The organism is Lascolabacillus sp., assembly GCF_028696275.1.
Taxonomy (GTDB): Bacteria; Bacteroidota; Bacteroidia; order Bacteroidales; family Dysgonomonadaceae; genus Proteiniphilum; species Proteiniphilum massiliensis.
Map to the genome: position 1 here is coordinate 1 of NZ_JAQVHI010000001.1, position 57,671 is coordinate 57,671.

Annotated in this window: 50 protein-coding genes and 1 tRNA gene (1 of these 51 running past the window's edge); 29 read left to right on the plus strand and 22 right to left on the minus strand. The window is 36.0% G+C overall.

What is annotated here, in order from left to right; all coding sequences use genetic code 11:
* The 3 genes from PHO43_RS00005 to PHO43_RS00015 form a co-directional block, all read right to left on the minus strand.
* The coding region (locus PHO43_RS00005; protein ID WP_288010925.1) for an RteC domain-containing protein at positions 1 to 212 on the minus strand (212 nt) is incomplete at its 3' end.
* A 310-nt stretch (positions 213 to 522) separates the two neighbouring features.
* The gene (gene ypfJ / locus PHO43_RS00010) at positions 523 to 1,386 is read right to left on the minus strand and encodes a KPN_02809 family neutral zinc metallopeptidase (RefSeq protein WP_045089431.1); all 864 of its coding nucleotides are present in this window, start codon (positions 1,384 to 1,386) and stop codon (positions 523 to 525) included.
* 36 nt (positions 1,387 to 1,422) lie between these two features.
* Complete coding sequence (locus PHO43_RS00015) at positions 1,423 to 2,262, minus strand: tetratricopeptide repeat protein (protein WP_288010927.1); 840 nt, start codon at positions 2,260 to 2,262, stop codon at positions 1,423 to 1,425.
* A gap of 83 nt (positions 2,263 to 2,345) precedes the next feature.
* Here PHO43_RS00015 and PHO43_RS00020 point away from each other — a divergent pair, with 83 nt between their 5' ends.
* Complete coding sequence (locus PHO43_RS00020; protein WP_288010929.1) at positions 2,346 to 3,251, plus strand: mechanosensitive ion channel family protein; 906 nt, start codon at positions 2,346 to 2,348, stop codon at positions 3,249 to 3,251.
* Here the strand turns inward: PHO43_RS00020 and PHO43_RS00025 are convergent.
* The 3 genes from PHO43_RS00025 to PHO43_RS00035 are packed head-to-tail and all read right to left on the minus strand — an operon-like array spanning position 3,235 to position 6,388.
* Positions 3,235 to 4,809, minus strand: a complete 1,575-nt coding sequence (locus tag PHO43_RS00025; protein WP_288010931.1) for a peptide chain release factor 3 — start codon at positions 4,807 to 4,809, stop codon at positions 3,235 to 3,237. The two genes, PHO43_RS00020 and PHO43_RS00025, sit on opposite strands and share 17 nt — an antisense overlap.
* Positions 4,810 to 4,855: 46 nt before the next feature.
* Positions 4,856 to 5,818 (minus strand): dTDP-4-dehydrorhamnose reductase, encoded by a 963-nt coding sequence (gene rfbD / locus PHO43_RS00030; RefSeq protein WP_045089428.1) that lies wholly within the window; start codon positions 5,816 to 5,818, stop codon positions 4,856 to 4,858.
* A 42-nt stretch (positions 5,819 to 5,860) separates the two neighbouring features.
* Positions 5,861 to 6,388: a DUF4924 family protein gene (locus tag PHO43_RS00035; RefSeq protein ID WP_045089427.1), complete on the minus strand. Its 528-nt coding sequence runs from the start codon at positions 6,386 to 6,388 to the stop codon at positions 5,861 to 5,863.
* A gap of 105 nt (positions 6,389 to 6,493) precedes the next feature.
* Between PHO43_RS00035 and PHO43_RS00040 the strand changes: the two genes are divergently transcribed.
* A complete protein-coding gene (locus PHO43_RS00040) occupies positions 6,494 to 7,276 on the plus strand; it encodes an MBL fold metallo-hydrolase (RefSeq protein WP_288008756.1) in 783 nt (260 codons plus the stop codon).
* A gap of 8 nt (positions 7,277 to 7,284) precedes the next feature.
* Here the strand turns inward: PHO43_RS00040 and PHO43_RS00045 are convergent, their stop codons facing one another.
* The gene (locus PHO43_RS00045; RefSeq protein WP_045089425.1) at positions 7,285 to 7,701 is read right to left on the minus strand and encodes a hypothetical protein; all 417 of its coding nucleotides are present in this window, start codon (positions 7,699 to 7,701) and stop codon (positions 7,285 to 7,287) included.
* A 319-nt stretch (positions 7,702 to 8,020) separates the two neighbouring features.
* Here PHO43_RS00045 and PHO43_RS00050 point away from each other — a divergent pair, with 319 nt between their 5' ends.
* Positions 8,021 to 9,679, plus strand: a complete 1,659-nt coding sequence (locus tag PHO43_RS00050) for a B12-binding domain-containing radical SAM protein (RefSeq protein WP_288008754.1) — start codon at positions 8,021 to 8,023, stop codon at positions 9,677 to 9,679.
* Positions 9,680 to 9,723: 44 nt separating this feature from the next.
* On the opposite strand, the gene PHO43_RS00055 is transcribed toward PHO43_RS00050, so the two are convergent.
* Positions 9,724 to 10,977, minus strand: a complete 1,254-nt coding sequence (locus tag PHO43_RS00055) for a M56 family metallopeptidase (protein ID WP_288010933.1) — start codon at positions 10,975 to 10,977, stop codon at positions 9,724 to 9,726.
* A gap of 208 nt (positions 10,978 to 11,185) precedes the next feature.
* Positions 11,186 to 11,563, minus strand: a complete 378-nt coding sequence (locus PHO43_RS00060) for a BlaI/MecI/CopY family transcriptional regulator (protein ID WP_045090857.1) — start codon at positions 11,561 to 11,563, stop codon at positions 11,186 to 11,188.
* Positions 11,564 to 11,820: 257 nt separating this feature from the next.
* On the opposite strand from PHO43_RS00060, the gene PHO43_RS00065 reads away from it, so the two are divergent.
* The 13 genes from PHO43_RS00065 to atpG all read left to right on the plus strand — a co-directional run bounded on the left by PHO43_RS00065 (position 11,821) and on the right by atpG (position 25,691).
* Positions 11,821 to 12,909 (plus strand): prolyl oligopeptidase family serine peptidase, encoded by a 1,089-nt coding sequence (locus PHO43_RS00065; protein ID WP_053826465.1) that lies wholly within the window; start codon positions 11,821 to 11,823, stop codon positions 12,907 to 12,909.
* Positions 12,910 to 12,966: 57 nt separating this feature from the next.
* Positions 12,967 to 15,087 carry a M3 family metallopeptidase gene (locus PHO43_RS00070; protein ID WP_288008752.1) on the plus strand — a complete coding sequence of 707 codons (2,121 nt, stop codon included), beginning with the start codon at positions 12,967 to 12,969 and terminating at the stop codon, positions 15,085 to 15,087.
* Positions 15,088 to 15,283: 196 nt separating this feature from the next.
* Positions 15,284 to 18,214 (plus strand): protein translocase subunit SecDF, encoded by a 2,931-nt coding sequence (secDF, locus tag PHO43_RS00075; protein ID WP_288010935.1) that lies wholly within the window; start codon positions 15,284 to 15,286, stop codon positions 18,212 to 18,214.
* A gap of 67 nt (positions 18,215 to 18,281) precedes the next feature.
* A tRNA-Thr gene (locus tag PHO43_RS00080) sits at positions 18,282 to 18,354 on the plus strand.
* Positions 18,355 to 18,442: 88 nt separating this feature from the next.
* Positions 18,443 to 19,960: a F0F1 ATP synthase subunit beta gene (atpD, locus tag PHO43_RS00085; RefSeq protein WP_288008747.1), complete on the plus strand. Its 1,518-nt coding sequence runs from the start codon at positions 18,443 to 18,445 to the stop codon at positions 19,958 to 19,960.
* A 21-nt stretch (positions 19,961 to 19,981) separates the two neighbouring features.
* Positions 19,982 to 20,245, plus strand: a complete 264-nt coding sequence (gene atpC / locus PHO43_RS00090; protein WP_197272014.1) for an ATP synthase F1 subunit epsilon — start codon at positions 19,982 to 19,984, stop codon at positions 20,243 to 20,245.
* Positions 20,238 to 20,675, plus strand: a complete 438-nt coding sequence (locus PHO43_RS00095; RefSeq protein ID WP_045089418.1) for a hypothetical protein — start codon at positions 20,238 to 20,240, stop codon at positions 20,673 to 20,675. The genes atpC and PHO43_RS00095 overlap by 8 nt, the downstream gene beginning before the upstream one ends.
* Entirely contained in the window at positions 20,672 to 21,814 is a 1,143-nt protein-coding gene (atpB, locus tag PHO43_RS00100) for a F0F1 ATP synthase subunit A (protein WP_288008744.1), read from the plus strand. Before PHO43_RS00095 ends, atpB begins: the two co-directional genes overlap by 4 nt.
* 40 nt (positions 21,815 to 21,854) lie before the next feature.
* Entirely contained in the window at positions 21,855 to 22,100 is a 246-nt protein-coding gene (gene atpE, locus PHO43_RS00105; protein ID WP_288010937.1) for an ATP synthase F0 subunit C, read from the plus strand.
* A gap of 10 nt (positions 22,101 to 22,110) precedes the next feature.
* Positions 22,111 to 22,611, plus strand: coding sequence for a F0F1 ATP synthase subunit B (atpF, locus tag PHO43_RS00110; protein WP_053826469.1), 501 nt, complete (start codon positions 22,111 to 22,113; stop codon positions 22,609 to 22,611).
* 5 nt (positions 22,612 to 22,616) lie between these two features.
* Positions 22,617 to 23,171 (plus strand): F0F1 ATP synthase subunit delta, encoded by a 555-nt coding sequence (locus tag PHO43_RS00115; RefSeq protein WP_288010940.1) that lies wholly within the window; start codon positions 22,617 to 22,619, stop codon positions 23,169 to 23,171.
* 25 nt (positions 23,172 to 23,196) lie between these two features.
* Entirely contained in the window at positions 23,197 to 24,783 is a 1,587-nt protein-coding gene (atpA, locus tag PHO43_RS00120) for a F0F1 ATP synthase subunit alpha (RefSeq protein WP_053826471.1), read from the plus strand.
* Positions 24,784 to 24,788: 5 nt separating this feature from the next.
* Positions 24,789 to 25,691 carry an ATP synthase F1 subunit gamma gene (atpG, locus tag PHO43_RS00125; RefSeq protein WP_045089412.1) on the plus strand — a complete coding sequence of 301 codons (903 nt, stop codon included), beginning with the start codon at positions 24,789 to 24,791 and terminating at the stop codon, positions 25,689 to 25,691.
* A 6-nt stretch (positions 25,692 to 25,697) separates the two neighbouring features.
* On the opposite strand, the gene yihA is transcribed toward atpG, so the two are convergent.
* The 3 genes from yihA to PHO43_RS00140 form a co-directional block, all read right to left on the minus strand.
* Positions 25,698 to 26,294, minus strand: a complete 597-nt coding sequence (gene yihA, locus PHO43_RS00130; protein ID WP_045089411.1) for a ribosome biogenesis GTP-binding protein YihA/YsxC — start codon at positions 26,292 to 26,294, stop codon at positions 25,698 to 25,700.
* A 134-nt stretch (positions 26,295 to 26,428) separates the two neighbouring features.
* Complete coding sequence (locus PHO43_RS00135) at positions 26,429 to 27,901, minus strand: sodium:solute symporter (protein ID WP_045089410.1); 1,473 nt, start codon at positions 27,899 to 27,901, stop codon at positions 26,429 to 26,431.
* A 5-nt stretch (positions 27,902 to 27,906) separates the two neighbouring features.
* Positions 27,907 to 28,563: an HAD family hydrolase gene (locus PHO43_RS00140; protein WP_053826472.1), complete on the minus strand. Its 657-nt coding sequence runs from the start codon at positions 28,561 to 28,563 to the stop codon at positions 27,907 to 27,909.
* A gap of 132 nt (positions 28,564 to 28,695) precedes the next feature.
* Here PHO43_RS00140 and PHO43_RS00145 point away from each other — a divergent pair, with 132 nt between their 5' ends.
* Complete coding sequence (locus PHO43_RS00145; protein ID WP_045089408.1) at positions 28,696 to 29,649, plus strand: diacylglycerol/lipid kinase family protein; 954 nt, start codon at positions 28,696 to 28,698, stop codon at positions 29,647 to 29,649.
* A 2-nt stretch (positions 29,650 to 29,651) separates the two neighbouring features.
* On the opposite strand, the gene ovoA is transcribed toward PHO43_RS00145, so the two are convergent.
* Genes ovoA through PHO43_RS00165 form a run of 4 tightly spaced genes read right to left on the minus strand, consistent with a single transcriptional unit; the run spans position 29,652 to position 34,667 of the window.
* Positions 29,652 to 31,757: a 5-histidylcysteine sulfoxide synthase gene (gene ovoA / locus PHO43_RS00150; RefSeq protein ID WP_288010943.1), complete on the minus strand. Its 2,106-nt coding sequence runs from the start codon at positions 31,755 to 31,757 to the stop codon at positions 29,652 to 29,654.
* 1 nt (position 31,758) lies between these two features.
* Positions 31,759 to 32,313: a GNAT family N-acetyltransferase gene (locus PHO43_RS00155; RefSeq protein WP_045089407.1), complete on the minus strand. Its 555-nt coding sequence runs from the start codon at positions 32,311 to 32,313 to the stop codon at positions 31,759 to 31,761.
* A 39-nt stretch (positions 32,314 to 32,352) separates the two neighbouring features.
* A complete protein-coding gene (locus PHO43_RS00160) occupies positions 32,353 to 34,110 on the minus strand; it encodes a DUF2207 domain-containing protein (RefSeq protein ID WP_045089406.1) in 1,758 nt (585 codons plus the stop codon).
* Positions 34,110 to 34,667, minus strand: a complete 558-nt coding sequence (locus PHO43_RS00165) for a LemA family protein (protein WP_045089405.1) — start codon at positions 34,665 to 34,667, stop codon at positions 34,110 to 34,112. Before PHO43_RS00165 ends, PHO43_RS00160 begins: the two co-directional genes overlap by 1 nt.
* A 241-nt stretch (positions 34,668 to 34,908) precedes the next feature.
* On the opposite strand from PHO43_RS00165, the gene PHO43_RS00170 reads away from it, so the two are divergent.
* Together PHO43_RS00170 and PHO43_RS00175 are read left to right on the plus strand one after the other, a co-directional pair.
* Complete coding sequence (locus PHO43_RS00170) at positions 34,909 to 36,051, plus strand: iron-containing alcohol dehydrogenase (protein WP_053826474.1); 1,143 nt, start codon at positions 34,909 to 34,911, stop codon at positions 36,049 to 36,051.
* A gap of 96 nt (positions 36,052 to 36,147) precedes the next feature.
* A complete protein-coding gene (locus PHO43_RS00175) occupies positions 36,148 to 36,582 on the plus strand; it encodes a 2-amino-4-hydroxy-6-hydroxymethyldihydropteridine diphosphokinase (protein ID WP_197272016.1) in 435 nt (144 codons plus the stop codon).
* A gap of 6 nt (positions 36,583 to 36,588) precedes the next feature.
* On the opposite strand, the gene PHO43_RS00180 is transcribed toward PHO43_RS00175, so the two are convergent.
* Positions 36,589 to 38,790, minus strand: a complete 2,202-nt coding sequence (locus PHO43_RS00180) for a RelA/SpoT family protein (protein ID WP_288008731.1) — start codon at positions 38,788 to 38,790, stop codon at positions 36,589 to 36,591.
* A gap of 353 nt (positions 38,791 to 39,143) precedes the next feature.
* On the opposite strand from PHO43_RS00180, the gene PHO43_RS00185 reads away from it, so the two are divergent.
* The 4 genes from PHO43_RS00185 to menA all read left to right on the plus strand — a co-directional run bounded on the left by PHO43_RS00185 (position 39,144) and on the right by menA (position 45,659).
* A complete protein-coding gene (locus tag PHO43_RS00185) occupies positions 39,144 to 41,717 on the plus strand; it encodes a beta-mannosidase (protein ID WP_288010946.1) in 2,574 nt (857 codons plus the stop codon).
* A 55-nt stretch (positions 41,718 to 41,772) separates the two neighbouring features.
* Positions 41,773 to 43,155, plus strand: coding sequence for an MFS transporter (locus PHO43_RS00190; protein WP_288008728.1), 1,383 nt, complete (start codon positions 41,773 to 41,775; stop codon positions 43,153 to 43,155).
* A 100-nt stretch (positions 43,156 to 43,255) separates the two neighbouring features.
* Positions 43,256 to 44,737 carry a proline--tRNA ligase gene (gene proS, locus PHO43_RS00195; protein WP_288010948.1) on the plus strand — a complete coding sequence of 494 codons (1,482 nt, stop codon included), beginning with the start codon at positions 43,256 to 43,258 and terminating at the stop codon, positions 44,735 to 44,737.
* Between the two features lie 16 nt (positions 44,738 to 44,753).
* Positions 44,754 to 45,659 carry a 1,4-dihydroxy-2-naphthoate octaprenyltransferase gene (gene menA, locus PHO43_RS00200; protein ID WP_288008726.1) on the plus strand — a complete coding sequence of 302 codons (906 nt, stop codon included), beginning with the start codon at positions 44,754 to 44,756 and terminating at the stop codon, positions 45,657 to 45,659.
* A 4-nt stretch (positions 45,660 to 45,663) separates the two neighbouring features.
* On the opposite strand, the gene PHO43_RS00205 is transcribed toward menA, so the two are convergent.
* Together PHO43_RS00205 and PHO43_RS00210 are read right to left on the minus strand one after the other, a co-directional pair.
* The gene (locus PHO43_RS00205; RefSeq protein WP_288008724.1) at positions 45,664 to 46,965 is read right to left on the minus strand and encodes an alpha-L-fucosidase; all 1,302 of its coding nucleotides are present in this window, start codon (positions 46,963 to 46,965) and stop codon (positions 45,664 to 45,666) included.
* A 10-nt stretch (positions 46,966 to 46,975) separates the two neighbouring features.
* Positions 46,976 to 47,632, minus strand: a complete 657-nt coding sequence (locus PHO43_RS00210; protein WP_045089400.1) for a hypothetical protein — start codon at positions 47,630 to 47,632, stop codon at positions 46,976 to 46,978.
* A 190-nt stretch (positions 47,633 to 47,822) separates the two neighbouring features.
* Between PHO43_RS00210 and PHO43_RS00215 the strand changes: the two genes are divergently transcribed.
* From PHO43_RS00215 to PHO43_RS00225, 3 genes are read left to right on the plus strand one after another with little or no spacing between them, the layout of a single operon-like run.
* Positions 47,823 to 49,361 carry a helicase HerA-like domain-containing protein gene (locus PHO43_RS00215; RefSeq protein ID WP_045089399.1) on the plus strand — a complete coding sequence of 513 codons (1,539 nt, stop codon included), beginning with the start codon at positions 47,823 to 47,825 and terminating at the stop codon, positions 49,359 to 49,361.
* 17 nt (positions 49,362 to 49,378) lie between these two features.
* Entirely contained in the window at positions 49,379 to 50,068 is a 690-nt protein-coding gene (locus tag PHO43_RS00220) for a YiiX/YebB-like N1pC/P60 family cysteine hydrolase (RefSeq protein WP_052673119.1), read from the plus strand.
* A gap of 32 nt (positions 50,069 to 50,100) precedes the next feature.
* Positions 50,101 to 51,039, plus strand: a complete 939-nt coding sequence (locus tag PHO43_RS00225) for a DUF368 domain-containing protein (protein WP_288008722.1) — start codon at positions 50,101 to 50,103, stop codon at positions 51,037 to 51,039.
* A 5-nt stretch (positions 51,040 to 51,044) separates the two neighbouring features.
* On the opposite strand, the gene PHO43_RS00230 is transcribed toward PHO43_RS00225, so the two are convergent.
* Positions 51,045 to 51,458 carry a hypothetical protein gene (locus tag PHO43_RS00230; protein WP_045089398.1) on the minus strand — a complete coding sequence of 138 codons (414 nt, stop codon included), beginning with the start codon at positions 51,456 to 51,458 and terminating at the stop codon, positions 51,045 to 51,047.
* Positions 51,459 to 51,754: 296 nt separating this feature from the next.
* Here PHO43_RS00230 and PHO43_RS00235 point away from each other — a divergent pair, with 296 nt between their 5' ends.
* Positions 51,755 to 52,192 carry a hypothetical protein gene (locus PHO43_RS00235; protein ID WP_045089397.1) on the plus strand — a complete coding sequence of 146 codons (438 nt, stop codon included), beginning with the start codon at positions 51,755 to 51,757 and terminating at the stop codon, positions 52,190 to 52,192.
* A gap of 55 nt (positions 52,193 to 52,247) precedes the next feature.
* Here PHO43_RS00235 and PHO43_RS00240 read toward each other — a convergent pair whose 3' ends face one another.
* Both PHO43_RS00240 and PHO43_RS00245 read right to left on the minus strand, forming a co-directional pair.
* Positions 52,248 to 53,003: a transporter substrate-binding domain-containing protein gene (locus PHO43_RS00240; RefSeq protein ID WP_288010951.1), complete on the minus strand. Its 756-nt coding sequence runs from the start codon at positions 53,001 to 53,003 to the stop codon at positions 52,248 to 52,250.
* A gap of 102 nt (positions 53,004 to 53,105) precedes the next feature.
* Complete coding sequence (locus PHO43_RS00245) at positions 53,106 to 55,181, minus strand: putative porin (protein ID WP_052673118.1); 2,076 nt, start codon at positions 55,179 to 55,181, stop codon at positions 53,106 to 53,108.
* A gap of 365 nt (positions 55,182 to 55,546) precedes the next feature.
* Here PHO43_RS00245 and hisG point away from each other — a divergent pair, with 365 nt between their 5' ends.
* Together hisG and hisD are read left to right on the plus strand one after the other, a co-directional pair.
* On the plus strand, positions 55,547 to 56,404 hold the full coding sequence (gene hisG / locus PHO43_RS00250; protein WP_045089396.1) for an ATP phosphoribosyltransferase: 858 nt from the start codon (positions 55,547 to 55,549) through the stop codon (positions 56,402 to 56,404).
* A gap of 22 nt (positions 56,405 to 56,426) precedes the next feature.
* Positions 56,427 to 57,671 carry the 5' portion of a histidinol dehydrogenase gene (hisD, locus tag PHO43_RS00255; protein WP_288010953.1) on the plus strand. 81 nt of this gene lie beyond the right edge of the window, so 1,245 of the gene's 1,326 nt are visible here — the first part of the coding sequence; it begins with the start codon at positions 56,427 to 56,429; the stop codon falls past the right edge of the window.

A 57,671-nucleotide genomic window follows, 5' to 3' on the forward strand; every position in this document is an offset into this window, starting at 1 on the left:
TCCCTGTCCATATATTCCTCCAAACTAAATTTTAGCTGATCCAAAAACAATGTCCGTGAGCCAGCACGGGTTTTCATCCGGTGGAAACTGTTATGGATGTCATTCAGTGAAACACGAAAGAGGACTTGAAATATAGAGCTGATTTTACGGATACCTATTTTCCCGTGCGAAATGGCATCATTGGCATAGAGTGCATAGATCAGTTCACACATGTATGTTATGTGATATTTATCTCCCTCACTTAAAGATTGTTACAAAATTATGGAAATATATTTTGGTAAACATTCTATAAAGTTTCAAGTCATTTTTCACTTACCAAGGGTGATAATATTATGAGCAGCGTATGTACTATTGGTGAAGATATCTGGGAGAGATATAAGATTATATATGATCGGAAAGCCACAGCGAATAAGTTACAGTGTCATCTATAATGATTATGATGAGTTTGAACAAACGTAGATTATTATATACTCTGATATTTCACATTCAGAGGCAGAATTGAAAATATATGAAATATCAGTTTCAGATATTATTAAAAGTGTCACCTCTGCTTATATCACCGGTCTCCATACCCAGTCTGAACCAATAAGTACGTTCAGCAGAAGTTCCATGCGTAAATGAATCGGGTACAGTATATCCCATTGAACGTTTTTGAATTGTATCATCACCTACAGCAGTTGTAGCACTAATTGCTGACTCAAGGTCACCTGGCTCCAATTTAATTATGTTCATACGTTGTGCATGATAAACCCATACACCGGCTAGGAAATCAGCCTGAAGTTCAAGTTTCACATTTAACTTGTTGAATTCTGTTTCACTTATTCTACCTCTGTACTGATTAACCTGATCAAGAATGCCCAGTAGTTTTTGCACATGATGTCCCACTTCATGAGCTGTTACATAAGCCATCGCCAGATCACCTTTTGCTCCAAAATCATTTCTCAGCTGATGAAAGAAGTTCAGGTCGATATACATTTTTTGATCTCCCGGACAATAGAACGGACCAACTGAAGAGGTTGCTCCTCCACATTCAGATATTGTGGCATCAGTAAATGTTACGAGAGTTGGATTTTGATAACTCTGTTGCAGTTGAGTTCTGAAAATCTCACTCCACACCTCATTTGCGCTATTAAACACTCCAAGTGTGAACACTTTTAGCTCTTCATTTTCATTTACTCTTGAAGGATCAACAATCTCGGTCGATTCACCCCCTGGTGAAATACTATTCACCATATTTACTGCCTCAAAAGGATTCTGACCAAGCAGTAGTGCTATCAGAGCAACAATAATAGCCCCTGCTCCACCTATTGCAGCCTTTCTTCCACTACCCCTGCCTCTTCTGTCTTCATAGTTGGCTTCACTATCGTTTCTTCTGACCCATTTCATAGTAAATAAAGTTTGGTTTTAGTTAATACTGAATATTCATTCTATTTTCTTAAGCCACTCGTTCACAATAGATGAGTCATAACCAAGTGTTTTAGCCTTTTCAAAGTCAGCCTTGGCAGCAACCTTATCAAATTGTTCGAGTCGCACTCTCCCCCTTAAAAAGTAAAAATATGGGTTATTCCTTTGAGTATCACCAAGTGAACGCAAGTCGGCAGATGCTTTAAACATTTGATTAGTATTCACATAACACTCTGCTCTGTTCATATAAAAAATAGGATCTGGATTAGGTTCATTATTAATCAAATTAGTGTAAATCTTTTCTGCATCCTCCCATCTGTCATCAAGTTTAAAAATTAATGCCTTACTCAGTTTAGTGAACATATTGTCAGGGTCAATCTCCTCAGATCTTTTAAAATCGGCCTCTGCTTTTACCCTGTCATGATTTTCCAGATGAAGTACCCCCCTGCGGTAAAAGGCTTCAACATCATGAGGAAAATCCACAAGTATTGCATTATAATCTTCCATTGCCTCTTCATATCTGCCCATATCAACCAAAAGAGACGCTCTGTTGTGTAGAACAATATCAGGAATCGGATTGTTCGTAAGCGAAGCTGTGAATGAGATATAGGAATCGTCATACTGCCCAAGCTGACGCTGCAGTATCCCTAAATTCAACAGCAATACAGGATTACTTTCATGTGCAGGTTCAAGTGACATAGCATTGTACAAAGCGATGGCAGCACTGTCTAACTTATTGTTTTCGATATATTTAGCAGACCGATCAACCCAATCCATGTAACTAAGTGATTGTGCATAAGAGTTTAGGGTTGCTGAGCAGAGTAGTAAAAGGGTAATTATATATTTCATTTTTATCATACAAGGGATATTAAGAACAAAAATAGACGTTTTTTTGTATTTTTGCGTTTAATATTTATCAAATCCTTAAAATATAGATGTAAATGTCTACACTACTGCAGACTATAATACCGGTCGACAGCCTGGTAGTTAATGCTCCACTAACTTTTGGAGAATTGGTAAAAGAGGGTAATATCAATCAGATCCTTGATAATGCCCTTACATGGAGTATAGAATTAATAATATACATTTTTGTTGCAATTCTGATATTTATAATCGGTCGTTTTATAATATCAAAGATTGTTGGTTTCTTCAATAGAGTGATAAGCAAAAGTTCCTGGGATACAGTTCTAAAAGGATTTCTCAGAACAGTGCTTCAAACATTCCTGTATGCAGTTCTATTCATGATAATTATTAATGCAGTAGGTGTAAAAACGGTTTCAATTGCGGCAATAATCGCCTCCGTTGGCTTGGCAATTGGTCTGGCTATGAAAGATAACCTGGCAAATTTTGCAGGAGGAGTAATGATTCTGCTTAGCAAACCTTTTAAAGGTGGTGATTATATAACTACACAGAACCTTGAGGGAACAGTTGAAAGCATTGGCATTTTACATACTATTCTCAGGACAGGTGACAATAAGACCGTATATATTCCTAATGGTCCTTTATCCACAGGCAATATTATCAATAACAGGAGTATGGATGGTACACTACGTACTGTCATTGTGATTAACGTTGACTATGGAAGTAATATTGATGAGGTAAAATCATTGCTTAAAGATATTGCTGGTTCTCACCCAAAAGTACTAAAGCAGCCCTCTCCATTTGCAAGAATGACCAAAATAAATCCCACATCGCTTGAATTCACCGTTAGGGTATGGGCAAAAAGCAGCGATCTGTGGGAAGTAAATCATGATCTTACGGAATTGTTCTATAAGAAACTGTATGACAAGGGCATGATCTCTTCCCTACAGCAGGTTACAGTGCATATGGCTAATACTCAGAGCTGAAGTGGAAGCGGATATTCTTGAAATCCTGCTGAGCCATCATAAGAATATAATTTGACTCTGCTAGAAAAACATCCCTACCCTGCTTGTCTTTAGCCATATACTGATACTTACGCTTTTTAAAATCATCAAGCTGCTCCTTATCATCGCTCTCAATCCAGCAAGCCTTATAAAGCTGAATTGGTTGCCAGCGGCACTGCGCACCGTATTCATGAAGTAAACGATATTCAATTACTTCAAACTGAAGCTGACCAACTGTACCAATAATCTTTCTACCATTAAACTGATTAGTAAACAACTGAGCAACACCCTCATCCATAAGCTGCTCTACTCCCTTTTGAAGCTGTTTTGATTTAAGAGGATCAGCATTTTCTATATATTTAAACATTTCAGGAGAGAAGCTCGGTAAACCTTTGAAGTGAAGTTCTTCACCGGAAGTTAATGTATCACCAATTTTAAAATTTCCGGTATCCGGCAAACCAACTATATCTCCGGCATATGCTTCATCAAGAATCTCTTTTTTCTGTGCCATGAAAGCAGTTGGCGAAGAAAACTTCATCATTCTGTTGAAACGAACATGTTTATAGTTTACATTTCTCTCGAACTTTCCTGAACATACCTTTACAAAAGCTAAACGTGATCTGTGGTTTGGATCCATATTGGCATGTATTTTAAAGATAAAGCCTGTAAAATCCTCCTCCAGTGGTTCAACCACTCTTTCCACAGCTTCAATTTTTCGGGGTGAAGGTGCAATTTCCACAAAACAATCCAGCAGCTCTTTTACTCCAAAATTATTAAGAGCAGAACCAAAAAACACGGGAGCAAGTTTACCAGCCAGATATTCATCACGGTTGAATTCAGGGTAAACTTCAGTAATAAGCTCAACCTCACCTCTCAGTTTTCCTGCCAGATCGGCAGATATATGTTTCTCAAGTTCAGGAGATTCGATGTCAAGATGCACCGACTCTGTAACAACCTGTTTACTGGGCTTATACAGATCCAGACTGTTTCTATATATATTATATACACCGCGAAACCTGTCACCCATATCAATTGGCCAACTTAAGGGTCGCACATTTATCTGCAGCTCCTCTTCAAGCTCATCAAGAATTTCAAATGGATCTTTACCCTCCCTGTCAAGTTTATTAACAAAAACCATCACAGGAGTGTTCCGCATACGGCAAACCTCCATGAGTCGACGAGTCTGCGTCTCAACCCCCTTTGCCACATCAACCACAACAATAACACTATCAACTGCTGTGAGTGTACGAAATGTATCTTCCGCAAAATCCTGATGTCCCGGTGTATCAAGAATATTTATTTTATAGTCATTATAATCAAAACCCATCACAGATGTAGCAACAGATATACCTCTTTGCTTTTCAATCTCCATCCAGTCTGATGTGGCAGTTTTCTTTATCTTGTTTGATTTAACAGCACCTGCAACATGAATTGCACCTCCGAAAAGCAAAAGCTTTTCAGTTAGTGTAGTTTTACCGGCGTCGGGGTGACTAATCACTGCAAATGTCCGTCTCTTTAATATCTCTTTTTTCAAGTCCATCTGGTTATTCTAAATTCTATTTTCTCTTTCTTTATTTTGTTTATCTCTATTGATAGCTATTAAGTTTTTCTATACAGCGCATTAAACTTTCCTCCCAGTTTGGGATTTCCACTTTAAAAGCACCCGAAATTTTTGTAACATCTAAAACGCTATATGCAGGTCGCTTAGCTGGAGCACCATACTCTTTTGATGTTATAGAAGAAACTTCACAATCCTCTATGCCTGTTGCATCCTTTATCTTTAATGCAAAATCAAATCTCGATACCTCTCCTCTGTTTGCAAAATGGTAAAGACCTGTTTTCCAGTCTTTTTCTTCAGAATATTGAAGTATATGTATAATCATCTCTGCAAGATCACCTGCATATGTGGGTGACCCAATTTCATCCTCTACAACTTTGAGAGAATCCCTTTCGGTCATGAGGCGTATCATCGACTTCACAAAATTATCGCCATAAGTTGAATATAACCAGCTTGTTCGGATTATTATCCACTCTGGTGACATTGATTGCAGAACTCTCTCTCCCTCTAACTTTGATTCACCGTAAACAGATAATGGATTTACAGAGTCATTCTCCTTGTAAGGGATTCTTGATTCACCATCAAAAACAAAATCGGTCGAGATATGAATTACCTTTATGTTATATTTTCTCGAAGCTATTGCAATGTTTTCAATACCGTTTACATTAACTGCAAAGGCCTTGTCACTGTCGGACTCAGCCTTATCCACAGCAGTATATGCCGCACAATTGATTATATATTCTATTTTGTTTACACTCACAAATTCATCAACCTGGTCACGATCTGTAATATCCAGACTGTCCATATCAGTAAAATAGAACTTAAAAGGCATATTTACCTGTTGTGATATTTCTTTAAGTTCTTTACCAAGCTGACCATTAGCGCCTGTTACCAGTACTCTTTTCTCAATCAATCCATAAAAAAACTGCTGCTTCAGGGTCTCTTTACCTGTTCTACCCAACAATTTAATTGCCTCTGAAATTATTGCCATTATGAAAAAATTTATTCCTATTGCTTTATAAAATGTAGCTCATTACTCCTGCTGATCGATCTCTTTATATTTTTTTGAAAGCAGACGGAGTAAAGAAGTAATTTGAGTGATAGCAGCCTGTGTCTCTTTTGAAATTTCTTTTTTTTGAATATTTAGCAACATATAACCATATAGCGCTGTGAAACATGTCTCAAGTTCCGGAACCTCTTTATCTGTAGTTTTAGATCTGAGTTCAACTATATAAGGTAGAGTGTTATAATACACTCCAATATATTCCGATTCCTTAGGATCTTTCAGAAGACGTAGATGAATATCAGTAAGATCAATAATGATATTTTTATTTATCTGAAGATGTCCTTTTTCCTGGACACCCTCTGACTTCATCATTATTATTAAACCTTCGTACCAGTCTCTGGCATTCTTTCTTTCTTCAACAGACTGATATACAGAATCGATAACTGATTGTTGAATTTTATCTATATCAAGTTTATATGCTCTTATGAGGTCTTCTGTCTGCCACATAAATAGCAGATATTCTGCAATATTTTCTCTCTTTACGGGAATTCTCATTCTTACAAATTTTCGTTCAGCTACTGATTAATTCATGCAAATCAAACAATCATTTAATCAAATATCACTTCGAAATATTAAATTTGCTACAAAAATACAACAATTATGCTCAAGTATCATATTATTGAATCGGGATATTTCATGGGAGATGGAGGTGTTATGTTTGGCGCTGTACCAAAAAAGTATTGGTCTGCCAAGTATAAAACAGACGAAAACAATATGTGCGTTATGTCGATGCGCTGCCTTTTTATCGAAACCGAATCTCGCCGTATCCTAATTGATAACGGTCTGGGTAATAAACACAATAACAAATTAAAATTCTTTCAACCACACAATACAGTAGATATTCGTGATGAAATACGTAAAATAGGCTATGAGCCGGAAGAAGTGACAGACGTGATCATATCTCACCTGCATTTTGATCATTGTGGGGGAAGCACTATATTAAATGATGACAATGAAGCTGTTCCTGCATACCCGAACGCCACATATCACGTTAGTCTAAAACAGTGGAATAATTATCGCAAGCCATCACTTTTTGAGAAAGGGTCATTTTTCGCAGATAATATTGAACCTGTATATGATGCTGGACAATTGAAGTTTGTTCTCGAAGATATTCAATTAGATGAAAATATAAGGTTAGAACTGTATGATGGTCACACGCCCGGACAGATTGCCGTATTGTTTGAAAATGAGGATGGTAAATATGCTTTCCCCGGTGATGTTGTACCTACATCTCTAAACCTGCAATTAAGTTGGTTATGTGCATACGACAACAGTATGGTTGTTGCAATGGAGGAGAAAAAGCGATTTATGGACAAAGCCAAAGCTGATAATCGCACCCTGATTTTTTATCACGATGCATATACTACTACGGGAAAGTTTTAATCAATTCCCTACTCTTTCTTGGTATGAATAATAATAACAGCCTCACTGTTTTCTTCCGGTTCAACTACAACCTGTAAACAGATAACCATGTTGTCACGAGGCTCATCAGCAAGATACTCATAAGTTACATAACCATCTTTCTGAAAGGTGATAACACCACCTTTAACTACTTCAATAGAAAATTTCCCCTCTTTATCAGAGATTGTTTCCTCACTTGTGGACACTGCTTCAATTAGAACATCGGAAATTCTTTCACCCTGACAAGTTACATAGCCGGAGACAGTAATATTATTACCATTTGGTTTAACATCATCGCCTTTAGCATCTGTAATGTTAAAAGTTAGGAGTGAGACAAACAACACCATCAAAGGAATTCTGAAAGGATGCCTTCCGTTTTTCTTTAAATAGACTCTGTTTTTCATCATAATCGTTGGTGTTTTATGTTTATAGTTAGATGCCTTAACAGTACGAACTATAAACTTGTGTAATTTAAGGAGTTTAACGGTTAACAAATATAATTATTATTTTCAATAATCAAACACAATTAACATTTTTAACATAAAACTTCATTATTAACTTAGCCTTATTTCAGACACTAAAAGTTTATTCCTACTCCACTATTTTCTCTTATATAAAAGGAGAATATAAGAACCAGATAAGAACGAATCAAGAACCAATTAAGAAAAAGCTATCTTTCATGCGACGGTTTTCATTATCTTTGTTGTTGTAAAATAACAAACCACAATGAAAGTTCATCTCACCACTTTTAATGCTAAATATATTCATACATCTATGGCATTGCGCTGGCTTTATGTTGTAAATAAAGACCGGTTTGACCTGTCTTTTAGCGAATATACTATAAAGGAGAGCGTATCTGTCGTGGCAGATAATATCTTGGAGGGAGGATATGATGTTGTAGGGATAAGTGTCTCTATTTGGAATGTGAAACAAAGTCGTGAACTTGCCAAAATACTAAAAGAGCAAAATCCTGATATAATAATAATTACTGGTGGTCCAGAAGTTAGTTATGAACCTCAGTTTTTTATTAATAACTGGGATGTTGACTATGTAGTAAGCGGTGAAGGTGAATTTGTATTGGGGCAGTTGCTTGATGCTTTGCAAAAAGGCAATAACCTGAATATTGATAGTGTTTCATCAAAATACAACATCAGTTATAAGACTGCACAGGCGGATATTACTGAACTGATAAAATTTCCATCTCCATATCGGTTGGAATTTGATAATAATGAACGCAGGAACAGGATAACTTATTTCGAAACCTCAAGAGGTTGTCCATACTCTTGCCAATACTGTTTGTCATCGCTGGAAAAAGGAGTGAGATATTTTCCCGGAGAATATATTGTGGAGAATTTAAAGTACCTTATTGATAGTGATGTAAAACAGATCAAGTTTTTAGATCGCACCTTCAATCTCAATAAAAAACATACCATGACAGTATTTGATTTTCTTATTGAAAATCACAGACCTGGTCTGAACTGCCAGTTTGAAATTTATGCCGACCTGTTGAATGATGAAACTATTGAGTATCTGAACAGCAAAGTTCCTAAAAACTATTTCAGATTTGAAATAGGAATTCAATCTACTCATGAACCTACCAATGTTGCTGTAAAAAGAAATCAGAATTTCTCATTATTATCTTCCAATATAGAGAAAATCATGAAAGGAGATGTTATTGATCTCCATTTAGATTTGATTGCGGGTTTGCCTTTTGAGACTTTTGACCGATTCAGAAAGTCTTTTAATGATGTATTTCGTTTGAGAGCAAAAGAGGTGCAGTTAGGATTTTTAAAGCTGTTGAGAGGTACAAATCTACGAAGAGATGCTTTGATTTATGGATATAAGTTTTACAATGAAGCACCATATGAGATTATTTCTGGTAATGATATTTCGGAAGTAGAGTTAGAAAGAATAAGAGATGTTGAAGAGGCACTTGACAAGTTTTGGAATAGCGGTAGATTCGCTTCAACAATGAATTTTTTGTTTGAAGGTCCCTATTTTGACAAATACTTCGATTTTTTTGATGAGATGGGGCATTATTACAAAGTAAAAAATTTACCACGTATGGGGTATCAGCTTGAGGATCTGTTTAACTATCTTGATCAGTTTCTTAAATCCAAAGGAATTGATGCTTGTGATTTTCTACGTGAAGATTATTACTCAAATTTTAAAATCAGACCAACTGGATATTGGTCTGATGATATCAGTAAAGCTGAGCGTAAAAAGCTCCTCTATACAATTGGTCAGGATAAAGACTTCCTGAGTAAGCATAACTTAACTAGAAAAATTATAGAGAAACAAACTGCTATAAACCCTCTTAAAGATGGTGGTTACTTATTGACAATATTCTTCGGGAATAAGAAACAAGAGTTAGTTTATTTCTGATATAATAGTATAAGATTATATTGATAGCCTCTATATTATTTTTTTTACTTGGTTTGTTTTTTGATTTTTCGTTTAATTATAATCACTCCATTATTACCTTCTTCACCATACTTATCAACTGCAGGTTCATCTTTTAAAACAGTTACACTTTCTATATCTGTTGAATCTTTAATATTCAGGTCGAAATCCTTAGGCATTTTTTCTCCATCTATAATAATCAAACGTTTTTCAATATTTTTTTTAACACCCTCATTGATTTCAATTTCACTTATATTCGGATTGCTTTTAGTTGTTATTATAATTACTCCATCCTTGCCCTCTTCGCCATATTGTTCTATTGATGCTTTGCTTTTCAATACATTAACTGCTAGGATATCATTTGGGTTGATTTTTTTAATCGCCTCTTTTGTAACCTTTTCACCATCAACAATATAAAGTAGATTATCAACACCTTCTCCTCTCAATTGAATCTCTGTTTGAATTTCTTTTCTGACTCTTGTTAAAGTGTCAATTTTTGTTTCACTAATTTTCACAACGTCAGTATCAACTTCAACTAACACAGAATCCATCGATAGAGTTCTAACCACTTTAATTGGCTTTGCAGGCTCTTCTTCAACTGTTTGGGCATTAAGTTTAGGAATTGAAAGTACAATCATAGAAAGTAGTAAAACAGGCAAAACAGCTGTATAAGCCCATTTCTTTCGGTTGTTTGTTTTTGTTTTAATCATCATAGTAATTCTTTTGTGCAAATCGCGCTTACGGAAATTATTTGCCAGAGCAAACGTATGTTCCCCCACGCTTTTGCGGATTAATAAAAGTTGATATAGTTTTATGTCGACGCCATTATTAATAACCTCTTCATCAGCCTGAAATTCGTGAACTGACTGTATTTCGCGTTTAAGCAACCATGAAAATGGATTGAACCAAAACAGGCATGTAAAGAGGTCAACAAGAATCAAATCTGCAGAGTGATTCTTTAGAATATGAACTTTTTCATGGCGAATAATAGCTCCATCTATGTCGGTGTTATAATCCCGTCTGGATATTACAATATAATTCAACCAACTAAAAGGAGCCACTTCACTGTCTGAAATACAAAGATTTATATTATAAGTAATCAGATGCTTCTCAGAACCTTGAATTATCTTTATGATCTGTATCAATCCAATAATGTATCGACATAGAAAGAATAGCGCTCCCGACAATAATATTGTAGAGATAATCAGAATCCACGGAATTACAGTGGAGTGCTGATTAACCTCCAATTGATCAAAACTTTCAAGTAGAGATAAATCCATTATATAAGAACTCCCTTCTTGCACATTATTTGGTAAAAAATCAAAATGAAAAAATGGGAGTATTACACTAATAAACAGTATAATTATTAATAAACAACGATTTACTGTGTGAAATGTATTTTTACAGAAGAAGAGTTTATAAAAACCATAAAACAGTGACAGAATTATGGATGATCGAAGCATGTATAACAGAACAGGTTCCATATCATTATTTTTTAGACGTTTTACTACTTAATTTTTCAACTTCATCAAGAAGTTTTCGAACTTCATCTACCGAAATATTATCGTCCTTAATCAAAGATGATACAACACTCAGATAAGAGTTATCAAAATACTTTTTAATCACACTTTTTAAGTTACCTTTCCTGTAATCTTCCTTACTTATAACAACAAAATATCTGTATGTAGTACCAAAAGTAGTGTGTGACAAATAACCTTTTTCTTCTAATGAGCGTACATAAGTTGATAAAGTATTAAAGTGGGGTTTTGGATCAGGGTATTTTTCAACAAGCTCTTTAACAAACAGTGGTCCATATTCCCAAAAATATTGCATCACCTCCTCTTCTTTGGCTGTTAATTCTTTTATCGACTGCATAATATTATATTTTGTATACTTACTTAAACTATCTTTTTCTTGAGAAAAACTTTCCTAAATAAATTCAGATGCAAACATAACTATAATTATTAGTTTATTAACTATATCTTATAGTTTTTAAACTATAACTTTTAGTTAAAGATATCTAAATTATTTTATGACACTGATATTCAAATACCTTATAAATTTTTTGCATAAGCTATCATTGATTTATATATTTGCTAAATCATTTATAATAAAATCGTTCCATGAATAAAAAACTCTTGATTTTAGTAATACTCACACAAGTATGTTTAACGATTACATCTCAAACACCGGTTCTGACAAATGACTCTGCGCGCAATTCAATAGACATATTAAAAAAAACAGTTGAGGATTATCAGCACCGCTTTGATATACTAGAAAAACAGATAGATGATCTGCTTTGGTTTGAGAGGCTGGGTGATGTAGCATTTATTGATAAAGTTAGACTAACCAGCAGTCCACGCTGGAAACCTAAAGATCAGAATGATAGATTCGCGGAAAACAAGCTTCAGTTTTATTCATATGTGTTTATTCCGAAAGACATCAACAGGAAAAAGAAATATCCACTTATAGTTCTACCACATAGTGGCATTCATGCTAACTTCTCAACCTATTACTATCATATTGTAAGAGAGTTTATTTCACAGGGGTATATTGTAGTTTCTGCTGAATATCGAGGAAGTACTGGTTACGGTAAAGCAACTTATGAGAACATTGACTATGGAGGACGCGAAAATGATGATGTTATGGCTAGCCGTAATTACATAATTGAAAATTATAACATTGTTGACTCTACAAGAGTTGGTATTGTTGGCTGGAGTCATGGTGGCATGATATCGCTGATGCAAATCCTGCAATATGGCGATAAATATAGCTGTGCTTTTGCAGGAGTTCCGGTTAGTGATTTGGAGAACAGACTCGCATCGCATGACAAGAGCTATTCTGATTATTTTACTGCTCCATATCATATAGGTGAATCGATAGATGAAAACCCTGATGAGTATTTGAGGAGATCCCCAACAACTTATGCTAAGAATTTGAGCAAACCACTACTCATTTACACTAACACAAATGACAATGACGTTTATGTTGAAGAGGTGAAACTTATGATAGAAACCCTGAAAATATATGATAAGAAATTTGAGTATAAGATTTTCGAAAATGCATCAGGTGGTCACGGTTTTGACAGGATTGATACAAAGGAGGCAACTGATATAAGATATACTGTGCACAAATTTTTAGAAAGATATCTGAATCCTCCCAAACCATTTAAATCTCAAGCACAAATGCGAAAAGCAGCATATGGTTTTTGAAAAAATTATTACCTTTGTCTCTTAGCTAAGTAAATACGTAACAAATTTATAAATTTAATGAAAAAAGTATTTTTAATTTTATTCGCATCTATGGCAATATTAGCTTGCAATACGCAGCAAAAAGAGGGTGCAACGGGTGAAAAGGGAGCGATTTTCTTGACAGAGTTTGACACTCCTTATGGAACTCCCCCGTTTGACAGAATCACTTTTGAAGATTACAAACCTGCATTCATGGCAGGAATGAAACAACAGACGGAAGAGGTAAACGCAATAATTAATAACCCGGAAGAACCTACTTTCGAGAATACAATCGAGGCACTTGACAATAGTGGAGCAATACTAACTCGTGTATCACGAGTATTCTATGGAATAAGAGGTGCAAATACAAACGACTCAATAAGAGCTCTTGCTGAGGAGTTGTCGCCAATTCTCTCGGAACACAACGATAATATCTATCTTAACGAACAGCTTTTTGCCCGCATTAAGGCTATTCATGATGATACAGCATCAATGAACCTGACAACAGAACAGTATCGTCTGCTTGACGAATATTATAAGAGTTTTGTTCGCTCGGGTATTATGCTTAGTGAAGATGATAAATCTAGATTACGTGAGATTAATAAAGAGCTTTCAGGATTAACCCTGAGATTTGGAAATAACCTTCTTAATGAGACTAACAGTTATAAATTAGTTATTGATAACGAAGAAGATCTTGCAGGACTGCCTGAGGCTGTTAAAGCAACAGCTGCCAGTGCAGCAAAAGCAGCCGGTGAAGAGGGTAAATGGGTGTTTGGATTGCAAAAACCAAGTTGGTTGCCATTCTTGCAATATGCTGACAACCGTGATCTGCGTGAAAAGTTGTATAAGGCAATGTATATGCGTGGTGATAACGATAATGAAAATGACAATAAGGCAGTTATCAATGATATAGTAAACCTTAGAATTGAAAAGGCTAATCTTTTGGGTTATGATTCACATGCTCATTATACACTTGATGAGAACATGGCAAAAACACCTGAGAATGTATATAAACTGCTTAACGAACTGTGGGACTATGCTCTGCCACAGGCTAAGAAAGAGGCTGCTGAACTACAGAAACTTATTGATGCTGAAGGTGGCAATTTTAAACTTCAGTCGTGGGATTGGTGGTATTATACCGAAAAACTACGTGAAAAGAAGTACAATCTGAACGAGGAAGAAACAAAGCCATATTTCAAAATGGAAAATGTTCGCGAAGGTGTTTTTGAAGTTGCTAACAGACTGTGGGGACTGAATTTCAGAAAACTGGATAACGTGGATGTTTATCATCCGGAAGTTGAAGCTTATGAAGTTCTGGATGAAGATGGATCGCATCTGGCAGTGTTTTATACCGACTACTTCCCTCGCGAAAGTAAAAACGCTGGTGCCTGGATGAGCAGTTTCAGAGGTCAGCAGGTATTAAACGGAGAAAATATTCGTCCTTTAATTTTTAACGTTGGCAACTTTACACGTCCAACCGATAACACTCCTTCTCTGTTGACTCTTGATGAGGTGGAAACTCTATTCCATGAATTTGGTCATGCTCTTCATGGGATGATGTCTAATGTTAATTATGCAGGAGTTTCAGGAACAAGTGTTTCGCGCGACTTTGTAGAACTTCCTTCACAAATAATGGAGCATTGGGCTTTCCACCCTGAAGTAATAAAGTTATATGCTAAACATTATGAGACGGGTGAAGTTATTCCTGATGAACTGATAGAAAAAATTAACACTGCTGCAAATTTTAATATGGGCTTTAATACTACAGAGCTTGTTGCGGCTGCGTTGCTGGATATGGACTATCATACACTTACTAAAAAAACTGACATTAATGTACGTGAGTTTGAAAAGGCAGCTATGAGTAAGATCGGTCTTATCGAAGAGATTATTCCACGTTACCGCAGTACCTATTTCTCTCATATATTCAGCGGAGGTTATTCTTCAGGATATTATGCATACCTGTGGGCAGAAGTACTTGATGCTGATGCGTTCCAGGCTTTTGTTGAGAATGGTGTATTTGATAAAAACACAGCGAAATTGTTCCGTGATAATATTTTATCAAAGGGTAACTCAGATGACCCAATGACTCTTTATAAGAAATTCCGTGGTGCAGAACCAAATCCAAAATTTCTATTACAAAACAGAGGTTTTATTGACTAAGAAATAATCAACTTTATATTATTAAATCACCGGATCGTTTAAAATAAAATAATCCGGTGATTTTGTTCTTAAAAAGATAAAAAAAACGTATATTTGCACGCTTTAAAGAAAGAGGCATTAATGATGCCTCTGTTTTTACATTTAAATCGAGTTAATTGCTTAAAGAATAACAAATCGTAACAAAAGTAATATTGAAATGCAAAACAAAGGATTCATTAGAGTCTTCAGTATTATCCTAACAGCTATTTGTTTGTTTTATCTCTCATTTACAGTAGTGGGGAGACAATACAACAAAAAAGCGGATCAATATGCAAATGGAGACTTAGCCCTGAAGAATCATTATCTTGATTCACTGTCAACCGAGAAAGTGTATCTAAATTACACACTAAACCAAGTTCGCGAGAAAGAAATCGGATTAGGCCTTGACCTTAAAGGTGGTATGAACGTAATTCTGGAAATAAATGCAGCAGAAGTTCTGGCATCACTTGCTAATACCGATGACCCTCAATTTAATCAGGCTTTAAGAGAAAGTGTAAACCAGAATCGCCGTGGTAGCTCTTCTGACTTTATTTCACTATTCCAGCAAAATTATGAGCAGATTAACCCTGATGGTAAGCTTGCAAACATTTACAGCATCACTATGCCTGACAGAGTTACACCTAACTCAACAAATGATCAGGTTATAGCAGTTCTAAGAGCAGAATTGTCAAGTGTTGCTGATAACTCATTTAACGTATTGGCTACACGTATCGACCGCTTTGGTGTTGTTGCACCTAATATTCAGCGACTCGACCGTGCTGAACGTATCCTCGTGGAACTTCCTGGTATTACAGAACCAGAACGTGTACGTAATCTTCTTCAGGGAAGTGCAAATCTGGAGTTTTGGAAAACATACAATGTGAACGAATTAGGTATGTACCTAAATGAGTTAAACTCAAGATCAAGCGAGTATGCTTTGGCTATGAGAACCAGTTCAATGGTTGAACCTACTGATTCTGTTGCTGAAGAAGGCTTAATCGAAACTGAAGATAGTTTAGCTACAGAAGATTTTACCGAACTTGAAGAAGAAAAAAAAGTTATAATAGATAAGAGTTTTATTGAATACTTCAATGAACCATACTTCGCTATGAGCGGAATAGGTGGTCCTGTACTTGGAACTGTATCAAAACTTGATACTGCTTCAGTAAACTTCCTACTGCAACGATATAAAACTCTATTCCCTGCTGATGTGAATTTTAAATGGGGATTCAAAGCTATTGATCAGCATGAGACATATTTCCAGCTATTTGCTCTTAAAGGTGATGGCAGTAGCCGTGGACCTGCATTGACTGGTGATGTGGTTACTAATGCTAAGGCTGACCAGGGACAAAATGGTACTGCTTGGGAAGTAAGCATGACAATGAACTCTGCTGGAGCAAGTCGCTGGGCTACTATTACTGGTGCAGAGATTGGCAATTCAATTGCAATAGTACTTGATGGATATGTTTATTCTGCTCCGAGAGTAAATGACCGTATTGAAGGAGGACGCTCATCGATCTCAGGTGATTTCTCATCTCAGGAAGCTCAGGACTTGGAGAATGTATTGAAATCGGGTAAAATGCAAGCCGGTATTCGTATAGTACAGGAAGATGTAGTTGGTCCTTCTTTAGGACAAGAAGCTATTAAAGATGGATTTATTTCGTTCATTATAGCATTGGTTGTTCTATTTATATTTACTATGATGCTCTATGGATTTGTTCCGGGCACAGTAATAAACGTGGCACTTTTGCTTAACTTCTTCTTTACATTGGGAATTCTAGCTGCATTCCAGGCAGTTCTTACTCTTCCGGGTATTGCGGGAATGATTCTTTCACTTGCTATGGCAGTTGACGCTAACGTACTTATTAATGAGCGTATTAAAGAAGAACTTGCTACAGGTAAATCATTACGTCGTGCTTTGGACGATGGATACAAGAATGCATTCTCTGCAATTTTCGACTCTAACTTAACAACTATTATTACTGGTATCATTCTTGTAATATTTGGTGTTGGAGCTATCAGAGGATTTGCAGTAACTCTTATTATTGGTATTGCTGCATCATTCCTTACAGCTGTATTCATTACACGTATGTTTTATGAATACCAGTTATCAAGAGGAAAATGGCAGAATCTTACATTCCAAACACATTTCTCAAGAGCAATTTACAGAGAGTATGCTTTTGATTTCCTTAAAAACAGCAAGAATGTAATTATTGGAATTGCAATATTTGTAGTTGTAAGTATTGCATCACTGTTTACACTTGGACTGAATTCAGGTATCGACTTCACAGGTGGACGTAACTATATCGTTCGCTTTGATCAGCCAGTAAATACTCAAGATGTTGAAGATGCTCTGGTTCCATACTTTGGTGAATCAGTACGTGTTATTACCATAGGTTCAAGTAATCAGGTAAGGGTATCTACAAACTATATGATAGAAGAAGATGGTACAAATGTGGAAGAAGAACTTCGTGATCTGCTTGGTCAAGGTATGGCTGAATTTATGACACCTGGTATGAGTATTGATGATCATATAATGAGTTCTCAGAAAGTGGGACCAAGTATTGCAGAAGATATGCTTAACAATGCTTTCTTATCATTGCTGATAGCTCTTATATGTATGGGATTATATATAATGTTCCGTTTTAATAATTGGGGATTCTCTATGGGAACTGTTGCTGCTCTTGCTATTGATGCATTCTCTGTGATAGGTTTATATTCTCTGCTTTGGAGAGTGATGCCATTCTCAATGGAAATGGATCAAACTTTTGTTGCAGCAATTCTTACAATTGTGGGTTACTCTATTAACGATAAGGTGGTAGTATTTGACCGTGTGAGAGAGTATATGACTCTTTATCCTAAACGTGGACTAAGAGAGCTTTTCAATGATTCAATGAATGCCACTCTTGCACGTACTATTAATACAGGTTTGAGTACGATACTTGTGATAATAGTTATACTATTACTTGGTGGAGATGCTGTAAGAAGCTTCGTATTTGCAATGTTGATTGGTGTGGTTGTAGGTACTATCACCAGTTTATTTATTGCTGCCCCTGTTGCATACAAAATTATGTTGAAGAAAAATAAGAAAGAGATTGTTGCAGCATAATAATACAACAACTTAACTTTCTATTAAAAATAATTTATAGGGCAGCTATATGGCTGCCCTATTATTTGCCACAATAGCTCAGTTGGTAGAGTAACGCATTCGTAACGCGTAGGTCGCGAGTTCGATCCTCGCTTGTGGCTCATTTGTTTACCCTTTTTTATTATTAGGAATTTTATTATCTTTGTGTATGTCAGCACTAGCTGATATCAAATTTCATATCTATTTACTATGCAGGTATTAATGGGGAAAATCTCCCAAATAATTGGTCCTGTTGTTGATGTACGTTTTGAGTTATCAGATTCAGAAGAAATAAAATTACCCGCGATTAATGACGCACTTTATGTAAATCGTAATGACGGGCAAGAAGTATTCCTTGAGGTTCAACAGCACATAGGAGAAAATATTGTTCGCACTGTAGCTATGGAGTCGACAGACGGATTGATACGTGGACTTCAGGTTAAGGCTTTAGGAAGACCTATAAGTGTGCCAGTTGGTGAACAAATTAAGGGTCGACTACTGAATGTTGTTGGTAGACCTATTGATGGTCTCTCAAAACTTAGCAGAGATAAACAGTATCCTATACATCGTGAGGCTCCCAAGTTTGAGGACCTAATAACAACAGAGGAAATTCTTCACACAGGTATAAAAGTTATCGACTTACTTCAACCATATCTAAAAGGTGGTAAAATTGGTCTTTTTGGCGGAGCCGGTGTTGGGAAGACAGTTATCATAATGGAGCTCATCAACAATATTGCTAAAGGACACAAAGGGTATTCAGTTTTTGCAGGAGTAGGTGAACGTACACGCGAGGGTAATGACCTGCTTCGCGAGATGATTGAATCTGGGGTGATAAAATATGGCAAGGAGTTCAAAAAAAGCATGGATGAGGGCAAATGGGACTTGAGTAAGATTGATTACGAAAAGCTCAAAGAATCTCAGACAACCCTTGTGTTTGGTCAGATGAATGAACCGCCCGGAGCTCGTGCTTCGGTTGCACTGACTGGTTTAGCCGTTGCCGAATCATTTCGTGACTTAGGGGGTGAAGGTAGTGATACTTTATTGTTCATTGATAATATATTCAGATTTGTTCAGGCAGGTTCTGAGGTATCTGCCCTTCTTGGAAGAATGCCATCGGCAGTTGGTTATCAGCCCACACTGGCATCAGAGATGGGTACACTTCAGGAAAGAATTGCTTCAACAAAGTTTGGTTCTATTACTTCTGTTCAGGCTGTATATGTACCTGCGGATGACCTCACAGACCCTGCTCCCGCAACTACTTTTAGTTATCTGGATGCATCAACTGTACTTAGCAGAAAAATTGCATCACTTGGTATATATCCTGCAGTTGATCCTTTAGAGTCATCATCACGTATATTAGAACCATCAATTGTTGGTGAAGATCATTACAATACAGCAATGCGTGTGAAACAGATTTTACAGCGTTATAAAGAATTACAGGATATAATTTCAATCCTTGGGATGGAAGAGTTGTCTGATGAAGACAGGATGACGGTTAACCGTGCCCGTAAAGTGCAACGCTTTCTGTCACAACCATTCTTTATGGCTGAACAATATACCGGGCAACCTGGAGTTATGGTATCTATTCAGGATACTGTTAAAGGATTCCAAATGATACTTGATGGTGAAATGGATAAATATCCAGAAGCTGCATTTATGAGTGTTGGAACTATTGAAGAGGCAATTGAAAAGGGCAATAAACTGATTGAGCAGAGTAATAATAAATAAGTATTTAATATTAGATTAATTATGAAACTGGAGATAATAAGTCCCGAAAAGACATATTTTAAAGGTGATGTTGATTCTGTAACCTTACCTGGCATTTTGGGGCCTTTCCAGATACTAAACAACCATGCTCCGCTTATATCATTATTAACCAAAGGTCTGATTGAATTCTCTACAAATGGTCATATAAAAGAGATGAAAATATCCGACGGTTTTGTAGAGGTAAGTAATAATAATATTACAGTTTGTATAGACCCAATAAAGAAAAAAGTAAAACTGGATGAATAAGCTAACGAAATATTTCTTGATATTTCATACTGTCATGATTTTCGCCGCAGGGGTAATTGTATGGTTTGCACTAAAACTACTTTTCCCTGATATGATAGTTAGAGGTTTCATTACAATTCCTTTATATTTCTATCTGATGGAAATAATTTTCATCCTAAGATTCAGAAGGACACCTCTTGATAATCCTGCTCATTTAGTGAATCTATATATATTAATTAGGGTAATTAAAATTTTCACTTCATTCGCAGTTATATTACTTTACTGGATTATTCACCAACCGGGTATAAAGAGCTACGCTTTGACATTTATTATATTCTATCTCATTTCTCTTATTTGGGAAACCTTTATTTACTTAAAGATGGAGAAGTTTATCAAATATATTGGTGAACAGAACAAGCATCCAAACGATCACGAGCGTATAGATTTATGAAACATATATTATTCTTGATTGTTTTATTTTCTTTTTCTACGGTCAATTGGACGGTGGGAGCAGAAACTAATAACATTTCAACAAGCAGTACAAAATATGAGGAGGAGTTAAATGTAAAAAAGCTCATACTTGAACATTTGTCTGACTCCTATGAGTGGCACATTTTTAGTACTGAAAAAAGAGATATAACAGTTCATCTTCCTGTAATACTCTATAGTAATGAAACAGGGTGGCATTTTTTCCTTTCCTCTAAACTTCATAATATTGATAATAACTACAAAGGTTTCGGTATTGCTACAAATGGAAAATATAAGGGAAAGATAGTTGAAAGAGTTACGTCAGGTGAGGAAACACGTCCACTTGACCTATCAATTACTAAAAATGCAGCATCTTTGTTATTAAGTTCTTTCTTACTTATAATAATCATATTGAGTGTAGCAAATTCAATTAAAAGAGATCCTCTGAAACCTCAAAAAGGTTTTGCTGGAACGATGGAGATGTTTATTTTAATGATTAATAATGAGGTTATTAAACCTGCAATAGGAGAAGATTACAAACGATACTCCCCATATTTGCTGACAATATTTTTCTTTATTTTCTTCAATAATCTGCTGGGATTGTTTCCACTTTTCCCGGGTGGAGCAAACGTGACAGGGAACATTTCTGTTACTGTTGTGTTAGCAATAGGTACTTTTCTCGTTGTCAATTTAACTGGTACTAAGAAATATTACAAAGAGTTATTCTGGCCTGACACTCCGGTTTGGTTGAAAGTGCCTTTCCCACTTATGCAGATAATTGAGATTGTGGGAACATTAACCAAACCCTTTGCATTAATGATTCGTCTTTTCGCAAACATAATGGCGGGTCATGCAATAGTATTGGGATTAACATCTTTGATCTTTGTCACTGTAAGTCTGGGAACTGCAATAAATACATCAATGTCAGTTGTATCAGTTATTTTTACCATTTTTATTGTATTTGTTGAGCTTTTAGTAGCCTTTATCCAGGCATATGTATTTACTCTATTATCTTCAGTATTTATTGGGTTAGCTAGGGAAAAAGAAAAAGAAAAAGAAAAAGACAGAAAAGAACTGGCTGTTGAGAAATTATCAGAGCCAACTAGCCATTTAGAATTATAAAAAACTTATATAAAATCAGTATTAAAATAAAAACTAAATTATGGAATTACTATCAGTATTACTACAGTCTGCAGGAGGACTGGAGACAATGGGTACCACAATAGGTGTTGCAATAGCAGTTATAGGTGCCGCAATAGGTATTGGACAAATTGGTAAAGCAGCTGTGGAGGGTATTGCCCGTCAGCCTGAAGCTGGTTCCGATATTCGTACAACAATGATTATCTCAGCTGCACTTATTGAAGGTGTTGCACTTTTTGCAATTGTAGTCTGCGGTTTTATACTTTAAAAATTAAAATATGTCGCTTTTAACACCCGATCCAGGACTAGTCTTTTGGATGTCATTATCTTTCGGAATAGTAGTTCTTATTCTGGCAAGATTTGCTTTCCCTGTTATAATTAAAGCAGTAGATAAAAGAACACTTTTTATCGAAAATTCAGTAAAGTCTGCTAGAGAAGCAAATGAAGAACTGTCAAAGATAAAAGAGACTGGCGCCAGGATTCTGGCTAAAGCATACAAAGAGCAGAATGCTATACTAAAAGAGACAGCCAGAATTAAAGAGGAAATATTACAAGAAGCGCACGCAAAGGCTAGTCAGGAAACTGAAAGAATGATAGCAGAGGCACGTAAACAGCTTCAAGTTGAAAAAGAGCAGATTCTTAGGTCAATAAGAGGTGAAGTCTCACTAATGTCTGTGACACTTGCTGAAAAGATCCTGAGAGAGAAACTTGGTAAGGATAAAGAACAATTGAAAATGATTGATCGCCTGCTTGATGAAATTGAAATATCTAAATCTTAAGTAATATGAATACAGGACTAATTTCAACCCGTTATGCTACTGCTTTACTGGATTATTCTATTGTATCAGGTCAGGAGAAAGAGGTATACGGTAGAATGAAAACCCTGTCTGAAGTTTACTTGCTTGTACCACAGCTACGAACAGCTCTAGCAAACACTGCAATTTCAAACAAGAATAAGAAACAAATTATTTTCACTTCAATTGGTGGTAGCGTTCCATCATCTTTGGATAAAATGATAGATCTCATTTTAAAGAATGAAAGAGTAGAGGTTATTTTATTTATTGCACTTAGATATATAGAGCTTTATAGGGAAAGATTTGGAATACAATATGGCAAACTTATCACAGCTGTTCCAATAAACAAAGAAAATGAAGAGAAGATTATATCTCGTATAAGTAATATAGTAGGAGAAAATCTGGAAATAGAACCTGTCGTTGATCCTGATTTAATTGGAGGATTTGTTTTACATTTAAATGATTTAAGGTGGGATGCAAGTGTAGCGGGTGAACTGACACGTTTTAAGAATAAGATTAAAAGACTGGAAGCTGAAAATGCTTAGATAGTATTAGTGAAAAGGAGAAATAATGGCAAATAATTCAATAAAGGTTAGTGAAGTTTCTGAAATACTCAGAATGCAGCTTGAAGGATTTGATACTGATGTAAAGTTCGATGAAACAGGGACTGTTATCAGTGTAAGTGATGGTGTTGTTCGAATTTTTGGACTTCGCAATGCTGAATCAAACGAGTTGCTTGAATTCGATAATGGTATGAATGCCATCGTCATGAATCTGGAAGAGGATAATGTAGGTGCAATTCTGCTTGGAACTTCAAGTGATATTAAAGAGGGCTTTACTGTTAAGAGAACTGGTCGAGTTGCTTCTATATTCGTGGGTGAGGGTATGCTCGGACGTGTCATCTCACCATTAGGAGAACCTCTTGATGGCAAAGGGCCAGTTAAAGGTGAGTTGTTTGAAATGCCACTTGAAAGAAGAGCACCTGGTGTGGTATTTCGTCAGCCTGTTGATACGCCATTACAGACAGGTATAAAGGCTGTTGATGCAATGATTCCAATTGGGCGTGGACAAAGAGAACTTATTATTGGCGACAGGCAAACAGGAAAAACCAGTATAGCAATAGACACTATACTTAACCAAAGAAAAAATTACGAAGAGGGAGATCCGGTATATTGTATCTATGTTGCCATAGGTCAAAAAGGGTCATCTGTTGCATCAATACTAAAGACATTAACAGATCATGGGGCAATGGATTACACTACTATAATATCAACAAGTGGATCTGATCCTGCAGCTATGAGATATATAGCACCATTTGCAGGTGCTGCAATAGGTGAGTTTTTTCGTGATACAGGTAGAAATGCACTTGTTGTATATGACGATTTATCAAAACAGGCAGTTGCATATAGAGAGGTTTCTCTGATTCTTAGGCGTCCTTCAGGGCGTGAAGCATATCCTGGTGATATTTTTTATCTGCACTCAAGATTACTAGAAAGAGCAGCTAATATTATTGATCAGGAGGATGTAGCAGTAAATATGAATGATTTGCCTGAAAGTTTATCAGAAAAAGTAAAAGGAGGAGGTTCATTGACTGCACTACCCATTATTGAAACACAGGCAGGTGACGTGTCAGCTTATATCCCTACTAATGTTATTTCTATTACTGATGGTCAGATATTTTTAGAAACTGATCTTTATAATAAAGGAATTCGACCTGCAATTAATGTTGGAATATCTGTTTCCCGAGTTGGGGGAAATGCACAGATAAAAGCGATGAAGAAAGTTGCGGGATCATTAAAAATAGACCAGGCTCAATATCAGGAATTGGCTGCATTTTCAAAATTTGGTGGTGATATGGATCCAGTGACAGCAATGACAATTGATAAAGGACAGAAGAATGAGCAACTTTTAATACAACCTGTTCACAGCCCAATGAGTGTGGAAAAACAGATTGCAGTTCTTTATTGTGGCACACATGGTTTATTAAAGAATCTACCTCAGGAAAGAATACACGAATTTGAGAAGGAATTCCTTACAACCCTAGAAATGACCCATAAAGATGATGTTCTTAAACCATTAAGTGAAGGGACTATGACTGATGAAATAGGTAGAATAATAGAGAGTGTAGCCTCTAAAGTGATTCAATCTATTTTGTAAATATTATGGCACAACTTAAAGAGATAAAAAGCAGACTTCAATCCGTTAAATCAACTCAAAAGATTACTACGGCTATGATGATGGTCGCTTCCGCCAAATTGCGTAAGACACAGAACATCATCCAGCACCTGTATCCTTATGAAGAGAAACTTAGTCAAATTCTGAATATGTTTCTTAATCAGGAAGAGGGTTTTAGTACTCCCTTTACTAAAAAACGCCCTGTTGAGCGAGTTGCTATTGTAGCTTTTTCTTCAAATACAGGTCTCGCAGGAAGATTTAACGACAATATTGCGACTAAACTTGAGTCGGTAATTGATTCATATCTCCATCTGGGAAAAGAAAACATACTGATTTATACGTTTGGAGCTAAAATTGCCAAGGCTGTAGCTAAGATGGATATGCATGTTTCAAAAGATTATTCTGAAGAAAGTGCAAATCCATCTTATGAATTTATGCAGAATATTGCAAACGATTTGATGGATCAATTTTTAAATGAAGAGATAGACCGTGTGGAATTAATATATCACCACTTCATAAGTAAAGGTTCACAGGTTATTCTACAAGAGACATTTCTCCCAATTGAGCTACATAGTGGTATTAAATCAAATTTGGAAGGTGTAATTGAAAAAAGTTATGACAAACAATTAATGCCTGATTACATAATAGAGCCAGACAGATTGACCATAATGGAGAAACTTTTACCCAAAGTTTTAAAGGTAAAGCTTTTCACAAGCCATGTAGACTCTGTCACATCTGAACATGCTGCACGTATGACTGCCATGCAGATTGCTAATGATAATGCTGACAACTTAATTGAAGAGTTAACAAGAGAATATAATAAATTGCGTCAGGAGTCGATTACAAATGAACTTCTTGATTTAATAGGCGGTTCTTTAGGAAAATACTAAAATTAATCAGAGACTCTTATTAATTGACTCAATATAATTCAAAAGCTCTTCCCTACCCTGTTTTTTCTCTGAAGAAGTAATAAAAACAGGTGGCAGCTCCTCCCATGTTTCCAGTAATTTTTCTTTGTAGGCATCTATGTTTTGCTGCAAGCGGACAGGTCCCTGCTTATCCGCTTTTGTAAATACTATAGAAAAAGGTATACCATTTTCACCAAGCCATTCCATAAACTCAAGATCAATTATTTGGGGTTCGTGACGTGAGTCTACCAATACAAACAGATTCAATAACTGATCACGTTCCATAATATAATCCTCTATTATTTCTCTTATTTTTTCGCGTCCCTCTTTCCCTCTTCTGGCATAACCATATCCGGGTAAATCCACAAGATACCATTGTTCATTAATAAGAAAATGATTTATCAGCATTGTCTTACCAGGTTTAGAAGAGGTCATTGCCAACCCTTTGCGATTGGTTAACATATTGATTAAAGAGGACTTCCCCACATTTGATCTACCTATAAAAGCATATTCAGGTTTACCATCTTGAGGACACTTTTTATAATCACTATTACTAATAATAAATTCAGCTGACTTAATAATCATTCTACTTATATTTTTTAATCAATTACATTTTAAAGTCTACAGTCAAAAAAACACATAATTGTTTAAATAAACAGTTCTGAATTATATAAAATATCTGACTATATAAACTTGTTTCCCTAAATAGCCAATTAAAATTAAACTAATCGTTTATTATTTCTTAAAGATACAGCATAAAGACCGACACCAGTTATCAATCCATTTAGAAGTAAAAGCTCATATCCAACACGATAGTTGAAAATCTTCAATATAACTACTTCTATTATAAAACAGAGTACAGGTGCTGAAATTGCAACATATGGAACAAATTTATCAGTAGGTTTTACTTTTGTATAAAGTCCAAAGAAATATAAACCAAGTAATGGTCCATACGTATATGATGCCAGCTTATATATTGCATTAATAATACTGTCAGAACCAATAGCTTCTATCAGTAGAATAATTAATACAAAAACAGCACTTATTGTTACATGTGCAATTCGGCGTGTTCTTACATCTTTTTTCTCCTGCTCTTTATTTAGTGAAACTGCATTCATATTTAAAATATCAACGCAAAAAGAGGTTGTAAGAGCAGTAAGTGCTGAGTCTGCACTTGAGAAAGCTGCTGCAACTATACCTACCACAAATATTCCAAGTACTACAGGTCCTAAATACTGACTTGAGATTACTGGTAGAATTTCATCAGAGATTGCTGGCAAAACAATACCATTTTGCTCAGCATAAATCAGTAATAATACACCAAGACTTAGGAAAAGGAAGTTGATTGGTGCAAAAGCGAATCCATATGAAACAACATTCTTTTGAGCATCCTTCAATGTACGTATTGTAAGGTTCTTCTGCATCTGATCCTGATCAAGTCCTGTCATCACAATAGTAATAAACATTCCGCTAAAAAACTGTTTAAAGAAATTCTGAGTACTTGTCCAGTCATCAAATACAAATATCCTTGAATGAGGACTTCCGCTGATAATTGTTACCATTCCTCTAAAATCAATATTCATACTCTTATTCACCTGCCATACGATAAGTATCAGTGCAGTAATAAAAAGAATAGTCTGCAACCAGTCAGTCCAAATAATTGTCTTTATTCCACTCTTATGACTATATAACCAAATAATCATTATTATACCAATAACCGTAACTACAAACGGTACTCCCCATGCATCAAAAACAAGTCGCTGCAAAATAAACGCAACTAAATACAGCCTTGCAGCTGCACCTACAATTTTAGAAATAAGAAAGAACCAGGCCCCTGTCTTGTATGACTTGGGTCCATATCTTTGATCAAGATATCCATATATTGTAGTCAGATTCAACCTGTAGTATAGAGGTAACAGAACATATGCAATTACAAGGTACCCAAAGAAAAAGCCCAATACCATCTGCATATATGTCATATCAAGATTTCGCACCATCCCGGGGACTGAAACGAATGTAACTCCTGAGATTGATGTCCCTATCATTGCTATGGCTACAACATACCATTTTGAAGATTTGTTTGCGCGAAAAAACTCATCATTTCCAGAGCCTTTACGACTTGTGAGATATGATATCAACATCAGTACCCCAAAATATACTACAATGACTATTAAAATATATGCTGACTTCATGTGGTTTATTTATGATTATTAGCAAGGTTATAATAATATTCTACCAGCTCATTGAATGTATCAAATTTTATTGAGTAATTATCTGTCTTACCAAACCCATATGTCATGTAAACAAAAGGTACTCCTGCTTTAGATGATTCAACACTATCTGAGTCAGTATCACCAACATAAACTGGTGATTTAAGATCGTGTTTATCAACAAGCAGTTGCATATTGTGATGTTTAGGTTTCAGATTCATTCCATGCTCCATGTAATCAGTAATAAGATGACCAGTATTAGTGTGATTCATAAAATTCACCAAACCATCTTTTTCACAGTTACTCAAGAGAAACAGTTTATATTCCTTTGAAAGCTGCTCCAGACCTTCCAGTACACCATCATAAACAAGTGGTTCCATTACCGGTACCAAATCCTGGTAAGCATCAATTACGGCATCAAATAATTTGTTATGCATATCCTCAGTCCATTCAGGAATAATAGTATTTAGCATAACTCTGGCCTCTTTACCCATCAAGCCTATTATATCATCTCTTGTAACCGTTTTTTTATATCCACACTTTTCGAATCCTGCAGTCCATGCTTTAGCATACGTATTTACATTATCCCAAAGAGTGCCATCCATATCTAAAATTAAACTATCCGGTTTTACCACTTCTGTCATTTTTTTTGTCAGCAAAAATACTCAACTAAGCATTAAGGGGCAAATAAATAGGTCTAAAAAACAAAATAGTATTATGTTTGTTTTAAATTCAAATACGAATGCTCTCTAAAATAAAAACAGACTTTATAATATATGGCCAAAGACAAAGTATGTCTGATTATTAACCCGGCTTCCGGTACAGATTCCAAGAAGAACATACCTGAAGATGTAGCATCAGCTATAGATCAGAAAAAACAGGACCTTATAATTCGTGTAACAGGTTATCCTGAACATGCAACAGAGATAGCCAGACAAGCCGCAAAGAAAAAATACAAATATGTTATTGCTGCCGGTGGAGATGGTACAGTTAACGAGGTTGCCAGAGAACTGGTCAATACCGACACAATATTGGGTATATTACCCTTAGGGTCAGGAAATGGACTTGCTAGAGATTTAGGAATACCTATTGATATTGAAAAGGCTCTTGAAATAATAATCAATGCACATACAAGAAAAATTGATTATGGAGTTGCTAACGGACATATCTTTTTCTGCACCTGTGGATTTGGTTTTGATGCATTTGTAAGTGGCAGATTTGCCGAAGACAAGAAACGAGGACCATTAGGATATGTAAGAAATGTTCTGGAAAGTGTAGTTGATTTCAGAGCTGAGGAATATGAAATCACATATGATGAAGGATCACTTACAGAGAAGGCATTTATACTCACCTGTGCCAACGCTTCACAATATGGCAACGAAGCATATATTGCACCAAACGCGAGTATGGATGATGGAATGATGAATGTGTCAATTCTTAAACCTCTAAATGCTCTTGAGATCCCGCAAACAACTATACAACTATTCACAAAGAACATTGAAAAGAATAGTAAGATGATATCACTGTTGACACAGAAACTCCATATAAAACGTGCCTCCCCGGGGTTAATGCATATGGATGGAGAGCCGGTACTAACAGATTCCGAAATAGAAGTCAGGGTTATACCTAAAGGACTAAATGTATTCACTCCCACTCCATCTGAGATTAATGAAAAAAAGCGCAAAGAGAATGAAACCATTTTCAATTCGCTTACCAGATGGTTTAATTAAACCTACCTTTTCTTCCAGACTGTAACCTGAAGAATTCTTTTCTCAGAAAGTCTTGATGATTTTTTCCTGATCTGTATTAAATCTTGTGGCTCTGAATGAAGAACGAAGTTATTATTAAGCAGACTACTAATACCATCAAATGAAGTTACAGGTTCACCATCCTGTTTGAATCCTCCCGGCCATTTGTCACGAGGCGTTTTCTTCTGATCCCATTGATAATCAGAAGCAATCACAAGTAACCCTCCATCATTAACTCTAGTATGGATATCTGATAGAAATGCTTTAGGATCGCTCAACTCTTCTAACAAAGAAGGTACTACAATCAGGTCATAACCGGAATAGATATCCTTTAAGTTCATAGCATCAGCCTGCATAAATAAAAGACTACCCTTTATTTCATTCAACCCAAAATCGCTAAGTACAATATCACGGTAAAACATAAGTTCCCCCTCATCCCTCATTGTATATCGAACATATCCCTGCTCCTGCAATTGAATAGGAATACGAATCATTCGTGCTGTAAAATCGAGAGCTGTAACATCTTTAAAACTTCTCGCCAGTTCAAAAGCCAGTCGCCCCGTATCAGCATTTAAATCTAAAATCCGAGAATCAGAATTATTCTTAATTAAATCATTTATAATCACAGAAAGCTGCCTTGCAAGATTTGGTTGATCAGAGTAAGCATCACCCCAATTTTCTTCACATGAAAGAGTTACCTCCTCATCTGTCTCATAATCTGCCTGTTGAATTTTCAGAGGAGCATCAGACTCAACATATCTGAATCCGGCATGCTGATAAAAATGCCTCCTGAAAGCATAGCGTGAATGAATTGTCGCTTCATTACCTGTTGAGATCCATGAACCACCTTTAATAAGATTATGCTTTCCGTCAAACGTAGGAGTTGAAAAATCATCATACATTGGATGCACCTTAAATCCAGGGAATCCGGTTATAGGAGTTTCAGTCCATTGCCATACATTTCCAACAACATCAAAAAACTGCCCTTGTACAAACATATTTACAGGACAAGGTGATGAATAGTATTCCAGATTAATATTACCCGGAGCCTTCTCCCACTCAGTAACCTCATTTAATTGAGCCACACCGTGCAATCGATACCACTCAGCTTCAGTAGGCAAACGAAAGTTCTTGCCAGTCTTCATACTTTTCCAGTTACAAAAAGCTTTCGCTTCGAGATAGTTCACTTCTACAGGCCAGTTCCATGGCATAGGAATCTCTTCTGCTACAAGTCGTAGATAATATTCTTTTTCATACTTACGCCAAAACAAAGGCATCTCAGCCTGCTTAAAATTTCTCCAGTTCCACCCCTCTTCTGTCCAGTAATTTTCATTATTATAACCTCCATCCTCGATAAATTCTAGAAATTCTCCATTAGATGTCAAATATTTGGCAGCCGCAAAGTCAGAAACTTCCTCTTCATAGTTACCATACTCATTATCCCATCCATATAACGGATAATCCATAAGCTTACCTAATTTCATTTTTGCACCACTTACCGGAACAAGTTCATTTTTCGGTGCATCACCTGAACTTGGACAACGAACCCCAAAGAGCCCCGGAGTCAAATCCTCTAAAGGTAGCTGTCGAATCAGAACGGAAGAAGTCTCCAGATGAATCCTCTCATGTTCTATACCCATCATAATAATCCAGAAAGGACTATCCCAGTTGATTGGTAATTCAAGAGGAGCAGTATCAATTACCTCAAGAATTACTTTTTTAACCTCATCACGATAAACACATACCTCATGCACTGGTGGCCAGTCATAGTTATTATTATCCAAATCATCCCAACTCATCTCATCCACACCAATTGCAAACAGAGATTCAAATCTGGGATTAATCCTTTTACTTATAATTTTCGCAAGAAAAAGCTTATTAATGTAAAACACTGCTGTATGCCCCAGATAGAACAGAATAATATGCCTTAACGAGTCTCCACGCTTATAGAATATATCATCCGACTTTAGCTGAGTATACAGTAGTTCATCTATCGCCCATGTTTTCAGAAAGTAATCACGTATTTCTTCTCTTTTAGCTTCTGAAGATCCAGAACGTAAATCAATGGTTTTAGTAATCAAATCAGTCATGTTAAACATTAAAATTTTTATATAAATATATTTTTCTCATTTGGAACTCTTCCGTAGGAGAGCTCATCTTAGTTTGTGATATTTCGGCGACCCGGCTAAACCCCAGTTTTTGATATAATGACAGAGCAGGTCTGTTTTTTTCCCAAACACGAATTACTGCACCTGAATATTTATATTTTTCCAATCCTATAAGCCTGTCAATCAAAGCTGTAGCAAGACCGTTTCGTCTGAAATCACTATCCACTATTACTTCAGCAATATAAACGATATTATCATGCTTTACATTATCTAATACACCTATGGGAAACTCTTTATCGAAACTTAAAGTAGTTGCAAGTGTAAAGGCAACAATCTCTTCATTATATATAGCTATATACCCAAAACCATTCTCAATTAAAAACTCAACGGTCTCCTCAGCATCTGCCTTATCTATATATTGTGCATATTCGCCCTGAGTAAAGGCAGTCAGGTACAGATCAATCAATCTGCTTTTAAGCATTGGGTAATTGAATCGATCAAGACTTAAAATTCTGAATTTAAAATTAGAATCCTCCATACTCGATTTTACTATTCAACAATCATGCGCATGGTATGTTCACCATCCACCAACGCTTCCACCTCCACCTCCCATTCCTGAGAAGCCTCCGCCAAATGATCCACTGCTCCAGTTGCCACCACCTGATGATGATGGCTGGGTTGCAGCATGACTAACTGTATTAGATAATGTACTATTCAGAGCATGACCAAACAGAGCTGCATTAACATATGTACCCCTGTACCAAGCTGGCTGATACGCCTCGGGCTGGACTGCAGAGGAGAGAAGAGCCTTTTCAAATTTCTCACCCCAAACCTCTTCCATTTCAAGAGCTATGGCATAAGGAAGCAACTCCTCAAATTTCTCCGGAGTAACCGATGGGGGATTAAAAAACTGCATTCGTTTCTCCTCAGCAACATCCAGATACATCTTTAGTCCTTTAATATTAGATCTATAATGAAGCTTCCTTTCACCCGGGCGAACAATTTGTATTGCATATATTATATATAGAATAGAAAGTAATGGAATTGTAATAAACAGAGCTGTTCTGTTTACTTCGAAATGCATTAAACTATTGTTGATAAAGTAAAATAGAATTATAATATACAGCACAAATCCAAGCCAGGGTACTACATGAAATTTAATATTTATTCCCTCATCCAAGACAGGTCTGAACTGTTTGTTCAAGCTCTTCTTGTAATTCTGCATCATTTTAGCTACATCTCTATCATATTTACCATCCAGACGTATATTGTCGTCTGAATAAAAAAGTTCGCGTAAAACAACAGCCTCTTCAGCAGGCAGTTTACTATAATCATTATTAAGGCGAGTCAATGAAAACACCCTATCCTTACGGATTCCGAACAGTCCTTTCTTCTCAATAATCTCTTCAATAGATAGATACCCTTTTACAGACAGATTAACAATTGAAGCAGTAATAAGATCATCAATAAAATAACCCTTATGAAGCATTCCCACCGCAGCAGGAGAGAGTCCGTCTGGTGGAGAAAACTGAGGGATGGCTACCGGTTTAGGAGGATCCACTCCATACTTTTTCCATGTTATTCGATAATAAACTGATAATAATAGAATAAAAACAGCACTAACTACAGCCATCCCGTTTTTATCAAACCATGAAAATACATTTGTCTCAAAGCCGGCAGGTTGATTAACAACACCTTTTGTAAAACCTACTGATACAGTAAGCATCTCGTTTGATGGCAAATTGTTTACAACAGTTGTCAATGAACCATCTTCATTAATTTCAGAGATGCAATCACTCTCTTTATCACCAAATCTTCCTGTATAACAGTGTGAACTAATTATATTTGCACCCGTTGGTAGTCTTACAACAGAACTAACACTATCTATCATTTTTCCGGATATACCATTTACGTTCCAGCTTAGTTCATCATAATCTTCATAAAAACCTATCTGACCGGCTGTTTCATAATATATTTCATAAATATAGAAACCGGGATCAAGAAATATATTCCTGTCTCCAACGTAAATAATCAAATCACCACCCTCTCTCTCCGTGAAGTAATTAACAGGACTTCCATTCATAAGTACCTCACTCACCGAATAATCTATACTTATCCTGTTATTCTGGATATCTCTTCTTGTCAAAGGGAGTGATCTTGTTATACCTCTTTTGAATACATCACCTTTTGAAAATATCCTTATCTCCTCCTTTACCCGGATCATTCCAGACTCTTCTATCGTGACATCAGAATAAAAAGTGTATATCTTCTCCTCCTGAGCTATTATTGACACAGAGGATAAAAGCAGAATTATTGATAGATAAATATATCGCATTAGAATTGAACTTGAGGAACAGCTTTCTCAGCCTCGTTTTCCAACTCAAAGAAAAGTGATTTTGTAAATTTGAACATTCCTGCAATGACATTGCTTGGAAAAGTATCAACAAGAATATTATTTTCACGTACAGTACCATTATAATATCGTCTCGACTTCTCAATATCAGATTCTATCAAACTAAGCTGGTTCTGCAACTGCAAAAAGTTTTGGTTTGCCTTAAGTTCAGGATACTGTTCTGCTACAGCCAGAAGTCTTATAAGTGCTGCATTTAAATTATTTTCAGCAGCCTCCTGTGATTTAATATCTTGTGCCTGCATAGCACCGGCTCTTGCCTGGGTAACATTCTCAAATGTTTCTCTTTCGTGAGAAGCATATCCCTTTACTGTTTCAACAAGGTTCGGTATCAGATCGTGACGTTTTTTCAACTGAACATTTATGCCACTCCAAGCTTCCTGAACCATAGTACGAAGTTTAACAAGCTTGTTATAGATTGATACTCCATACATTATAACAATTATTACAAGAATAAGTAACACAAGAAGTAATGTACCCATAGATTTAATTTTTTAAAATTGATATATTATTTTAAACAAAAACCAAACTGTTAAAGTTTAGTTATAATAAACAAACAAATGTTTCTCACTCATAAAATTACAAAATTATTTGCTACGTTTATATAAAAATTGATGCGTATTTTAATCCTGTTTAATCTATTATTTAGATATATCGAACAAGAATGACGTAAAATCGTTTATCTAATAGAAATTTACTGATGCCAAAAACAATTTGAATTTTATGAAAAACTTTATTTTTCAGAACCCTACAAAACTGGTTTTTGGAAAGGGGCAGATAGAAAAGCTTTCAGAGCTGATACCACTTGATGTAAATCTTTTAATAACATACGGTGGTGGTAGTGTTACCAAGAATGGAGTTTATGATCAAGTAAAAAAAGCTCTAAAAGGAAGAAGTTATACAGAATTCTGGGGTATTGAGCCCAACCCTCGAGTAGAAACGCTCAGAAGAGCTATTGCACTTGGAAAAGTAAAAGAGATAAATTATATACTTGCAGTAGGTGGAGGTTCAGTTTTGGATGGAACTAAACTGATTGCTGCCGGAATAGTTTCTGATAAAGATGCATGGGAGATTGTATTAAGTGGAGTAGCAGAGAATCAGATTCCATTCGCTTCGGTAATGACTGTGCCGGCTACCGGATCTGAGATGAATGGAGGGGCTGTAATCACAAGAGAAGAGACACATGAAAAATTTTCTTTTGGTGGTGATTATCCCCAATTCTCTATTCTTGATCCTGAAGTAACCTATTCATTATCAGACCATCAGATAGCTTGTGGACTTGCTGATGCTTATACACATGTACTTGAACAGTATATGACAACCACAGGTCAATCAAGAATCATGGACAGGTGGGCCGAAGGCTTACTTTTGTCAATTATTGAAATTGCTCCAAAAATAAAAGAATCTCCTAATGATTATGAACTGATGGCTGACTATATGCTATCGGCCACTCTCGCTCTTAACGATTTCATAAGAATGGGCATTTCACAGGATTGGGCTACTCATCAGATTGGCCACGAATTAACCGCATTGCATGGAATCACACATGGGCATTCATTAGCAATAGTTATGCCCGGTACATTGAGAGAACTGAAAGTGCAGAAACATGATAAACTTCTTCAGTATGGTGAGCGTATATTCAATATCACTGAAGGCACTGAAGAGGATAGAGTGAATAAAGCAATTGAGAAGACTGAAGAGTTTTACCGTTCGCTTGGTCTAACAACAAGGCTCTCAGAGGAAAACGTAGGCGAAGATACTATTGAAACAATAGCTCGTCGCTTTAATGATCGTGGAGTAGCATATGGTGAAAACCGTAATGTTACAGGTGATGTTGCAAGAGAAATCTTACGAAAATGCATTTAGTCATTAATGTTTATTAGGACTAACAGACAACTGATTTCCCATTGCGACTTTAATAAATACCTTTTTTTTTGTATGTTTGTGTTTCAATTTATCAGTATGAGCACAATTTTACTTAGTATAGGTTCCAACACATTTGCGAAAACAAATATAGATAAAGCTAAACGAATGCTTTCTTATCTATTTCCAGGAATCATTTTCAGTGAACCAATTTTATCTGAACCTGAAGATGATAGTTTTAAATATCTGTTCCGAAATATTCTGGCAAGTTTTGAAACAGATCTCTCACAGGAAGAGATAATAGAAAAGATTAAGCAGACAGAAAGAGCTGTTGGACGTACCCCTAAAGATAAATATCAGGGCAAGGTAGTTATAGATATCGATCTTCTGAAGTATGGTGAAGAGATACTAAGACCACAGGATTTTGAGAAGGAGTATATTCAGCAACTATTGGCCATTTTTGTGATACCTGAGCCGACTAACCAAACAACATCGCCTGATGAACTTGATTCATTGGAAGAATCTGATATATAGAATTTATTAATTTAGCCTGGTAATTGATTTAACACCTTTTACTGCTTTTAGTTTTTTAATCAGTTGTTCCAACATCGAGGTATTGGCAAGCATAACAGCGATGTTACCCTGGAATAGACCATCATTTGAGTCAATTGAAATTGACCTCATCTGGATGCCTTCCTCTTTTGATATTATAGACATTAGGTTAGCTACAATATTAATCTGGTCGTTTCCGATTACTCTAAGTATAATAGTGTAATTGGAAGAGCCTGTTTTGCCTGACCAGCGGGCTTTTAATATTCTGTATCCATAGCGTGAGAAAAGATCTTGCGCATTAGGACAACTGAATCTATGTATTTTTATCCCCTGTGATGAAACAAAACCAAATATCTCATCACCATAAATAGGATTACAACATTTAGCAAGTTTATAATCGATCCCCGTAAGATTCTGATCTATTATCAGTTCATCTGCACTTGTATTCTCAATACCCGGGGTTTTTAATGTAAACTCTTCAGCACTTACTGTTGAGTGTGATTCTCTGATTTCATTACTCCTGCTTTCTATCTCAAGATAACGGTCAATTACCCAGTTTATATCATTCTTTCCATTTGCAATATCAACATAAAAATCTGTAACAGTCTTGTATTTAAGCTTTTTAATCAATTGCATTAGATGAGAATCATCCAGATCAATCTTGCGGTTTTTCATCCTTCGCAAAAGGGTCTCCTTTGCAATATCAACCTGTTTACCAGCCTCCTCTTTTAGTAACTGGCGAATTTTTGTCTTGGCTTTGGATGTTACAACACTATTAAGCCAATCCTGTTTAGGGGTTTGATGCGAGGAGGTGTTGATCTCAACCTGATCACCACTTTTTAGAACATGTTTAATAGGAACATTTTTACCGTTAACTCTACCCGACATGCAGGTAGCACCTAATTTTGAATGTATTGAGAATGCAAAATCAAGAACTGTTGCACCTTTAGGCAATTTAAAAAGATCACCTTTTGGTGTGAATACAAAAATCTCTTCATCATAAAGGTCAAGCTTAAAATCAGACAACTTCTGTGTCAGGTTGGTTTCCTTGTCATCCAGCGACTCTCTAAGAGACTTGAGCCATTCATCAAGACCTGATTCACTCTTTAATCCTTTATATTTCCAGTGAGCTGCTAAACCTCGTTCAGCAATCTCATCCATTCTTTTTGTTCGTATCTGCACCTCAACCCATTTCGAACCCGGGCCCATTACAGTTATATGCAGTGACTCATAACCATTGCTTTTAGGTATTGACAACCAATCTTTTAATCTCTTCGGATTGGGTTGATACATATCAGTAATTATGGAGTAAACCTGCCAGCATTGCGCTTTTTCCTGCTCTAAAGGTGCATCCAGAATTACACGAATTGCAAAAAGGTCATAAATATTTTCGAATTCAATCTTCTGCTTTTTAAGTTTGTTATATATCGAGTTGATAGACTTTGTACGCCCCTTAATATCATACTTAAAACCAGTGTTGTTTAGTCGCTGCTTCACCGGCTCAATAAACTCTGCAATATATTTTTCTCTGGAACGCTTTGTTTCATTTAGTTTACCGGCTATAAAATCGTAAGTTTCCCTGTCGGTATATTTCAATGATAGATCCTCAAGTTCAGACTTAATGGTATAAAAACCCAACCTGTGGGCAAGCGGTGCATAGAGATAAGTTGATTCTACAGACAGATCCAGCCTCTCAGAACTTGTGGCCGATTTTGCCTCCCTCATCATTCTTAGGTGCTGAGCAATCATTATAAATACCACCCTTATATCTTCTGCTATAGAAAGCAGCAGTTTAATATAATTTTCTGACTCAACGGCAGATTTCTTGTCACTAAACTCACTGATTTTAAGAAGTCCATTAAGTATTACAGAGGTATCTTCACCAAAATCTGATCTAGCTCTCTCAACAGAGTAACTCCCATTTGAAACAGGATGAATAAGTAAAATGGCACATACAGAGGATTGCTTCAGACCGATCTCATCAATTGCCACTATTGTAGTTCTGATATCAGCCCAAAGTTCATTCTTGACATTATCCTGAGTTGTATCATCACATGACTGCAAATAGTTCAATAGTATCTGTTTGAGCAGTCCGATTCTCTCAATGCTCCATTCATCACGAAGTACTGAATATATCTTTTTGTAATGAACTAAAAACTCAATTTTATCTTTTTCCTGAATTTCGGTCATACCCCATTTCCTAAAAATAATCTCTACTTACTTTATTCTATCCGAAAAATGAATTAACTTTAAAATATAAATAAATACTGCATAGCAAAATTAATGATTTAATATTTATAAAAGCGGTAATTAATATGATTTTAGATAAGTTATTGGGCAAACAGAGTCCATACTTAGTACATATATAGCTCTTACCTTCTCCTTACCCGGTTCTTACCCTCCTCATTAAAATATTAGGAAGGTAAGAACCGGGTAAGAGCGAAACACCTATAAAGTACAAATGATACTATACTTAAAATCATCTTATTAGCAGAAATGGAAAAATAAAAAATAGATCATAAACGAATTAAACATATTAAAGCATGCGTAAAATAATTATTCTACTACTATTTACTATCCCTACACTGTTAATGGCACAGCAAAGTGAAGTGCTACAGTTAAATGAGGGCTGGCAATTTTCTCAGGTTGCAGATACAAACCAAAACAAAGAAAATGTTTCGTGGTACGATGCGGAAGTACCTGGGTCTGTGCAACGTGACTTGATACGTCTTGGCGTTTTGCCCGATCCTTATTATGGCACAAATGAGAAGCTGATACAATGGGTTGAGGATAAAAACTGGGATTTCAGAAAAACTTTCGTAGTTACTGCAGAGCAGTTGCAGTATGACGATGCTGTAATATTTTTTGAAGGATTAGATACTCACGCTGATGTTTTTTTAAATGGTTCCAGAATACTTCAAACTGAAAATATGTTTATTGGCCATAAAGTATCTGTTAAAAACATGTTACGCGAAGGAGAAAATAAACTATATATCAGGTTCTATTCTCCGATTGAACGTATGATGCCCGCACGTGAGTCATTTGGTTATGAGTATCCGGCAGGTAACGACCACAGAGATGAGAAGCTTAGTGTGTATAATCGCAAAGCACCTTATCATTTTGGATGGGACTGGGGAATCAGAATTGTGCAAATGGGTATATGGAAGCCTGTTTCTCTACATTTATATAACAGTGCAAGTATCGAGGATTATTATGTAAAACAGGTATCTATTGATAGTGAATTGGCTGAAACAGAGCATCAGGTTGAGCTTTTCTCATATAATGAAAAACAGATAGAGGCAACATTATCAATAGAATACAGTGTTGACGACAACATTAATTTTATCGAGGAACAGGTAGGATTAATGCCGGGATGGAACAATTTCTCAATTCCTTTGAAGATTAATAACCCTAAACTCTGGATGCCTGTTAACTGGGGTGATCAAAATATGTATGATTTCAAAGTTAAACTGATTGTCGATAATGAGGTTATTGCTGAAAAGACTGTAAGAACAGGATTGAGATCTATCAGGCATATCTTTGAAGAGGATGAGCATGGTAAATCTTACTACTTTGAAGTAAACGGTATACCCATATTCGCTAAGGGCTCAAATTACATCCCGGGAGAGATACTTACTACTCAACAGGATGAGGAGTATTATGAGAGATTTTTTGATAACCTTGCAGGTGCAAATATGAACTTTGTACGCGTTTGGGGAGGTGGTATTTATGAGAATGAAGAGTTTTATCGTCAGGCAGACGAAAGAGGCATTCTGGTATGGCAGGATTTCATTTTTGGATGTGTAGCCTACCCTTCTGATGATAACTTCCTTGCTAATGTGAGAGAGGAGGCCATATATAATATAAAAAGACTGAGAAATCACCCCTCACTGGCATATTGGTGTGGAAACAATGAAGTGTGGGAAGGTCTGAATTTCTGGGGATGGGGAAAAACTGTTCCTAAAGAGATTATGGATGGATGGTTTAAAGGATATGACCTTACATTCCGTGAACTATTACCATCACTTGTGAGTGAGTATGACGGCACACGTGATTACGTTCATGGCTCACCAGACGTTGCAAACTGGGGAAGACCAGATCTTTTCAATACGGGTGATGTGCATGACTGGGGATTGTGGTATGGTGAACTTCCTTTTGAAGCAATGGCTGACCGTTTACCTCGTTTTGCAAGTGAATTTGGATTTCAGTCATTCCCTGAAATGAAAACAATTAAGACATTTGCGAAACCTGACCAGTGGTCTCTGGAGAGTGAAGTAATGACTATTCACCAGAAAGCATCTACAGGAAACTCTTTAATAAAGAAGTACATGGACATGTATTATCATGAACCTAAAAATTTTGAGGATTTTGTTTATATAGGATTGGTAATGCAGGGAAATGGAATGGAGGAGTCAGTTGAGGCAATGCGAAGAGGAAGACCATACTGTATGGGTGCATTATACTGGCAAATAAATGATAGCTGGCCCGTTGTGTCATGGTCGAGCATCGACTACTACAACAATTGGAAGGCGCAACATTACCGCATGAGAGATGTTTTTGCTCCTCTTGCTTTGGGTATAGAGAATAAAGATGGTAATCTGAATTTTTATACCATGTCAGACTATCTTGAAAATCGCAGTGATCTGATACTTACAGTTCAGATAGTGGATTTTTCAGACGGTGTTAAGCAAGAGTTCAAGGATATTGTTGATGCAGAAGCAAATAGTAGTAAAATAGTGAAAACAGTCAAAATATCTGATATTGTGGGTGAATCAGAAAAATCACACACTATGATTCACGCTTACCTTAGAGATAGTGAAGGAAACATTATTTCAACAAAAGATTATTTCTTCTATTGGCCAAACAAGCTTGATCTGCCTGAGACCGAAATAGAAAGCAGTGTTTCTTATAAGGATGGAGAATATGTTGTTACACTATCCAGTAAAAAACTGGCTAAAGATGTTTTCGTGGAGATCCCCGTTTTAGGAGCACAGTTCAGTGACAATTTTATTGATCTGCTGCCGGGTGAAGAAAGAACAATTGTAATTACATCTCCTGAACTAAAAGGTGCAGATAAAACTCCGGTTACATTCAGGCATGTCAGAGAAACTTATTAATTTGAAAACATATTCATACGATATATAGTTTATGTCGTATGAATATTCATTATTTATGGCTGATAAAAAAACAAACCTCTCTATATTATCTGTTGTTGCTATAACATCATTTATGGGTACATTCCTGGTATCTGCAGTGAATATTGCACTACCCAGTATTGGCAGCAGCTTGTCACTTTCGGCAATTGAGCTAAGCTGGATTATAACATCCTTTATACTTGGTATGGCTTTATTTATGATACCTGCAGGAAGCTGGGGTGATAAGTCAGACAACAGGAAAATTTTTAAATTTGGTCTTGTACTATTCATTATTGCTTCCACTGCCTGTTATTTTGCCCCAAGCGGTATCTGGTTGATTGCAGCTCGTTTTATTCAAGGTATAGGTGCTGCTTTTTCAGGAACAACAGGTCAGGCAATACTAGTCTCTTCTTTTCCGGCCAATAAAAGAGGTCAGGTGCTCGGTATTTCAGTTTCTGCTGTATATATCGGATTGGCACTGGGACCTGCTGTAGGTGGAGTCTTAACGGAACAGTTTGGGTGGCGTATACTATTTAGTATTGCTGCCATATTAGGTATCTTCACATTAATTGTTTCAATTATTTTTCTTAAGAGTGATAAGAGTTTTATACCTGATTCCAAAAAAGGAGATATAGCTGGTACACTCCTGTTTATGTCGGGACTAGTTGCTTTGGTTTATGGATCATCTCAGATTCCCTCAACCAGAGGTTGGGTGCTTATGGCGTTATCGCTGATACTACTGGTAATTTTCTGGAGGGCAGAGAGCAAATTAAAATATCCAATGCTTGACACATCATTATTTACCCATAACAGGTTGTTTACATTCTCAAGCATGGCTGCACTGATTAACTATACTTCGACATTTGCAATTGGTTTTTTTATCAGTCTTTATTTACAGAAAACATTGAGCCTTTCTCCAAAAGAAGCAGGTGCTGTAATACTTGCGCAACCACTGATGATGGCAATTTTTTCACCTCTAGTTGGCAAAGCATCAGATAAAATTCAACCTCGCTATCTGGCAACAACTGGAATGGCAATGTGTACTATGGGACTGGGCATGCTGGCTTTTTTGAATGCATCTACTCCTATATGGCTGATTGTTACAATTCTGATTTGGGTTGGGTTAGGTTTTGCTCTTTTCTCATCTCCTAATATGAATACGATAATGAGTTCAGTGGAACGTAATCAGTATGGACAGGCATCAGGTCTTGCTGCTTCAATGAGAGTATTTGGTCAGATTATAAGCATGAGTATTATTACATTACTGATATCTTTTAATTTAGGCGATCAATCTATTGATGCAGTATCAGATCAATTATTCCTTAAAGCAATGCGATGGGGCTTTATAATTTTCACAGTTATTGGAGTCCCAGGCATATATTTTTCGCATTTCAGGGGAAATGTAAAGAAGGGGGTATAATACAAAATAGGTTTTTCATATTTATTCATAAAATCTCATAGTAAAATTACTCATTTGGTGTTATCTTTGCACCCACATTTACAAATAGTATTAAGAAGTAATGGCAAAAGAATTGAAGGAGCTTACTCCCAGAAGTAAAGATTTTTCACAGTGGTATCTGGATTTAGTTATAAAAGCTGATCTGGCAGAAAATTCTGCAGTAAGAGGATGTATGGTAATTAAACCATATGGTTATGCTATATGGGAAAAAATGCAGCGTCAACTGGATGATATGTTCAAGGAAACAGGTCACGTTAACGCATATTTCCCGCTGTTTATTCCTAAATCATATCTTAGCAGGGAAGCCGACCATGTGGAAGGTTTTGCTAAAGAGTGTGCGGTGGTAACACATTATCGTTTAAAAAATGATCCAAATGGCAACGGTGTAATCGTAGATCCTGAGGCTAAGCTTGAAGAGGAGTTAGTGGTAAGACCAACTTCTGAAACTATTATATGGAGCACTTATAAAAACTGGATTCAATCATATCGCGACCTCCCTCTGCTTATTAATCAATGGGCAAATGTTGTTCGTTGGGAGATGAGGACTAGATTATTTCTCAGAACTGCTGAGTTTCTCTGGCAAGAAGGACACACTGCACATGCCACAAGAGAAGAGGCTGTTGAAGAGACAGAGCGTATGATAAATGTCTATTCAGAATTTGCTGAGAAATATATGGCAATGCCTGTAATAAAAGGCTTTAAGTCTGAATCTGAAAGATTTGCCGGTGCATTGGACACATATACCATTGAAGCTTTAATGCAGGATGGAAAAGCTCTTCAATCGGGTACTTCACATTTTCTGGGACAAAACTTTGCTAAAGCATTTGATGTTCAGTTTGCTGATCAAACAGGAAAGCTTGAGTATGTCTGGGCAACTTCTTGGGGAGTTTCAACCAGATTGATTGGTGCTTTGATTATGTCGCACTCTGATGATAACGGATTAGTGTTGCCTCCTAAGCTTGCACCTTATCAGGTGGTTATTGTTCCTATCTACAGAAATGCAGAGCAGCTGCAACAGGTAAATGAAAAGGTTGCCGGTATCGTGCAAAGATTAAAAGCACTTGGAATAAGTGTTAAATATGATAATGCAGATAATAAGAAACCGGGTTGGAAGTTTTCGGAATATGAATTGAAGGGTGTGCCTGTACGCTTAGCTATTGGTGCACGTGATCTAGAAAATAATACTATTGAAGTGGCAAGAAGGGATACTTTAACTAAAGAAACTCTGTCATGTGATGGTATTGAAAATTACATCAAGGAGCTGCTGGAGGAAATTCAGGAAAATATTTACAAAAAAGCACTTGATTTCAGAATTTCACAAACACGTGAAGTAGATAGTTACGATGAATTTAAAGTAGAAATCGAAAAAGGTGGATTCCTGTTGTGTCACTGGGATGGCACTCCGGAGACAGAAGAGTTGATTAAAAACGAAACAAAGGCAACTATCAGATGCATACCTCTGGAAGGAGACAAAACACCTGGTAAATGTATGGTAACAGGTAAACCTTCTAAGCAAAGGGTAATTTTTGCAAGATCATACTAAATCTTTAGGTGATTTCATGGCTACTTTTAAACAATGGATATCCGCTTTCAGACTTCGTACACTTTTTCTGGCAGTTGCAACTGTTATACTGGGAAGCGGATTATCTATTTACGAAGGTAAGTTCAACATATCTGTTTTTATCTTTGCCCTATTATTAGCTGTTTCGATTCAGATACTTGCTAATCTTGCTAACGATTTGGGTGACTATCTTAAAGGAACTGATACAACGGGTAAAAGAGAGGGACCGACTCGTGCTCTGCAGGGTGGAGCAATCTCTGTGAGAGAGATGAAATATGCAGTAATTATCTTTATTGTAATTTGTCTTTTTTCTGGGATAGTATTAGTTTCCCTTGCCTACCCCTACATTAACGGAACTAATGCATTAATTCTCCTTGTAACAGGTCTGTTGTGTATACTTGCTGCACTTTTCTACACTATGGGGAAAAATGCATACGGTTACAAAGGCTGGGGCGATCTGTTTGCTTTTTTCTTTTTTGGCCCTGTACCTGTAATTGGCACATATTTTCTGCACACTCATGATTTTACCCACATACCTGTGCTGCCTGCAGTAGGTATTGGAATCATAAGCACTATGATACTTAATATCAACAATATGAGGGATATGGATAACGACAGGTCGTCAGGCAAACATACAGTTGCAGTAAAACTGGGATTACCTAAATCAAAAATGTATCACACCATTTTAACTATGGCATCTTTCTTCTGTTTCCTGAGTTTTAACAATATATATGAACCATCTCCATGGTATAGATATATTTATTTAATTTTCTTTCTTACACTTTTCAAAATTCTGATCGGGATACAGAGAAAAAAAGGGTCAGAACTTGACCCTTATTTAAAACCTACTGCTCTCTCCGGTTTTATAATTGCTGTAGTATTTTCGATTTGTATCAATCTTTAGATTTTCATTTCATATCTATTTCCAGAACATAATCAATTGCATCAGGTTTACTGTTCAGATTAAGCAATATGCCCTTTTCTGAAGTGGTGAATTTTATTGGCTTGCCATCAATAAACTGTTTAACTGAGGCTATCATTTTACCCTGAATTGGCAGATATAGTGCATCATCCTCCAGGTTTAGTATATGAACATAAATCTTATTCCCTTTTTGCGTTGTAACTCCCCAGTCACGTGGTTCAATAATTCCACCACGGGTCCCATAGATAGATTCACCATACTCATTCAACCATCGGCCTATTGCTAAATATCTTTCTATTGCGATGTCAGGGAATTCACCATTGGGGCGTGGACCCACATTCATAAGTAGGTTGGCGTTATTGCCTGCTGCTTTTACCAAATAATGGATAAGCTCTTTCTCGGACTTATAATCTTTATCTGTAATGCTATATCCCCATGTATGATTCATTGTTTCACATGTTTCAAGAGGGAGTTTGCCAACAGTTGCAGTGGATGAATATCCCGACTGATTCTGACCTGGGAGATCTTTCTCAAATGTCTGGCCATCCTCTCCTTCAATAGGTGCCAGGTGGTGGTTGTTGATAATAAGACACCCTGGCTGTATTGAATGTATATGATCATAGATCTCTCTCAGTTTCCAATCGAAATCTTCTGGTTGATCCCACATGCCATCAAACCATATTGCTCCTATTTCACCGTAATTTGTTAACAACTCAGTTAATTGATTCAGCATAAAGTTGTGATAGGTTTTCCACTCACCTTTATTAGTGCGCCCCACTCCTCTTCCTGATCTGCCTATTGGGAAGTAATCATCTCTACTCCAATCGAGTATGGAGTAGTAAAAGTGAAGCTTAATGCCCTGTTTATGGCACTCTTCAGCAAGCTCTTTTATTATATCTCGTTTAAATGGTGTAGCATCTACAATATTATATGGAGACTGCTTGGTGCCAAACATTGAAAAGCCATCGTGGTGTCGGGAGGTGATGCATATATATTTAGCACCGGATGCTTTTACATCTGATACCCATTTGGCGGCGTCGAATGCTGATGGATAAAATCCTTGAGCTAAGAGTGCATACTCTTTGTAGTTAAGGTTTTTATTATTCATTATCCATTCGCCATCTGCCATCATACTATAGATACCCCAGTGAATAAATACACCAAATTTCATATCTTGAAATTCTTCTCTGTTTTTTAAATTTTCTGCTGTGGGTATGTAGTTCTCTTGAGCTAATGCTCCTGAATATACTAAGTATATCATCATTAGTATGGAAATAAAGTGTTTCATAGGTTTTAATTTATTTTGAATTATTCTCAATATAATGAACTAACCCTTTGACGGTTTCATAGTCGTCAAAATCGAACTTGTTTTCTTTTATGTAATCGTTGTATAGATCTTTATACTTGTTATAGAAACGTTTCAATTGACGGACCGACTTAATCTCCTTTATTCCTGAACCATTATCAATTGAATATAAATTAAAGAGTTTTACCTTATAGTCATCAGGTAGTTTCAATTGATGCCACATGCCACCATCATATAAACTTGAATAGGAATCTACAGCAGAAGTATGTGTAGTACCACCATAACCAGCAGGTTTCCCCGGTGCAAGCAGTCTGCATTTATGTTCTATATATAGTTTATAGTTACTTTCCTCAACAACTTCTACAAATTTTTTCTTGTTGTTTAGAATAAACTTCCTGTTATCAATAAACACTGTGTCTAGATTGTCTAATGTTATATCAGCAAATGCTAACAGCTGTCCTCCCTGATCAAATATCATCTCTTCAGTAACCAGGTTATAGTTTAACAAAGCATGGTTTTCTGTTCCACCTTTCATAAGAACTACTCCTGGTATGAATTCAGAAAATAGATAGTGGGATATCTCTTTCTGTGAGTATGCAGAAAATGCAGTGACTAATACAAGTGTTAATAATAAGGTTGATCGCTTCATATCGGTAAAAAGTTAACTTACAAAACATCATAATTATTACCCTGTAACTCTAGGGGCTAATATGTAAATTACGTAAAGATAAACTATAATTTTGTAAAAATAAAAGAATTAACATGCTGTAAAAACCAGGGTGATGATTTAAATTATTTAATTAACTTTGTTCCATTAACAAACCAAAATTCTTTTCATTATGTTTGACAACAACAAACGCGCTTTCATAGCCATTAATGATAAAGCTGAAGTGTGTCTGATACCAAAAATGGCAAATCGACATGGATTAATTACTGGTGCAACAGGCACGGGAAAAACAGTCACTTTACAGACTTTGTCTGAGACATTTAGTGAGATGGGTGTACCTGTTTTTGCAGCTGATATGAAAGGCGATCTTTCAGGTGTAGCTAAAATTGGTGGTAATAAAGAGAGTGTTAATAAAAGAGTTGATGGTTATAATCTAAAAGAAAAAGGTTTTGAGTATAAGGCTTATCCTGTTCGTTTCTGGGATGTTTTTGGAGAACAGGGCCATCCGGTAAGAACTACTGTTACGTCGATGGGACCATTGTTGCTGGAACGACTATTGGGATTGAACGAAACACAGGGCGCTATACTTACAATGGCATTCAAAATTGCTGATGATAATAATCTTTTGATCCTGGATCTTAAGGATCTGCAAAAGATGCTGCAGTTCATTGGTGATAACAGAAGCGAATTTACTACTAAATATGGCAATATTTCACCTGCGAGTATTGGTGCTATTCAGCGTGGTTTAATGAGACTTGAGAGTGAGGGTGCTGATAAGTTTTTCGGGGAACCTGATCTTGAGATAACTGACTTTATACAAACTGAGCAAGGTAAAGGTGTTATTAATATTCTTGCTGCTGATAAGCTGATGAAATCACCTAGAGTATACACCACTTTTCTATTGTGGTTACTTGATGATTTATACGAAACACTTCCGGAAGTGGGTGATCTTGAGAAACCTAAACTTGTTTTCTTTTTTGATGAAGCTCACCTGCTGTTTAATGATATGCCTAATTCATTACTTGAGAAAGTGGAACAGATAGTGAGATTAATTCGTTCGAAAGGTGTAGGTGTTTATTTTTGTACTCAGAATCCCGCAGATATTCCACAATCAATTCTGGGTCAGCTAGGTAACAGGGTACAGCATGCATTAAGGGCTTATACTCCTAATGATCAGAAGGCTGTTAAGGTGGCTGCAAACACATTCAGGGCTAATCCAGGCTTTAACACAGAGGAGGTTATTACTCAACTTAATACTGGTGAGGCTTTGGTATCTTTTCTTGATGAGAAGGGTGCACCTCAAGTAGTTGAAAGGGCTAATATTCTGCCTCCGCAAGGACAAATAGGACCAATCACTCTGGGTGAGAGAGATCAGATATTAAAAAGTTCTCTTATTTATGGTGTTTATGAACAGTTGATAGATAGAGAATCTGCTTATGAAATACTTTCAAAGAAACAGGATCTTCTGGCTGAAGAGCGACGTTTAGCTGCTGAAGAAAAAGAGCGTATCCGTATTCAAAAGGAACAGGAGAAGGCTGCGAGAGAAGCCGAAAAGGCTCAGCGTGCAGCTGCTCGAAAAAGAAAGGAAGAACAGGGTATTTTGGGAGATCTTTTACAACAGGTAGGCAAAAGTACAACTCGTCAGATAAGTTACGAGATTGGTAAAACCATTACCCGTGGATTGCTTGGAGGACTGTTTGGTAAGAGATAAGAAAATAAAATGTTTGTATGATATTGAATTTTTCCAGAAACTATATAATAAAAGATACTTTAATAATCTCTTTTTTCTTTCTGTTTTTAATTTTGGGGGGATGCATTAATCCTGATAAGTCATTTAATTATAAAAATGGGGATTTACTCTTTTCTGTTGGTTCCGGTAATTCAGATTTCACTTCTGCTATTAAGGAGAGTACTTCAATGAAAGATGAAATACCATACTCACATGTTGGAATAGTTTCTATAGAGGGTGATGATATCTTTATAATTGAAGCAACCACAAGGGGTGGAGTAAGAAAAAGTACTCTGAAGGAGTTCTTTGCTGAAGCAGCAGAGATTGATGGAAAGAAATTAATAGCTGTGGGCAGACTGATTCCTGAATTGCAATATTCTATACCTGATGCTATAGAAAATGCATCGGCTCATTTAGGAAAGAAGTATGATTACTATTATGATGAGGCTAATGATCTGTTTTACTGTAGTGAGCTAGTTAGATTCTCATTTAAGGATTCGTCGGGTAATTATATAATTGAGCCACTAAAAATGTCGTTTAAGAATAAGGAAACTGGAAAACCGGATCCATTCTGGGAGTCACATTTTAAAAAATTGAATGTTGATATACCTGAAGGAATGCCAGGTACAAATCCTGCGGATATGGCCAAACTTCCGGTGATAGATATAGTACACACATTTTTCAAATAATAGTCATATACTGATAAATTTAAAATATAATAATGATTGAGCAAAAGAACGAAGAGATAATTGAGATGAAATCAGTAGATAGTACTGAAGTAAAACATATTAATCCTATCACTGACTGGTTTATTCGGCTTTTAAAAGGTGCTTTAGTGGGCATTGGTTTTATATTACCGGGGCTCTCAGGGGGTGTATTAGCGGTTATCTTTGGTATATATGATCCGCTTATTAGGTTCTTGGCCAATATTAGAAATAAATTTGTGAAAAATGTTATGTTTTTTCTACCTGTTGCTATTGGTGCTGCAATAGGAATAGTACTTTTTGCAATTGTAGTAGAAAAAGCATTCGGTATTTATGCAGCACAATTCGTTTGCCTTTTTGTTGGATTTGTTGCAGGTACATTCCCTTCACTATATAAAACTGCAGGTAAACAGGGCAGAAAATCTTCGGATCTGTTTATATTGATTATCTCTACTATTGCTATATTCGCCCTTATGATGGCAGGTGGACAGCAATTGACAGAGGTGACTCCCAATATTATGGTATGGCTTGGTTCTGGTCTGTTGATGGGACTTGGTTTGATTGTTCCAGGTATGAGTCCTTCCAATTTTCTAATCTATTTTGGATTATATGATAAGATGGCAACTGGAATAAAAGATTTTGATTTTATGGTAATCATCCCATTAATTATAGGGTTTGTGATTTGCATATTGTTATTCGCTAAAATAGCGGCATGGCTTTTCAAAAAGTATTACTCAGGAATGTATCATTTTATTCTTGGTATGGTGGTGGGTTCATCTCTCGCAATATTCCCAACTGTTGTGTTTCCGGCTTTTACTACCGAGCAATTGACTATAACTGGATTAAGCTTTGGTAGTTCTTTACTCTTTTGCCTGATACTTTTCATTTTAGGAACACTACTTTCATATCAGTTTAGTAAAGTTGAGGAGAAGTATCCAAGAGAGGAAATCTTTTAAGTAGTTTATTCAACCTCTTTTATTACTTTAATTCTGGGATTACGATCAGTAAGCTCAGTAATCATTGCGTCTATATCTGATGGACTAACTCTTAAGATTTCAAATCCTCTTACCAGGTCAATTCTGATCTGGTTCTTTTTCTGTTTCTTTATTCCTAAAATATCTCCAACTGGAATTCTTTTATTTTTTGAGAATAATCTCAAAACAAAACGAATCTCAATGAAATTGAGGTCTGTAATAACATACTCTTTTATCGTAGTTGATAAAATAAATAGGATAGTGAAAGTAAAATATAGAATATTTGCCCAAATATTTGAGCTATCATTAAGTTTTAAAACAATGGCTATCAATAATACTATAGCAAGTGCTGTCCAAAATAGGTTTTCTATTCCATTATGTGCTTTAAATTTTTTATCCACTTTTATTCAGTATTTTTCATTACATAAGTGAGACAAGTAGAACAAAGATATAATTATTTCCTGAAAAGCTGTTAAATTAATTGAATAATGTCATAATAGACAAACCCAGATTTTTTATAGACGAAATAGGAGATTTTGTCTACCAAATGAAGGTTTCTATCTTTATATATTTGTAAATATGCTATTTAAGGCATTAAAAACAAGTTAAATGGATTTATCCTGATTAAACATTTGATCACTTATGGGTGTCATAGTTTCGAATTTATTTAATTAATCATTTTTAAAATATAAGTAATATGAGAAAAGTTGCATTAATACTATTTGTGGGAATATTCATATTGAGCAGTAATATTTTTGCTCAGAACAATAATGATTCTACTAAGAGAGTTGAGAGGCGTCAAAGAGTTGAAAACAGATGGACTCCTGAAAAGCGAGCTGAGATTATGGCAGAACAATTAAAACTGTCTGAAACAGAAAAAGCTCAGGTAAAAGCATTACTTGAAAAAAATGAAAAGGAAAGATTGGCTCAAGTAATAGAGCAAAGAGCTAAAAGAGAGAATTTGAAAAAAGAACGTGATGCAAGAAGAGCTGAAATGCAAGAACTTAGAGAGCAGGCAATTAAAGCTAATGAAGCAGAACTGGAGAAAATTATAGGTAAAGAAAAAGTAGATCAATGGAAAAAGTATAGAGATGAGAATCGAACTTTCAGACGTGAATCAGGAAGAAGACGTTGAAAATGATTACTTATTAAAAAAAGTAAAAAAAGCTGCTCTCAATTGTGCAGCTTTTTTATTTCAAATAGTACTTTTTGTAAATATCCTTGAATCTATTGCTCTCTTTAAATCTGATTAACCAGTTGTTCAGGCTATCTAATAAAACTGGTGATTCTCTTCTAATTACCCATGATTCTAATTGAGTGAAACTTATATCAGTCTCAATATCTATCTCAGGGAATGCGTCAGAGAGTCTTAAGGCTGTTCTTTCATCACTCACTGTGAAATCAATATTACCGGAGGCAACCATCATGATAAGTTGCTCTGTCTCATATGTTGAATCTTTAATTATGAAAATTGTATCTCCAATTTCATGTGCCAGATTGTTGAGTCTCAATATTGAGGGAGAATCTTCAGGAACATATATGCTCTTTTTTGCAAGATCTAGATGTTGTCTGATAGGTTCAATACTATCATTATATTCTGCTTTGCGTTGAATTAATACAAGCTTATTTAATGTGATAGGCTCTGTAAAATAGAACAATTCTCTAAGTTCTGAGTTAACAGCAATATTGCGGGCAATAAGATCATATTTCTGCTGTTTAAGCCCATTTAGGTTGTCTTCCAGACTATTTTCAAGGACAATATTAACTTTTATATCCCAATCATTTTCAATTGCTTTCAGCATTTCATACTGAAAACCGGCAACTGAATCAGCAGATATATAATAACCAATAGTATTATAGTCTGTGACTACATTCAATACACCCGAATCAATTATTTCACTATAATCACGGATTTTATTCTCCTTATCTGTATTATTACTTATCACTGTTACTATAATTATAATAATAAGTAATAACAGTAATAATAAATAGATTAGGATGTGCTTTCTTATGTGTATGTAAATTGACTTATGCAACTGCAGAAAAAATTAGTTGTGTAAGTTTACTGAAAGTCCCATTTTAAAGATAAAAGGGTTTACCGGATAGCCTGGTAAAGAGAAGTACTCTTGAGGTTTTATAACTTTAGATGCAACATTATAAAACATCACGAAGAATCGAGTCTGTTTCAAATGCATATTCATATATACAGTTGAAATCGGATAATTTCCTATCTCTTTTTCCTGCTGATTATAAAATTGAAGCAAAGCTGGTTCATAACCTTGTACAAAATATTTGGTATGATAATGGGCGTCTACACCAAACTGTAGCGTCAGTTCATTAACTATTTTTGTTCTTAAGTACATATTAGAATATATACTGAAAGTAGGCAATGGTATAACATTTTGATTACTCGATGTTTGATAAACAACTTGGTTATCCCAGTTGAATATTCCCAGTTTTATATTCTGATCTATACGTGCTGTAAGAATCTGAATATTTTCACTTTCTTGTGCTATGTTTTTATTTTGGTCAAAATATATCCAATTCTGAAGATTTTCCACTCCCGCGCTAAATGTGGTATTAGTAAAAGGAATAAATAGTTTTCCTCCTAAATAGACTCTTCGAGTGTCTCCAAAATCATTGTTCCACATGAAATATTTTGAGAAATAATTATTCTGCAGATATCTTGGTCTAATATTTTTCATATATGCCTCAGCTGACAAACCTACACGTTTACCTGCTATATCAAACCCTGTCTCGATATCCCCCAGTACTCTGAATTCTCCAATGTTAACACCAAGAACACCTAGATCAGCTCTGATATTGAAGAGTAAATTCTCTCCCTGTTGTTTATTTAGTACTCCACCGATAGTAACAGAGTTTTCTCTATGCCGAGTTCTATTAGTCCCGACAGTATCTCTCATTGAATAATTCCTCAGGTCATATTCCAAAAAGGCAGTTAGTCCAAATTTCACCCACTCTTTAAATCCCTCACGTAAACTTAAAGAAACTGTATTTTTAAAAGATGTGTAATGAATGCTGTCATCTACAGCTTCACTATAATAACGGTTTGCATAAAAACGATCAATGTTATGCATCTGTATTCCATCTACATTTACAAATGTTGTATCATGAGATAAGAAACGACGAAATTGCTGTGTGTATTGAGATGAGAACCCCAAACTGGCTACAGGAATAAACTCTCCTGAAACGCGAGTTAAACTGTCCTTAGGGGCATCTTTATAACCCAGGTTATATCTCCCGGAAATGAAATAACGATTGTTCCCAACTGTATTCCATGTATTTGTAAATTTAATGGGTATGTCTCTTGGAGTAAAGCTTTGTTGTATTGATTCAGGATCAGTGATAAAAGTTTCATCTGTAATACCTCCGTTTTCAAAATTACTAATCTTTCCAAGATTCATAAATGCATGTCCTTCGAATCTATCAGATAAATAACTTCCAAATAACGAGAAATTATTATTTTTAACAGATTGCGAATTATAAAATCCTTTTGAATTTATTAAATCAACATCTAGCCCCAGATTAAGACTTTTTCCAAAATTAGATGTTAGTCTTGCACCGAATCGCTCCTCTCTTGTCTGCTTATTTCCGCTTCGATGATAATCGAGCTTTGAATAAGGGACACGTGTATTAACAAACAAAAGTTCTTCTGCTCTTTTTATATATGGATAATATGCATTATTAAAAACAAAATGTTCTGTTTCTTGTCTATCATTGAATATTTTAGAAAAAGAGGGAGATCCTAATGGACCTAAAAAACCCATGGCTACTGATTCACCATCCGGTAGAGTTGTATGCTGATAATTATGAAGTATTGTATCTGATTCTGCTGGTAGACGACTACCGGTCCTAGCATCAATCGTCCAGATTGTCATTCTCGAAAGTTTTTGCAAAGAGTCTGCCTCAGCTCCATGGTCGTGTAAGAGATGATTTAATTGTGAAGTTTGACCAATAGGGAGCTGGGTTTCCTGTGGAGGTTGTAGTGAATCAGCCATCACCTGACTTTCAGCAGATTCAGGTATAATTATACGGGCTTGAGAGTATAGAAATACTATACTTAAAGACCAAATAAAAACAGATATTAACAGCTTTTGTTTCATCGGATGCAAACTTACATAAAAAAACGTGAAGCTTAGTTAGTCAGATTCGTTTTTCTAAAGTTTTTGATAAAATTTAGTATGTCTATGGTGTCATAAAGTATTATATTTAAAAATAGGAAATAGAGTAATTCTGTAAAAATTCTCACTTTTTATGCGCTTAATAAAATAATTACATTAACTTTGCGGAAATAAAACATCAAAATGAAAGTAAAAGGGCTGCATCATCATCATTTTCTAACTTGCATTCAGGCGAGATGAAATAGATATGTACAAACCCTATTGAAAATATTTATACACCCGTCTGAATCAATTCAGGCGGGTTTTTTGTTAATTAGCTAATAAGCAGAACCATTAATTTAAAAGAAGTGGAAAAGATTAAAATAGCAATACAGAAAAGTGGCAGACTCAGTGAAAATTCAATTGAATTGCTTAAAGAGTGTGGAATAAAAGTCACAAACGGAGATCGAAAATTGAAGACAGTAGCATCAAATTTTCCAATGGAAGTTCTTTTTCTCAGGGATGATGATATTCCACAGTATGTTGAACAAGGTGTGGCTGACATTGGAATATTAGGTGAAAATGAAGTATGGGAACAGGATAAAAATGTACAGATTGTTGAACAACTTGGATTTGGAGGATGTCGTCTATCTCTAGCCATACCTAAAGACGATGATTATAATGGAGTTGACTATTTTAACAATAAACGTATAGCAACAAGTTATCCCAAAATTCTTAGTAAATTCTTCGATGCCAAAGGAATTAAAGTAGATATTGAAGCATTAGGAGGCAGTGTTGAAATCGCTACCAGTATTGGGCTGGCTGATGGTATTTTTGATATTGTGAGTACAGGCAGTACTTTAATCATGAATGGATTAAAAGAAGTTGAAACAGTTGTTAGAAGTCAGGCAGTCTTAATTAGCAATAAAAACCTGTCACCGATAAAGAAACAACTCCTGGATGAGATGTTATTTCGAATTAAAGCATATAAAAACGGTAAAGGGAAAAAATATGTTTTATTGAATGCTCCTAATGAAGTTATTCCAGATATTGTAAGGATATTGCCCGGTATGAGATCTCCAAGTATTTTACCATTAGCAGATGAAGGATGGAGCAGCGTTCACTCGGTGATAAATGACGATGATTTCTGGGAGATAATTGATGAACTTAAACGGCATGGAGCTGAAGGTATACTCGTTATTCCTATTGAGAAAATGATATTATAGACCACAATTCAGATTTATTAAAATGAAGATTATTTCAAATCCCTCTCCCTCAAAATGGGAGAAACTTTCCGAAAGACCTATGATTAAGCAACAAAAGCTTATGAAAACGGTTGATAAAGTATTCTATGATATCCATAGGAAAGGAGATAAAGCTGTACTTTCATATAGCAGGAGATTCGACTTTCCTGATCAGGAGTCCTTTATAGTCAGTAGTGAAACAATTGACGAAGCTGCTAAATTAGTATCAGAGCGTTTGAAACAGTCTATTGAACTTGCAAGAAAAAATATAGAGGTGTTCCACAGATCTCAAATTGAAGAGGCTGTTAAGGTAGAAACCGCTCCTGGAGTGGTTTGCTGGCGGGAATCCCGACCAATAGAGAGGGTTGGAATATATGTACCTGGTGGTACTGCCCCACTCTTTTCTACCGTCTTAATGCTTGCAGTACCTGCCATGATTGCCGGCTGTAGTGAGATAGTACTGTGTACTCCACCTGATAAAGAGGGGAAGATTGATCCTGCAATTCTCTATACTGCAAAACTCGCAGGTGTAACAAAAGTCTTTGCTTTAGGTGGTATCCAGGCAATTGGAGCAATGACATTCGGTACTGAAACTGTACCTAAAGTCTATAAGATATTTGGCCCCGGTAATCAATATGTCATGGCAGCTAAACGCTCTTCACAATACTACGGAGTAGCAATAGATATGCCTGCAGGTCCAAGTGAAGTACTAATTATAGCTGATCAAACTTGCAACCCCTCATTTGTGGCTGCAGACCTTCTTTCGCAGGCAGAACACGGACCAGACAGTCAAGTTATCCTGCTTTCTTGTAATAAGAAAGTGATCAAAGAAGTAAACAAGGAGATTGACAATCAACTTGTAGCATTGCCACGTCAGGATATTGCTATCCAAGCATTAAAAAACAGCAAAGCAATCCTGTTTAAAGATATTGAAGATTGTATTGCATTCAGCAACCTGTATGCACCCGAGCATCTTATTCTGGCTGTAGAAAACCCATCTTTGGTCAGTCGTGAAGTCATTAATGCCGGCTCTGTATTTCTTGGAAACTGGAGTTGTGAAAGTGCTGGTGATTATGCAAGTGGAACAAATCATACTTTGCCAACAAGTGGTTTTGCAAAATCATTTAGCGGTGTATCACTTGACAGTTTTATTAAAAAAATAACATTTCAGCAAATTAGTGAAGAGGGTATAAGAAGCATTGGTAATGCTGTAGAAACTATGGCAGAAGCTGAGAAGCTTTATGCACAC

Excerpts from the sequence above, each read along its gene's own strand:
- PHO43_RS00155 (WP_045089407.1), bottom strand. The coding sequence starts at position 32,313 with ATGGAGGATTCTAATTTTAAATTCAGAATTTTAAGTCTTGATCGATTC.
- PHO43_RS00140 (WP_053826472.1), bottom strand. The coding sequence starts at position 28,563 with ATGACAGAAGTGGTAAAACCGGATAGTTTAATTTTAGATATGGATGGC.
- rfbD (WP_045089428.1), bottom strand. The coding sequence starts at position 5,818 with ATGGCAATAATTTCAGAGGCAATTAAATTGTTGGGTAGAACAGGTAAA.
- atpG (WP_045089412.1), top strand. The coding sequence starts at position 24,789 with ATGGCACAACTTAAAGAGATAAAAAGCAGACTTCAATCCGTTAAATCA.
- ovoA (WP_288010943.1), bottom strand. The coding sequence starts at position 31,757 with ATGACTGATTTGATTACTAAAACCATTGATTTACGTTCTGGATCTTCA.
- PHO43_RS00210 (WP_045089400.1), bottom strand. The coding sequence starts at position 47,632 with ATGAAGCGATCAACCTTATTATTAACACTTGTATTAGTCACTGCATTT.
- PHO43_RS00065 (WP_053826465.1), top strand. The coding sequence starts at position 11,821 with ATGAATAAAAAACTCTTGATTTTAGTAATACTCACACAAGTATGTTTA.
- PHO43_RS00215 (WP_045089399.1), top strand. The coding sequence starts at position 47,823 with ATGTTTGACAACAACAAACGCGCTTTCATAGCCATTAATGATAAAGCT.
- PHO43_RS00145 (WP_045089408.1), top strand. The coding sequence starts at position 28,696 with ATGGCCAAAGACAAAGTATGTCTGATTATTAACCCGGCTTCCGGTACA.
- PHO43_RS00135 (WP_045089410.1), bottom strand. The coding sequence starts at position 27,901 with ATGAAGTCAGCATATATTTTAATAGTCATTGTAGTATATTTTGGGGTA.
- PHO43_RS00205 (WP_288008724.1), bottom strand. The coding sequence starts at position 46,965 with ATGAAACACTTTATTTCCATACTAATGATGATATACTTAGTATATTCA.
- PHO43_RS00055 (WP_288010933.1), bottom strand. The coding sequence starts at position 10,977 with ATGGATTTATCTCTACTTGAAAGTTTTGATCAATTGGAGGTTAATCAG.
- atpD (WP_288008747.1), top strand. The coding sequence starts at position 18,443 with ATGCAGGTATTAATGGGGAAAATCTCCCAAATAATTGGTCCTGTTGTT.
- menA (WP_288008726.1), top strand. The coding sequence starts at position 44,754 with ATGGCTACTTTTAAACAATGGATATCCGCTTTCAGACTTCGTACACTT.
- atpF (WP_053826469.1), top strand. The coding sequence starts at position 22,111 with ATGTCGCTTTTAACACCCGATCCAGGACTAGTCTTTTGGATGTCATTA.
- secDF (WP_288010935.1), top strand. The coding sequence starts at position 15,284 with ATGCAAAACAAAGGATTCATTAGAGTCTTCAGTATTATCCTAACAGCT.
- PHO43_RS00015 (WP_288010927.1), bottom strand. The coding sequence starts at position 2,262 with ATGATAAAAATGAAATATATAATTACCCTTTTACTACTCTGCTCAGCA.
- PHO43_RS00050 (WP_288008754.1), top strand. The coding sequence starts at position 8,021 with ATGAAAGTTCATCTCACCACTTTTAATGCTAAATATATTCATACATCT.
- PHO43_RS00095 (WP_045089418.1), top strand. The coding sequence starts at position 20,238 with ATGAATAAGCTAACGAAATATTTCTTGATATTTCATACTGTCATGATT.
- PHO43_RS00170 (WP_053826474.1), top strand. The coding sequence starts at position 34,909 with ATGAAAAACTTTATTTTTCAGAACCCTACAAAACTGGTTTTTGGAAAG.
- PHO43_RS00035 (WP_045089427.1), bottom strand. The coding sequence starts at position 6,388 with ATGAGAATTCCCGTAAAGAGAGAAAATATTGCAGAATATCTGCTATTT.
- PHO43_RS00070 (WP_288008752.1), top strand. The coding sequence starts at position 12,967 with ATGAAAAAAGTATTTTTAATTTTATTCGCATCTATGGCAATATTAGCT.
- atpC (WP_197272014.1), top strand. The coding sequence starts at position 19,982 with ATGAAACTGGAGATAATAAGTCCCGAAAAGACATATTTTAAAGGTGAT.
- ypfJ (WP_045089431.1), bottom strand. The coding sequence starts at position 1,386 with ATGAAATGGGTCAGAAGAAACGATAGTGAAGCCAACTATGAAGACAGA.
- atpA (WP_053826471.1), top strand. The coding sequence starts at position 23,197 with ATGGCAAATAATTCAATAAAGGTTAGTGAAGTTTCTGAAATACTCAGA.
- PHO43_RS00180 (WP_288008731.1), bottom strand. The coding sequence starts at position 38,790 with ATGACCGAAATTCAGGAAAAAGATAAAATTGAGTTTTTAGTTCATTAC.
- PHO43_RS00025 (WP_288010931.1), bottom strand. The coding sequence starts at position 4,809 with ATGGACTTGAAAAAAGAGATATTAAAGAGACGGACATTTGCAGTGATT.
- atpE (WP_288010937.1), top strand. The coding sequence starts at position 21,855 with ATGGAATTACTATCAGTATTACTACAGTCTGCAGGAGGACTGGAGACA.
- PHO43_RS00175 (WP_197272016.1), top strand. The coding sequence starts at position 36,148 with ATGAGCACAATTTTACTTAGTATAGGTTCCAACACATTTGCGAAAACA.
- PHO43_RS00045 (WP_045089425.1), bottom strand. The coding sequence starts at position 7,701 with ATGATGAAAAACAGAGTCTATTTAAAGAAAAACGGAAGGCATCCTTTC.
- PHO43_RS00020 (WP_288010929.1), top strand. The coding sequence starts at position 2,346 with ATGTCTACACTACTGCAGACTATAATACCGGTCGACAGCCTGGTAGTT.
- PHO43_RS00115 (WP_288010940.1), top strand. The coding sequence starts at position 22,617 with ATGAATACAGGACTAATTTCAACCCGTTATGCTACTGCTTTACTGGAT.
- PHO43_RS00225 (WP_288008722.1), top strand. The coding sequence starts at position 50,101 with ATGATTGAGCAAAAGAACGAAGAGATAATTGAGATGAAATCAGTAGAT.
- PHO43_RS00245 (WP_052673118.1), bottom strand. The coding sequence starts at position 55,181 with ATGAAACAAAAGCTGTTAATATCTGTTTTTATTTGGTCTTTAAGTATA.
- PHO43_RS00040 (WP_288008756.1), top strand. The coding sequence starts at position 6,494 with ATGCTCAAGTATCATATTATTGAATCGGGATATTTCATGGGAGATGGA.
- proS (WP_288010948.1), top strand. The coding sequence starts at position 43,256 with ATGGCAAAAGAATTGAAGGAGCTTACTCCCAGAAGTAAAGATTTTTCA.
- PHO43_RS00165 (WP_045089405.1), bottom strand. The coding sequence starts at position 34,667 with ATGGGTACATTACTTCTTGTGTTACTTATTCTTGTAATAATTGTTATA.
- PHO43_RS00190 (WP_288008728.1), top strand. The coding sequence starts at position 41,773 with ATGGCTGATAAAAAAACAAACCTCTCTATATTATCTGTTGTTGCTATA.
- PHO43_RS00160 (WP_045089406.1), bottom strand. The coding sequence starts at position 34,110 with ATGCGATATATTTATCTATCAATAATTCTGCTTTTATCCTCTGTGTCA.
- PHO43_RS00220 (WP_052673119.1), top strand. The coding sequence starts at position 49,379 with ATGATATTGAATTTTTCCAGAAACTATATAATAAAAGATACTTTAATA.
- PHO43_RS00235 (WP_045089397.1), top strand. The coding sequence starts at position 51,755 with ATGAGAAAAGTTGCATTAATACTATTTGTGGGAATATTCATATTGAGC.
- atpB (WP_288008744.1), top strand. The coding sequence starts at position 20,672 with ATGAAACATATATTATTCTTGATTGTTTTATTTTCTTTTTCTACGGTC.
- yihA (WP_045089411.1), bottom strand. The coding sequence starts at position 26,294 with ATGATTATTAAGTCAGCTGAATTTATTATTAGTAATAGTGATTATAAA.
- PHO43_RS00185 (WP_288010946.1), top strand. The coding sequence starts at position 39,144 with ATGCGTAAAATAATTATTCTACTACTATTTACTATCCCTACACTGTTA.